At 69.0% G+C, this 51,288-nt stretch carries 41 protein-coding genes, 4 pseudogenes and 3 CRISPR repeat arrays; of the genes and pseudogenes, 26 read left to right on the forward strand and 19 right to left on the reverse strand.

Going from position 1 to position 51,288, the window contains the following annotated elements; genetic code table 11:
* Both ACIF8T_RS37545 and ACIF8T_RS37550 read left to right on the forward strand, forming a co-directional pair.
* On the forward strand, positions 1–1,164 hold a 1,164-nt coding region (locus ACIF8T_RS37545), incomplete at its 5' end, for a hypothetical protein (protein ID WP_400041614.1).
* 242 nt (positions 1,165–1,406) lie between these two features.
* The gene (locus tag ACIF8T_RS37550; protein ID WP_400041616.1) at positions 1,407–1,679 is read left to right on the forward strand and encodes a hypothetical protein; all 273 of its coding nucleotides are present in this window, start codon (positions 1,407–1,409) and stop codon (positions 1,677–1,679) included.
* Positions 1,680–1,779: 100 nt separating this feature from the next.
* On the opposite strand, the gene ACIF8T_RS37555 is transcribed toward ACIF8T_RS37550, so the two are convergent.
* Positions 1,780–2,142 (reverse strand): hypothetical protein, encoded by a 363-nt coding sequence (locus ACIF8T_RS37555; RefSeq protein WP_400041618.1) that lies wholly within the window; start codon positions 2,140–2,142, stop codon positions 1,780–1,782.
* Between the two features lie 158 nt (positions 2,143–2,300).
* Here ACIF8T_RS37555 and ACIF8T_RS37560 point away from each other — a divergent pair, with 158 nt between their 5' ends.
* Both ACIF8T_RS37560 and ACIF8T_RS37565 read left to right on the forward strand, forming a co-directional pair.
* Positions 2,301–3,320, forward strand: coding sequence for a hypothetical protein (locus ACIF8T_RS37560; RefSeq protein ID WP_400041620.1), 1,020 nt, complete (start codon positions 2,301–2,303; stop codon positions 3,318–3,320).
* 90 nt (positions 3,321–3,410) lie between these two features.
* A pseudogene (locus ACIF8T_RS37565) lies at positions 3,411–3,593 on the forward strand (UDP-N-acetylmuramate--L-alanine ligase); the annotation flags it as partial.
* A gap of 104 nt (positions 3,594–3,697) precedes the next feature.
* Here ACIF8T_RS37565 and ACIF8T_RS37570 read toward each other — a convergent pair.
* From ACIF8T_RS37570 to ACIF8T_RS37585, 4 genes are all read right to left on the reverse strand, one after another.
* A complete protein-coding gene (locus tag ACIF8T_RS37570; RefSeq protein WP_400041622.1) occupies positions 3,698–4,705 on the reverse strand; it encodes a recombinase family protein in 1,008 nt (335 codons plus the stop codon).
* A gap of 1,480 nt (positions 4,706–6,185) precedes the next feature.
* Complete coding sequence (locus tag ACIF8T_RS37575) at positions 6,186–6,404, reverse strand: hypothetical protein (protein ID WP_400041623.1); 219 nt, start codon at positions 6,402–6,404, stop codon at positions 6,186–6,188.
* Positions 6,405–6,543: 139 nt separating this feature from the next.
* Positions 6,544–6,978, reverse strand: a complete 435-nt coding sequence (locus ACIF8T_RS37580; RefSeq protein ID WP_400041625.1) for a hypothetical protein — start codon at positions 6,976–6,978, stop codon at positions 6,544–6,546.
* 240 nt (positions 6,979–7,218) lie between these two features.
* Entirely contained in the window at positions 7,219–7,899 is a 681-nt protein-coding gene (locus ACIF8T_RS37585) for a class I SAM-dependent methyltransferase (RefSeq protein ID WP_400041626.1), read from the reverse strand.
* A 331-nt stretch (positions 7,900–8,230) separates the two neighbouring features.
* Between ACIF8T_RS37585 and tap the strand changes: the two genes are divergently transcribed.
* The 4 genes from tap to ACIF8T_RS37605 all read left to right on the forward strand — a co-directional run bounded on the left by tap (position 8,231) and on the right by ACIF8T_RS37605 (position 13,745).
* Entirely contained in the window at positions 8,231–10,489 is a 2,259-nt protein-coding gene (tap, locus tag ACIF8T_RS37590) for a telomere-associated protein Tap (RefSeq protein ID WP_400041628.1), read from the forward strand.
* Positions 10,490–10,501: 12 nt separating this feature from the next.
* Entirely contained in the window at positions 10,502–11,059 is a 558-nt protein-coding gene (gene tpg, locus ACIF8T_RS37595) for a telomere-protecting terminal protein Tpg (RefSeq protein WP_400041630.1), read from the forward strand.
* 458 nt (positions 11,060–11,517) lie between these two features.
* On the forward strand, positions 11,518–12,639 hold the full coding sequence (locus tag ACIF8T_RS37600) for a S1 family peptidase (RefSeq protein WP_400041631.1): 1,122 nt from the start codon (positions 11,518–11,520) through the stop codon (positions 12,637–12,639).
* A gap of 194 nt (positions 12,640–12,833) precedes the next feature.
* A complete protein-coding gene (locus ACIF8T_RS37605; RefSeq protein WP_400041633.1) occupies positions 12,834–13,745 on the forward strand; it encodes a hypothetical protein in 912 nt (303 codons plus the stop codon).
* A 204-nt stretch (positions 13,746–13,949) separates the two neighbouring features.
* Here ACIF8T_RS37605 and ACIF8T_RS37610 read toward each other — a convergent pair.
* From ACIF8T_RS37610 to ACIF8T_RS37620, 3 genes and pseudogenes are all read right to left on the reverse strand, one after another.
* A pseudogene (locus ACIF8T_RS37610) lies at positions 13,950–14,629 on the reverse strand (replication-relaxation family protein); the annotation flags it as partial.
* Between the two features lie 88 nt (positions 14,630–14,717).
* A complete protein-coding gene (locus ACIF8T_RS37615) occupies positions 14,718–15,350 on the reverse strand; it encodes a hypothetical protein (RefSeq protein WP_400041635.1) in 633 nt (210 codons plus the stop codon).
* The gene (locus ACIF8T_RS37620) at positions 15,347–16,246 is read right to left on the reverse strand and encodes a DUF6415 family natural product biosynthesis protein (RefSeq protein WP_400041637.1); all 900 of its coding nucleotides are present in this window, start codon (positions 16,244–16,246) and stop codon (positions 15,347–15,349) included. Before ACIF8T_RS37620 ends, ACIF8T_RS37615 begins: the two co-directional genes overlap by 4 nt.
* Positions 16,247–17,158: 912 nt before the next feature.
* On the opposite strand from ACIF8T_RS37620, the gene ACIF8T_RS37625 reads away from it, so the two are divergent.
* Positions 17,159–18,379 (forward strand): helix-turn-helix domain-containing protein, encoded by a 1,221-nt coding sequence (locus tag ACIF8T_RS37625; RefSeq protein ID WP_400041639.1) that lies wholly within the window; start codon positions 17,159–17,161, stop codon positions 18,377–18,379.
* Here ACIF8T_RS37625 and ACIF8T_RS37630 read toward each other — a convergent pair.
* On the reverse strand, positions 18,360–19,022 hold the full coding sequence (locus tag ACIF8T_RS37630; RefSeq protein ID WP_400041641.1) for an HAD family hydrolase: 663 nt from the start codon (positions 19,020–19,022) through the stop codon (positions 18,360–18,362). The genes ACIF8T_RS37625 and ACIF8T_RS37630 overlap by 20 nt on opposite strands.
* Before the next feature lie 781 nt (positions 19,023–19,803).
* Between ACIF8T_RS37630 and ACIF8T_RS37635 the strand changes: the two genes are divergently transcribed.
* The 10 genes and pseudogenes from ACIF8T_RS37635 (at position 19,804) to cas2e (ending at position 31,554) form a co-directional block, all read left to right on the forward strand.
* Positions 19,804–20,172 carry a hypothetical protein gene (locus ACIF8T_RS37635; RefSeq protein ID WP_400041643.1) on the forward strand — a complete coding sequence of 123 codons (369 nt, stop codon included), beginning with the start codon at positions 19,804–19,806 and terminating at the stop codon, positions 20,170–20,172.
* A 71-nt stretch (positions 20,173–20,243) separates the two neighbouring features.
* Positions 20,244–20,876: a restriction endonuclease gene (locus tag ACIF8T_RS37640; RefSeq protein WP_400041645.1), complete on the forward strand. Its 633-nt coding sequence runs from the start codon at positions 20,244–20,246 to the stop codon at positions 20,874–20,876.
* A gap of 187 nt (positions 20,877–21,063) precedes the next feature.
* Positions 21,064–22,188: a CRISPR direct-repeat array (repeat unit 29 nt; unit sequence CGGAGCACCCCCGCGTCGGCGGGGAGGAC).
* A 186-nt stretch (positions 22,189–22,374) separates the two neighbouring features.
* Positions 22,375–25,215 carry a CRISPR-associated helicase Cas3' gene (gene cas3 / locus ACIF8T_RS37645; protein WP_400041647.1) on the forward strand — a complete coding sequence of 947 codons (2,841 nt, stop codon included), beginning with the start codon at positions 22,375–22,377 and terminating at the stop codon, positions 25,213–25,215.
* 148 nt (positions 25,216–25,363) lie between these two features.
* A complete protein-coding gene (casA, locus tag ACIF8T_RS37650) occupies positions 25,364–26,959 on the forward strand; it encodes a type I-E CRISPR-associated protein Cse1/CasA (protein WP_400041682.1) in 1,596 nt (531 codons plus the stop codon).
* 75 nt (positions 26,960–27,034) lie between these two features.
* Positions 27,035–27,667, forward strand: coding sequence for a type I-E CRISPR-associated protein Cse2/CasB (gene casB / locus ACIF8T_RS37655; RefSeq protein ID WP_400041648.1), 633 nt, complete (start codon positions 27,035–27,037; stop codon positions 27,665–27,667).
* Positions 27,664–28,791 carry a type I-E CRISPR-associated protein Cas7/Cse4/CasC gene (cas7e, locus tag ACIF8T_RS37660; protein ID WP_400041649.1) on the forward strand — a complete coding sequence of 376 codons (1,128 nt, stop codon included), beginning with the start codon at positions 27,664–27,666 and terminating at the stop codon, positions 28,789–28,791. The genes casB and cas7e overlap by 4 nt, the downstream gene beginning before the upstream one ends.
* Complete coding sequence (gene cas5e / locus ACIF8T_RS37665; protein WP_400041651.1) at positions 28,788–29,579, forward strand: type I-E CRISPR-associated protein Cas5/CasD; 792 nt, start codon at positions 28,788–28,790, stop codon at positions 29,577–29,579. The genes cas7e and cas5e overlap by 4 nt, the downstream gene beginning before the upstream one ends.
* Positions 29,576–30,226, forward strand: coding sequence for a type I-E CRISPR-associated protein Cas6/Cse3/CasE (gene cas6e, locus ACIF8T_RS37670; RefSeq protein ID WP_400041653.1), 651 nt, complete (start codon positions 29,576–29,578; stop codon positions 30,224–30,226). The genes cas5e and cas6e overlap by 4 nt, the downstream gene beginning before the upstream one ends.
* A 56-nt stretch (positions 30,227–30,282) precedes the next feature.
* Positions 30,283–31,237, forward strand: a pseudogene (cas1e, locus tag ACIF8T_RS37675) (type I-E CRISPR-associated endonuclease Cas1e).
* Positions 31,237–31,554: a type I-E CRISPR-associated endoribonuclease Cas2e gene (gene cas2e, locus ACIF8T_RS37680; RefSeq protein WP_400041654.1), complete on the forward strand. Its 318-nt coding sequence runs from the start codon at positions 31,237–31,239 to the stop codon at positions 31,552–31,554. The pseudogene cas1e and the gene cas2e overlap by 1 nt, the downstream one beginning before the upstream one ends.
* Before the next feature lie 17 nt (positions 31,555–31,571).
* A CRISPR array of direct repeats spans positions 31,572–32,332; the repeat unit is 29 nt; unit sequence GTCCTCCCCGCCGACGCGGGGGTGTTCCG.
* 284 nt (positions 32,333–32,616) lie between these two features.
* Here cas2e and ACIF8T_RS37685 read toward each other — a convergent pair.
* From ACIF8T_RS37685 to ACIF8T_RS37700, 4 genes are all read right to left on the reverse strand, one after another.
* A complete protein-coding gene (locus tag ACIF8T_RS37685; protein ID WP_400041656.1) occupies positions 32,617–33,450 on the reverse strand; it encodes a transposase family protein in 834 nt (277 codons plus the stop codon).
* A gap of 72 nt (positions 33,451–33,522) precedes the next feature.
* Entirely contained in the window at positions 33,523–33,978 is a 456-nt protein-coding gene (locus tag ACIF8T_RS37690) for a hypothetical protein (protein ID WP_400041657.1), read from the reverse strand.
* A 75-nt stretch (positions 33,979–34,053) separates the two neighbouring features.
* Positions 34,054–34,635, reverse strand: coding sequence for a phosphotransferase (locus tag ACIF8T_RS37695; protein WP_400041659.1), 582 nt, complete (start codon positions 34,633–34,635; stop codon positions 34,054–34,056).
* Between the two features lie 1,226 nt (positions 34,636–35,861).
* Entirely contained in the window at positions 35,862–36,026 is a 165-nt protein-coding gene (locus ACIF8T_RS37700) for a hypothetical protein (RefSeq protein WP_400041661.1), read from the reverse strand.
* A gap of 157 nt (positions 36,027–36,183) precedes the next feature.
* On the opposite strand from ACIF8T_RS37700, the gene ACIF8T_RS37705 reads away from it, so the two are divergent.
* Entirely contained in the window at positions 36,184–37,107 is a 924-nt protein-coding gene (locus ACIF8T_RS37705) for a hypothetical protein (RefSeq protein ID WP_400041662.1), read from the forward strand.
* 310 nt (positions 37,108–37,417) lie between these two features.
* Here the strand turns inward: ACIF8T_RS37705 and ACIF8T_RS37710 are convergent, their stop codons facing one another.
* Positions 37,418–37,678: a hypothetical protein gene (locus ACIF8T_RS37710; protein ID WP_400041663.1), complete on the reverse strand. Its 261-nt coding sequence runs from the start codon at positions 37,676–37,678 to the stop codon at positions 37,418–37,420.
* A gap of 66 nt (positions 37,679–37,744) precedes the next feature.
* Here ACIF8T_RS37710 and ACIF8T_RS37715 point away from each other — a divergent pair, with 66 nt between their 5' ends.
* Together ACIF8T_RS37715 and ACIF8T_RS37720 are read left to right on the forward strand one after the other, a co-directional pair.
* Positions 37,745–38,590: a helix-turn-helix domain-containing protein gene (locus tag ACIF8T_RS37715; RefSeq protein ID WP_400041665.1), complete on the forward strand. Its 846-nt coding sequence runs from the start codon at positions 37,745–37,747 to the stop codon at positions 38,588–38,590.
* 323 nt (positions 38,591–38,913) lie between these two features.
* Positions 38,914–39,522: a replication-relaxation family protein gene (locus tag ACIF8T_RS37720; protein WP_400041667.1), complete on the forward strand. Its 609-nt coding sequence runs from the start codon at positions 38,914–38,916 to the stop codon at positions 39,520–39,522.
* Here the strand turns inward: ACIF8T_RS37720 and ACIF8T_RS37725 are convergent.
* Positions 39,505–40,092 carry a hypothetical protein gene (locus ACIF8T_RS37725; protein WP_400041668.1) on the reverse strand — a complete coding sequence of 196 codons (588 nt, stop codon included), beginning with the start codon at positions 40,090–40,092 and terminating at the stop codon, positions 39,505–39,507. The two genes, ACIF8T_RS37720 and ACIF8T_RS37725, sit on opposite strands and share 18 nt — an antisense overlap.
* A 154-nt stretch (positions 40,093–40,246) precedes the next feature.
* Here ACIF8T_RS37725 and ACIF8T_RS37730 point away from each other — a divergent pair.
* The 4 genes and pseudogenes from ACIF8T_RS37730 to ACIF8T_RS37745 all read left to right on the forward strand — a co-directional run.
* A pseudogene (locus ACIF8T_RS37730) lies at positions 40,247–40,927 on the forward strand (IS6 family transposase); the annotation flags it as partial.
* A gap of 146 nt (positions 40,928–41,073) precedes the next feature.
* Positions 41,074–42,138: a CRISPR direct-repeat array (repeat unit 29 nt; unit sequence GTCCTCCCCGCCGACGCGGGGGTGTTCCG).
* A 245-nt stretch (positions 42,139–42,383) separates the two neighbouring features.
* On the forward strand, positions 42,384–43,031 hold the full coding sequence (locus ACIF8T_RS37735; RefSeq protein ID WP_400041670.1) for a hypothetical protein: 648 nt from the start codon (positions 42,384–42,386) through the stop codon (positions 43,029–43,031).
* Between the two features lie 799 nt (positions 43,032–43,830).
* A complete protein-coding gene (locus ACIF8T_RS37740; protein WP_400041672.1) occupies positions 43,831–44,013 on the forward strand; it encodes a hypothetical protein in 183 nt (60 codons plus the stop codon).
* A gap of 292 nt (positions 44,014–44,305) precedes the next feature.
* On the forward strand, positions 44,306–44,716 hold the full coding sequence (locus tag ACIF8T_RS37745; RefSeq protein ID WP_400041674.1) for a hypothetical protein: 411 nt from the start codon (positions 44,306–44,308) through the stop codon (positions 44,714–44,716).
* Positions 44,717–44,890: 174 nt separating this feature from the next.
* Here ACIF8T_RS37745 and ACIF8T_RS37750 read toward each other — a convergent pair whose 3' ends face one another.
* From ACIF8T_RS37750 to ACIF8T_RS37765, 4 genes are all read right to left on the reverse strand, one after another.
* On the reverse strand, positions 44,891–45,775 hold the full coding sequence (locus ACIF8T_RS37750; RefSeq protein ID WP_400041675.1) for a replication-relaxation family protein: 885 nt from the start codon (positions 45,773–45,775) through the stop codon (positions 44,891–44,893).
* Positions 45,776–46,208: 433 nt separating this feature from the next.
* A complete protein-coding gene (gene fxsT, locus ACIF8T_RS37755) occupies positions 46,209–48,692 on the reverse strand; it encodes an FxSxx-COOH system tetratricopeptide repeat protein (protein WP_400041677.1) in 2,484 nt (827 codons plus the stop codon).
* A gap of 553 nt (positions 48,693–49,245) precedes the next feature.
* Positions 49,246–49,698 (reverse strand): hypothetical protein, encoded by a 453-nt coding sequence (locus ACIF8T_RS37760; RefSeq protein WP_400041679.1) that lies wholly within the window; start codon positions 49,696–49,698, stop codon positions 49,246–49,248.
* A 581-nt stretch (positions 49,699–50,279) separates the two neighbouring features.
* Positions 50,280–50,786 carry a hypothetical protein gene (locus tag ACIF8T_RS37765; protein ID WP_400041681.1) on the reverse strand — a complete coding sequence of 169 codons (507 nt, stop codon included), beginning with the start codon at positions 50,784–50,786 and terminating at the stop codon, positions 50,280–50,282.
* Positions 50,787–51,288 lie beyond the last annotated feature (502 nt).

Genomic DNA, 51,288 nt, shown 5'->3' on the forward strand with positions numbered 1-51,288 from the left:
CCGGCTGCCGACTGTGACACCGATTTCGCGTCGGGGATCCGGCGCGGGGTGATGGCCGCGGATCAGTTCACTCAGATCGCCAACGGCCTGTTCCGCGACGGCCGGCTGTCGTTCAAGGCGAAGGGCCTGTTCGGACTCATCAGCACCCATCGCGACGGCTGGCACCTGACCGTCACCGACCTGGCGCGCCGCGGCCGCGACGGCGAGGCGGCCGTCAAAAGCGGGCTGAAGGAGCTGGAGAAACACGGCTTCCTGCTGCGCGAACGCCAGCGCAACCCCGATGGCACCCTCGGGGCGGCCGCGTACTGCATCACCGACCTGCCCGCCCTGCAAAACCGCAGGTCGCAACCAGAGTCGGGTTTTCCACCAGTGGATAAACCTACGTTGGCTCATCGCCCCACTAAGAACACCATCAGTAAGAAGACCAACAAGCAGAACACCAGACCCCTCCGTCCGTGCGCCCACGACACCGTCGCGCGCACTCCCGCAGGGACGGACCAGCCGCACCCGCCGACCATTCCCGCGCCCGCCCCGCCGGCCGACGAGATGCATCCGGGGATCCGGCTGCTGCTGGAGATCGCAACGAGCCGTCCCGAGCTGCTGCTGACGGGCAAGGCACTGACCGACCAGGGCCGCGTGGTCACCGTCATGCTGGAAGCCGGCTGGAGCGCCGAGCAGCTGCGCCACGTCATCACCGACCGCCCCCTGCCCCACCCGGTACGCACCTCGGTCGGCGCGATCATCGCCGCCCGACTGCGCGCCGCCCAGGCCTACCCACCCCCCACCACCGCGGCCGGCCACCCGGGCACGCACCGCCCGGCCGAGCCGTTCACCGAACCGGCCCCCGACCAGCCGGCGGAGCGCTCCTCGACCAGGGCCGCCGCCCGCACGGTGAACGAGGCCCTGACCTACCGGGCGCTCGTCGAATGCGCCGGCTGCGGAGTCCCCGGAACCGCGCCCGGCGAGGACCTCTGCCCGACCTGCCTGGGCTGGCCACCCTGCCGCACCTGCCCCGGACCCACCCCCCGCCGCGCCCACCCCGACGGCGACGGCCGCTGCACCACCTGCACCACCGCATCGGCCCACCCGGTGCACGGCCTTGGTACTGGTGGGCTCTCGTATTCAACTGTCGCGAGTTCGCCGGGGGCTCCAACCGGCTCGTGACGATGAGTGATCGCGAACGGCGTCCGGTTTCAGGGCCGGTTAGTCTCCTTCACCGACCACTGCCAGGACCGTCGAGCAGCGGACAGGGTGCCCGCAGCGCCTCACCCTACGGCCGCACCATCGGCGGCGGAGACTCCCGCACCCGGTGACGTACGTCCGTGAACGACCCACCCACGACGTGTCGCCCTGCGATCATTGATCCATCTTTGAGTGAGCGACACGAATTGAGATTGAGGAGCACCATGGCGTGGGCCTACGCGGAACTGGCCAAGGAAGCAGCCAAGCGTGGCGGTCCCACCGCGCTGCGCGCCTTCTACACCGGGCGGGGCATCATCGGCGGCGCCATCACCAGCGCCTCCATCGCGGGGACCATCGCCTACGACAAGTGGAGCAAACGCCGCACCGCTGCCGCTGCCGAAACGGCGTCCGACGCTACAACGGAAACTCCAGCCGCTGGCGACACCCGGAGCGGGCAACCTGCCGATAGCTCCCGTACGGACCGACTCCTGCAGTGAGCGAACAGCTACCCAGCGGCGGCATCGGAACGGAAACCGGCGCTAACGCCGAATTCGCCACCCGCGACCTGACCGCGAGGGACCTGGTCCCGCCACGGGTCTACGGCCCGTGGCCGGCAGGACTGCCGTCAGCCACGGGCCCCTGCACGAGCGCCGCCGAACGGCTGTCACGGGACACCAGACGGGCGTCTGGCTCCGGGTACCCGAACCCCCTGAACCCGCCGCCGAGGTAGCCGCCGATCACGATGACCGACGCCGCAGCGCCGATGGCGTACGCGAGCCGTTCGCCCTTGGACGCCTGGACGGGGGACCCCGGAGCCGGGGCCGTCCACCGGTAGACGAGCCAGGCGAGCACCAGCGCGACGGCGACGACGAATGCGGTGAACAGGTCGAACGTCACAGCGGGCATGGGCGCCGTGTCCTGGGAGGCGGCTGCCGAGGTGACGCCGTCGATGCCGAACATGAGGGACCTCCGGTGAGTTGGGATCGTCACGATGGAGGGCGTGGGGGTTAGCCCCGCAAGTCCTCGTCCTCGTGGAAAACCCATCGGACCGCAAGCGCCGGATGGCGGGTAGGCAGAAAAGTGGACCCCCGCCCCGTGAGGACGCCTAGCCTCGGGGCGTGAGCCGTAACAACAAGCCACCCCTCGCGTTCCGGCCCGTACGGCAAGCCCTGGACGCTGCTGGCTACGGTCCGGACGTCTACAAGGACAAGACGTTTCTTCGGGACTACGACGTCGGCTTCATTCCGAAGCTGACCGCGGACGCCGCGGCTGAAGAGATCGATAACGCAGTGCTGGCCGCCGAACTCTGCGCTAGGGCCCGTACTGCCGGCCAGCTGTGCCCGGGGGTGAAAGGGAGGCTGCTGGCGATGAACCCGGATCCCGGCGCCACCCGCAACCTCCGCACCGCACTGCGGAAGGGAGTCGAGAACCTCCTGAAGCGACCTGAGATCGGACCGCCGCCTCCTAGAACCAACGTCTACTCCCAGAAGGCCATCGAGGCGCTGCTTCCGCTTTCACCCAAGCCGGTGCTGGGGATGATCGTCCGCCTCGCCCAGATTCGCGGGATCAGCCAGGATCAGATCAACGCCTTCCTGGAGGACGTGCAGAAAGCCACCGGGGGGAAGCGCGCCTGGAGAACCGGTCTGCGCGAGGCGTTCGGGGTCATGTGTGCCGAGATGGGGCAGCCCCTCAGCACGCTGAGCCAGAAAGCCCTGGAAGAGGCATTCCTCTCCGCCAACCCTCGGGCGAGACGCCTGCGCGAGCTGATGGAGGAGCAAGGCTACAAGCCGGGACCCACGCGCGGCGACGGCATGGTCAGCCTGATCGACATGGTCAGCACGGCCAACCTCACCGACACGGACCGCGCGTTGCGGCTGCTCGATGAAAGCAGCGACGTTGTCTTACGGAGCAGCGTGTTGCGGGTAGGGCAGGCACGACGCACGGGGCACTTCCCGCACGAGGACCACCACATGCAACGGTGTCGGGTGGCGGCCGACTGGGACGCGCTCATCACGTGCCAGATCCTCGACCCGCGCACCTCGGCGTGGTGGAAAGCCGCCTACGGGGACTTCCGCCCCCTCCTCGGCATCGCTACGGAGGTCATGGCCGAAGTGGCCCGTGGCGCACGGGAGGAGTGAGAGGCGGGCGGTCAGTCCGGCCCGCGGTCCGACGAGGCGGCCTTGGTGCGTGACGCGGTGCGCGATCTGCTCGGCGAGGTGTCCGCGCCCTCCGTCCCGGGCGCCCACTACGCCCACTACGCCCACAACGCGGTCGCCGCGCTCGCCGCCGGGGTCGCCCTCGGCATCCTGGCGCACAACCTGGCCTCCGCGCTCGGCTCGTACACTGGGGTCAAGCGCCGCCTCCAGCTCAAGGGCGAGTCGGCGGGCGTGCAGGTCATCGACTCGTACGCCAGCCGGGATATCGGTACAGCTGTTAGCGCTAAGCCGTTGATCATGGTCGGCTCTCGCTCCCCGCGGGTGGCCGAGGCGAGCCCCGAAGCCAGGCGGGGAAGGCGCTACCGCAGCTCGGTGTTCGGGTGGGGCTGGGACTGGAGCCGGTCGCGGAGGTCGATCTCCTCGGCGGTGAGCGGGTCCTCGGGCCTGCGGATGCGGACGGGCTTGGGCCGCAGCGGCAGGCCGTCGTCCACCGCGTCGGCCTCGGCTTCCGCGAGGGTCCGGTACAGCGAGGCGACCGAGGGAGACTTGCCCGCGTTCTTGCCGGTCTTGATGGTGAGCTTCTTGGCGATTTCGGGGACGGGGACGCCCTTGTCCTTGAGCGCGACGGCGAAGGTGAGCATGTCGTCGTCGATGACCTTCGGCCGTCCGCCGTGGTTGCCCTTGGACGCGGCGATGACCTGGCCTTCGAGGGTCTTTTCCCGGATGTAGTTGCGCTCGATTTGCCCGGCCACGGCGAGGACGGCGAAGAACATCGCGCCCATGCCGTTGGGGTCGTAGATCCCGGTGAGCGGGCCGGTGAGGAGTTCGAACTGGATGCCGCCGGCCTGGAGCTCGGCGGACAGCGTCATCAGCTCGGCCGCGTTCCTGGCCAGACGCTTCAGCTCGTGCATGGTGAAGATCACCGGCGTCTCGGGGGTGGCCTCCTTGAACTGGTGGGCCAGCGCGAGCGCCTTCTCCAGCTCCGGCCGGACCTTGACGCGGGTACTGATCTGTTCCTTGAAGACCTTGTGGCACTGCGCGCGGTGGAGGGCTTCGAGCTGGCTCGCCAGTTCCTGGCGGGCGGTCGAGGTGCGGGCGTACCCGATCCTCACCGGCCGCTCGGTGCGGGGCGCGGGCACGACGGCGAGCGCCGGGCCCTGCTTCCACGCGCGGCCCGGGTGCCGGTCGGCGGGGACGCGGATCTCCAGTTCCTCGCGGAGTGCGGGGACGAGGGCGAAGCGGGGGGTGTGGTACTTCGCGGCGGTCTTCCCGCCCCGGGTGCGGCAGGCGCTGCCGGCGGGAACGTCACAGTTCGGGCAGTCATGATGTTCTACCGCAAGTGCTGCCTGATCGAGCGTAAAATCCATCCGGGCAGTCGCTCAGAAGTGCCTGGCACAACATGCGGGTTTCGAGAGGACTTTTGCGAACGGCGACCTGCGGAAATGTGATCGCGGCCGGGCCTCTCGCAGAACTCTCACAGATGGTCGTTTGTGAAATTAAACGCCAGTGCGGCTCTGGCCCCTGCTTGCAGACGGCGAAGATCACCAAGGGTGAGGTGGACGACGCCCTGGTCACCTGTTCGAGCTTCGTAATGAGGAGCCGTATGTCCGTTAGAGCCACCGTTCCTGAATAAGACCAGACACCAGCGTCCCTGAAGGCGCACAGCGTGACCTGTGGTCCCTGCTCGACGTTCTTTCGAGAGATGCCTCTAGGCGGTGAATCCATGCGCGGAACCGCACAATCGGCCTGCGCAGGGGAAACCGTGAGGCGACCTTACACAGCTTCGGGAGGTTCTCTTGGGATTCACCTCATCTGCCAGGCTGCGGTGCGCTGTTGTGGCGTCAACCGTCACAGCAGCGTCGTTGCTGGCGCTGAACCCGGTCCATGCCGCGCCTTTCCCTCAGGTCCAGACGTTCGACTCCGGTGGCATGCATAGGTTCACTGTGCCAGAGGGCGTCAGCGAGATCCAGGTCGTAGCGGTGGGAGCAGGGGGCGGCGGAGGCGGCGGCGGGGGCAACAACGGGGGGCCCCTGAGCGGCGGTGGAGGCAGTGGCGGCGGAGGGGCTGCCCTGGTGTCATGCCGCATTTCCGTCCAAGGCGGATCGACTCTGTACCTCGAAGTCGGCGAGGGCGGCGTCGGCGGCAGGGGCGGAAGCGGAAAGTACAGCAACGGTGGCTCGGGGGAAGAGGGGGAGTCGACCAGCGTCTCGGTTGTCGGAACTGTTCTGGTGTCCGCCAAGGCCGGCTGGCAGGGCTGGGGTGGAGAGGGATCCGGGAACATCCAGAGTGGCTACGGCGGCGCTGATTCAGGGCAAGGCACCGCGGAGAAGAGCTGGTGCGTGGGCGACGACGTCGAACGCCTGTCGGGTCACCGTGGCGAGCGTGGCGGCGATGGGTCCCGCAACACTCCCGGCGCGGGCGGTTCGGGCGGCAAGCCCGCTCGGTACCCCGACACCTGCCGAGGCGCCGGCCGGGGTGGTTACGGAGGGCATGGCGCTGGCAATTCCGGCGGCGTCGATCCTCAGCAGGAGCCTGCCGGCAACGGCACCCGTGGAAACGACGGATGCCTGGTGCTGACCTATACCGCCAACTCAGCTCCCTCCTGACTGGTTCCTCACGGTCGCGTTCCGGGCCTGGCGACCTCCTCGCGGCACTGCTGACCGCCAGTGCCGCGACGATCATTCGCGCAGAGCCTCCCGAGAGGCCGGCTGCCCGCTCCTGCCAGAACTCCTGCGGGTGCTGCGCCGTCGTCGGAGGCACGGACCCGGTCGGTCCACCCCGGCCCGTTCGGAGGCGGCAGGCCGGCCCGGCTCGCAGGCCCGTCGGCACTCCGCGAGGGCATCACCTTCAGTCCTCCGCTCCGTCGTCGTCCTCGTCGTCGTCCAACCCGGAGGCGTCCGGGTCGCGCAGCGGTCGCCCGCTGGCGGCGAGGGCGTCGTTGAGGCAGGTGTAGATGTAGTTGCGCGGGATCGCCCGGTCTTCTGGGCCGCAGCGACGCTGGAAGAGGAACGGCATCGGTGCACTCCAGAGCCGTTCCAGACTGTCGTAGGCGGAGACCAAGGGCATGGCCTGCCGCCCGCGCCGGACGCGATGAATGACCGCCGTCAGCACCTAGCGGGCACCGTCCGGTCAGTGCCCTGGTCGCCCGGGGCAGCTCGGGCGGTCCTTCGCCCGCAATGCCGAGCCGAATCGGAGCTGCCGTTCGTCAGTTCTGGCCGGTGGTCTCGCCGCGGAGCCCGGTAGCCAGGCTGAGCGTCTGGGCGGCGAGGGCCTTGCGGTGGGCGTGCTTGGCGTCCAGTTCCTCGTGCAGCCGGGCGGCCTCCGCTCCAGCGTCGATGTCGGGCCTGCGTACCGGGGGGTGGCCGGCGGGGAGGATGGACTGCTCGTAGGCGTCGGCCATTAACTCGTCGCCTTCCCCGCGCTGGAAGGATGCCCCACTGCTCAAGGGCTCGGCAGCAGCCTTCCACGCGTCGATGGCGCGGTGAGCGTTGTCGATGGCAACGACGTAGGCGTGGTGGCCGTGCAGCCAGCTGCCCTTGCTGTTCGGGTCTTCCAGGGCCTCCTGCCGAACGTCGACCAGGTGCAGGGCGCGTGACCTGTGACAGCGAACCTTGACCGTTTGCCATCGAAGGTTAACCACTGCTCAATTCGTGCCAACCAAGATTGACCGCCCAGGTCAATGTGCTGGATACCATCCCGATTGTCGGTGGCTTCGGAGCGGAGCAGTGCGCTGAAGCGGAATTATCGGCACCCGAGCCGGAACGACTGCGCGGTTTCGAAGTAGCGAGAACACCCTTGATCTATGAGAGGCCGCAGCCCGTTTTCGGTGGCTCGGTCATGCAGTCTGCCCAGATGCCGGGCCCGCTGTGAGCGGAGGGACTCAGCGCAGCCGTCGCGCACGCAGCACCAAGTCGTCGGTGTGGTGCGCGCCGGCGCCGCCGTCGGGTGCCACCCGTGGTCGCTGCTCGTTCACCTCCACCTTCCAGTCGTCGGTGAGCAGGGCGGCGACCATCGAGGGCCAGACGTAGTCAGCCGGGTCGAAGCCGCTGTCGTGCGCCTGCTGGGTGTCCACCCCCGCGTGGTGTACGAGCAGCAGCACGCCGCCGGGCGCGACGGCCGCGAGCAGCGCTCGCTCGGCTGCGGCGTCGGGGGTGCGCAGCAGGGCTGGATACTGCGCGGAGACCAGGTCGAAGGAGGCCGGCGGGAGCGCCGCTTCCGTCAGCGCGGCGTGTACCCAGCGAACGGCGACGCCTGCGTCCCGCGCATGCCCGGCCGCTCGCTCCAGCGCCACGCCCGAGACCTCGAGCGCGGTCACGTCCCAGCCACCGCGCGCGAGCCAGACGGCGTCCGCGCCCTCGCCGCAGCCGACGTCGAGCACCCGCCCGGGCGTGAGCCCGGCGACCTCGGCCACGAGCGCACCGTTGGGCTGGCCGCTCCACAGCTGTTGTCGGTCGGCGTACCGGTTGTCCCACTCCGCCCGCACCGCGGGGTCTCCGACGTATCCGTCGCCAGGCAAAAATGTGTCAGACGCGGGCGATCCCGCGGTGATGTTGTCGGTCACGGGCCCAACGTCACCCATCGTGGCCCGGTCACGCAACTGCTGTTGCCGCTCCGGCAAAACGGTGTCCAAGGGGCGAGGAACAGCCGGGCGTAGTCGCACTGGACGTCATCGAAACAGACCGGCTGCGGCATCCTTGACCTGCGCAGTCAATCTTCGATGGCACAAATCGTCGTCAATCAATCTGCGGTGGCAATCAGGCAAGGTTCGCTGTCACAGGTCAGCGCGGTCGAACACTCAGACCGACACCTAAGCACTTGGTGCGCAATTTGTACGCTAAAAGTGCGCCATCCGTACGGTTCAAAGGGATAGGGTGTGGGCCTGGAGGTGTTTCATGTCGGAGTTGTTCGAGGCGGTCGACGCGCTGGTGGCGTCCCGTGCTCCGCTGCCATCAGCCCAGGAGCGTAAGCGGCTGCGGGTCGCGCACGGGCTGACGCTGGACGAGGTGGCCACCGCGCTGAAGGTGCGCCGGGCGACGGTGTCCGGCTGGGAGTCGGTGAAGAAGACGGTCGAGCCGCGGGGGCCGGAGCGTGAGGCGTATGCGCGGCTGCTGAACAAGCTCGCGGAGCTCTACCCCGCCCCCTCGGTGCCGGAGGGGGCGGCCGGCCCGGCGGCGCCGGCCACCTTCACCACCGCGCCTGCCCCTGCGGAAACGCAGCCTCTGCTCCCCGGCCCGGTGCCCGATGCTGCGGCCACGACGGCAACCGGGAACACCCACACCGCCCCTCCCTCTCCTGCTCCGCCGACTCCTCCCGTTCCGGCGGCCGCGCCGCGTCCGGCGCGCACCGCCAGGAGCACCTCGACGTCGCACCGTCCCGGCGCGCACAAGGCGGCCCCGGCCGGAGCGCCGGCGGGCGGCTCAGATCCGCGCTTCGAGAACGGGCCCCTGGCGGTCGTCGACGTCGACACCGACGGGCAGGTGCTGGCGTACTGCACCGGCGGCCTGGTCCTGGACGTGCCCGCCAAGTCCCTCCCGGCCCTGGTGGACTGGACGCTGCAGGAGGCCAGACTCGGGCAGCCGAGGCTGTCCGGCCCGGGCAAGGACGCCGACCCGCTGCTCGTGCTCACCGAGGCCGCGCTGCAGCGCTACGGCCTGCCCGCCACCCTCACCGAGGAGGAGCGGCTGGCCGGGCGCCTGCCGGAGGGTCACAAGGTCGTCAAGCAGCTGGCCCGCGCGGAGTGGAAGCTGACCAAGCGCGGCCTGGGGCCGTGGGCGCGGATCTACCGCCCCGCCACCGGCTCAGAGCGCAACTGCGTACAGCTGTGCATCCCGTCCTGGCACGCGCTGGACTCCCGGCACTGGGGCGAGGCCGCGCAGCTTCCGCCGGCGGACCTCGCCCGCGTCCTGGGCACCTACGCCTCCCGCGTGATGACGCCGCGTGGCTCCACCGCCGTCACCGGCCTGGAGCTGATGACCGCGCTGCACCCGCCGACCCGCGCCTCCGACCCCGACGCCGACGGCCGCCGGCACTCCGAGCACAACCCCGGCAGCCTGGGCAAGGACCCGGTCGATCCGGCGCCGTGCGAAGCCCCCGACGGGCACCCCCTCCTGGCGGACCTGCCCCGCTTCCACGTCCGCGGCCCCGCAGAGAAGCTGTTCGAGGAGGCGTACGACTGGGCGCGGCCGATGACGGATGCCGAGTGCACCCTGCGGCACCTGGTCGGCATCGACGTGAACATGGCCTTCGCCGCCGGAGCCAACGGCCTCACCGTCGGCCTCGGCGCACCCACGCACGTCACTAACCCGGTCTTCGACCCGAAGCTACCCGGCTCCTGGCTGGTCGACCTCTCCCACGTCGACCTGTCGAGAGTGAAGGTCGGCAAGCAGTGGGCGAACCTGGACGGCGACCTGCTGCCCAGCCCGTTCACCCCGAAGGGCGACCATCCCGAAGGCCCGGCCTGGTACGCCACGCCCACCGTCGCCTACGCCCAAGAACTGGGCTACGAGGTACGCCCGATCGAGGCGTGGGTGCGCTACGACAATGGCCGCTACCTGGATGCCTGGTACGCCCGGCTGCGGGATGCCTACCTGGCCACGATGGCCGACCTCGGCGTGCACGCGGACATGGCGCCGGCGGACTTCCTCGCGGCGATGGACGGCTACAAGGACCGCGACCCAGACCTGGCGATCGTCGCCTCCGCGATCAAGGCGACCGTGAAGGGCGGTCTGGGCAAGCTGCGCGAGCGCCCGCGCGGGGAGGGCTGGCGGCCCGGCCAGCCGTGGCGGGCGCTGTCCCGCTCGACGTGGCGGCCGGACATCCGCGCGGCGGTCATCTCCCGCACCCGCATCAACCTGCACCGCAAGATCGTCAAGCATGCGGCGTTCACCGGCCAGTACCCAGTCGCAATTCTGTCCGACTGCGTCGTCTACGCGGCCGGCGGTCCCAGCCCGCTGGACTTCCTTCCTTACCGGGAGGGCAAGCCGCTGCCCGGCGGGTTCAAGCTCGGCATCAACCCCGGCCTGGTCAAGCACGAGGGCACCCAGAGCGTCCTGTGGGGCGAGGAGGTCCGCGAGCGGTTCGACGCCCCCGACCTCAACCTCGCCCGCTACATCAAGGACGGCACCGTCACCGACGTCGACAACGGAGAGTAGGAAAGAGCGACGATGAGCCTGATCGGCGACGGCCTGGACGCCGCGGTGCAAAAAGCGTTCACCCGCCCGACACCCAAGAGCGCACCCGCGCAGATGCGCTACCTGGTCAAACAGCTCAAGGGCACCAAGGCGGTCGCCCAGCTGCTGCGCATCTCCCAGCGCACCGTCGAACGGTACGTGAAGGACCAGATCAAAAAGCCCCGCCCCGACCTCGCCGCGCGCCTGGAGCGCGAGGTGAAAAAGCGGTGGCAGCCGCAGGTCCGCGCCCGGGCCCGGCAGAAGGCGGCCACCACCGGCGGCATCGTCATCGACACCCGCGCCCGCCTCGGCTACACCGCACCGATCGGATCGACCGACGAGTCCCGCATCCGCCATCTGACCGTCGCCCTGCCCCCGCAGCACGCCGCCCGCCTCTTCGACGCTCAAGAAGCCGGCGCCGGCGACCAGCAGCTCCAGCAGATCGCCGCCGACGCGCTGCGCGAGGTGTACTTCCAGGATGGCGGCCGCCGCGCCGGGAGCCTGGACGAGGTCCGCTTCACCGACATCGAGCACCTGGAGTTCGAGCTATAGCCGGCCCGTATACCACGCGCGCTCCGGACCGATTGTGACTGAGCGCTTCAGCTGGCGAGTGAGTGCGCGAGTTGGCGCGTGAAGAGGGGCGGCGTCGACGGCTTGAGTGAGTTGGGCCGGGGCGGTGGGGTGGGGTGAAGCTCAACCACCAGAGCGGCCAGCTCTGCGTACGAGGGTGACGGCGGGGTGGAAGACACAAGATCTCTACCGGACACAGTGACCACCCCGCGCCCCGTCACCCCAGCTGGCGGGCCGTCGTAAACAGCTACGGCGGCGAGGCCAAGACGCTTTTTCGTGGGGACTTTCCGGCCCGCAGCTTGTGGATTTAAGCCAGATATGATCAGCAAACAGGAATGTCATGTTCAGTTCATTGGTCGGTCATCTGCTGTCGTGAGTCTCGCCCGAGCACGTCGATCACAGGGAGCGCAATCCAACTTCGACAAGCAAGGGGGCCATGCATGCGAAGACGTCATCACGCGTACCGAGAGATCGTAGCGGCGGCGGTCGGCGGGGTTCTCGCACTGACCACACTTACCGCCGCCCATGCAGTGCCGGCACCGCTCACCGATCCGGCAGAGGCGGCGGCGATCGCCGATCAGCTGGGCGACAAGCGCACAGCTGGTATCTACTACCAGGACGAACGACTCGTTGTCGCCGTTACCGATCAGGCCGCAGCAGAAACTGTGCGAAGCACTGGGGCGGCAGCGGAGGTCGTCCCACACAGCGCGGCCGAGCTCAGCTCCGCCAAGGCGGAACTGGATCAACTGGCGGGGATACCCAACACTGCCTGGAGCATCGACCCGAGCAGCAACCGGGTGAACGTAAAGATCTACGACGGGGTCTCCGACGTCGACAGAACTCGAATCGAGAAGGCCGTTTCCGGATTCGGGGACGCGGTCGACATAACCGAACACTCCGGCAAGATCGAATCGACCGCGTACGCCATGCGCGGCGGCTTAGGCATAGTGTCGAATTTCACGTCAGGCGGGACAAGCTGGACCAGAACCTGCTCTGCCGGATTCAACGTGCAGAATTCCAGCGGTAAGAAGTACATGCTTACCGCCGGCCATTGCATGGAGGGAGGCGCCGTCACCTGGCGCCGCAGGAGCGGGGACGTTCCCCTCGGAAGGGCCATCGACTGGGCCTACGGCAACGACGTGAATCAGTCCGACTACGGAGTGGTGGAGTACAGCAATAGCGACGTCGCGCCGTACGGAACGATCCAGTACAGGGACGGATCGGAAGGGCAGATCTCGCGTTCCGCCTCCGCGTTCGACGGGGAGAAGGTGAAGCGTGTGGGGACCATGAGCCAGGACCTCGTGGGCATGGTGCTGGCGACGGATGCGACGGTCACCTACAGCGACGGCACCACGCTCCGCCACATGATCGAGGCGAGCAACTGCACCGTGCATGGTGACAGCGGAGGCCCCCTCTTCAGCGGTGAGACGGCGCTGGGTATCAATTCGGGCGGCAGCTATGCCGACCAGCCATGTGGGGATTCGGACAGCCAAGCGGACCGTTCCAGCTTCTACGAGCCGGTATACAAGGTGCTCTCCTGGGAAGGTCTGAAGGTCTACTAGGCCACAGACGACCTCTCGCTGCCTGCGGCCCTGAGACACCAACGCAGGTGCAGCAGGCGGCGAGAGGCCGAGAGTGAACCCAGATGCGCCCCTCCGCGTCGAAGGTGGGGGAGTGGGTCAGCGCTGGGCGCTGAAGAGTCCCCGCGCCCTTGTGTTCCATAGCTAACCCCTCATCGACTGCCACAGAGGACTTCATGAATACGCAACCGAAGCGCTCCGTCTGCATGCTGTTGGTATCACTCCTGAGTACGAGCCTCCTTGCTGGCTGCAGCAATGATCAGAGCACAGGCGATGATCGTGCGAACGATCAGTCGCTGCGCATGCAAAAGGAGCGCGCCCGTCAAGTAGCCGATGCCTGGCGGGCATCTGCGGCCGCCGCTGCCTGGGCGCAGGGCTACTACCCGATGGCCGACGCGGTGCAGAAGCCGGAATCCGGCTGGCGCAGTAAGGCGGACGAGCGAGCCTACGAAACGAAAAACTTCGTCCTGGGTGGCGATCTGCCCAGCACGGCCCCCACCCTCGGGAAGGTGGACTGGGGAAACGGGAAAAATCTCACCCGCCCGCTGATTGGGGCAAAGAAGGCATACCAGTCGTTCGCTCTTAACCGCAGCGCCGGACCCCACCTGACCGTGACTGGGGCCCGGCTCGGTACGACAACCATCGTGACAAGCCGCGGCAAGGCAACCGTTCCCGCCTGGTTGTTCACGCTGGAGAGCTACGAAACCCCGCTCAAGCGTGTCGCCGTAACCCCGTCAAAGCTTCCCAAGCCGCCGATCGGACAAGCCCGACAAGGGACTACTGGCGGCCTCAGGAGCATCGCCCGGCTGGCCGGAACGGCGGCAGATGGTCGCTCCATAACTGTGAAGGCCACTCACGGATCCTGCGACGACGGCCCCCTCGTCAAAGCGCTGGAGACAAATGAGAGCGTAGTGCTATACGCCTCCATTAAGGGGGTCGAAAGCGGCGCATGTCCCGCCGACATGATCGAACAGAACATGAGGGTCGAACTGTCGCAGCCGCTCGGTGACCGCATCCTCCTGGACGCCCTCACCGGTCGACCAGTGCCGTTCGGGGACCCCAAAGGGACGGCACCGAGTTGGACGTAAGCGCAACATCATCAGCCTTTCCATGTACGCCGTCCACTCGGAAGCAGTCGCCGAGCAACAGCAGGGGCGGGAGTACCGACGTGGAGGACATCAAATCAAACCGGGGTGGTACCGGTACCCTGCTCAACTCGCCAAAACAAATGCTCAGTCACACCGATACGGCCCAGGGCGCGCGTGCCTGTCCACCGGCAAAGGCCGGCAGCGTCACAGGTCGGTCCAGGGGCGGGGCGTGCCGCCGGCCAGGGGCGTCCAGACGTCCTGGGCGGGACCGTGCTGCTCGAGGTCTTCGAGCACGGCGGCGCCCAGCGGCACCTCCCGGGCGAGCGCGGCGACGAGCGGGTGCTGGGCGGCCATCGCCTGCAGGTCGCTGATCCGGCCCTCCAGCCGGCTGCGGGAGGCACCGGTCAGGACGAACAGCACGCGGAGGAAGACCGGATACCAGCGCATCCAGCCGTACTCCGCAGCGCGCCGGCGCTGGCCGACCGGCTGGGCCTCGTACTGGTGCAGCCGCGCGTACTCGATCAGCTTCACCGCCAGGCGCTCACCGCTCATGGTGGCCCGGTCGACCTCCACGAACACGCGCAGCTTGCGCCGCTGCTCATCCCTGACGACGGTGTAGTACATGACGGCGTCGGCCATCACCCGCTCCCCCTCGCCGATGGAGTGCGACACCTCCGGCGTCCAGTCCCACGGGCCGTGCTCGTGCCCGAGCCGGCGGGCGTCGGCGGCGAAGGCCAGATGGGCGCGCACCACGGTCAGGGTGTGCGCCGTCTTCAGCGACGCCGCCGTCGTGGAGGTGATCGGATAGGGCGGCCGCCCCCGCAGGACCGGCAGGTCCCTGGTCGGACGCACGTCGTCCAGGTGAGATAGCGGGTACGGGTGCGGGGGCGCTCCGTTCATTTCCTACGTGTCGCGTCGGCTGGTGGACCGCCCGGTGGGGGACTGGGGGAGTGCTTCGCCGGGCGGCCTCGTTCATGAAGATCGTTTCAGTTCGTGCTGGAGGTCGAGGAGGGTGCAGTGGTTCAGGGCGCGGACGAGTTGTCCGGCGAGCACCCAGCGTGTGGCCATCGTGCTGTAGGGCACGACGTCTTTGACCGCGGTGCGTACCGGTCGTCCGCATGCCGAGGTTGACCAGATGCGCCCGTAGACGGCGCACACGTCGCTGTCGCGGACGCGGACGGCGACGGCGTTGCCGGTCAGGTGCGGGCACTGCGTGACGGCCGTGCTGGCGCACGGCAGGCAGAGCGGCGGGTGTGTTGTCAGCAGGTCGTTCGGACAGCCCGTCCAGTCGCTCCGGTTGTCCTCCAGCAGCCACAGCGCGCCGCGCTCGTCGCGGTCGGCGGGGCCGCCGCACACCTGGCACAAAAGGTGCTGCATGGCATGGCGCTGCCGCAGCGGGTGGACGTCGCCGTAGAGCGGGTGTCCGGTGCCGGGGGCCATGGCGCGGCCGTTCCACAGCACGCCGTACTGGTCGCGGTCCTCGGGGCGCTCGTCGGCGAACGCGATACCACCCCGCCCCGCATACACCACCGTGCGCTGCTGTGGCTGCTCGCCGCTCCATGCCGTGATGAAGGGGGCCGTCTCCGGCCGGGTCGGCGTCTTCATCGGGCGTCTTTCGGTGGGCGGCCGACGTGTGCGAGGGCGCAGTGCAGGCGGCCGGCCGCACGGGCGCTGTCCCGGTACTCCTCGACCTCGGCGGCCGACGCGACCGGCGACAGCTCCTCCAGCCCGACCAGGAGCAGCGCCCGCCCGGCGGTGTCCGCTGCGTGCAGCCAGCGCGGATTGCTGATCTTCAGGGCGTAGGGGCAGCCAGAGAACCACAGCAGTGCTTCGGGTCCGTGCAGGCTGATGCGCCGGCCGACGTCCGGCACCACCGCACCCGGCGGGACGGCGTTGAGGGATGCCGCGACACGCCGCATGACGGCCTCGACGGGCAATGGGCCGGCGTCATTGCGGGGCGCCGTATGGGCGGCCGGGCCGGTCCAGCCCCAATTGGTCGGCGGGTGGGTGAGCATCAGGACCGGCAGCGGGGCGCCCTTGTCGTCCTGTTCGATCCAGGTGCGGGCGTTTAGACGCATGATCACGCCAAGCGAGAGGGACTCCGGAGGGCTGGCCGGCTCGGTCTCAGGCCGAGGGGTCATGAGAGAGGTGTCGTCGCGATGGATGCTGGCTGCCTCGCGCAGCGCGATGATCCTGCGGGCGAGTTCGGCGACGTGCAGCGAGGCGGCGAGCGGCCCGGTGCCCATCTGGAAGGCGAGGGCGTCCTGGGCCGCGTCGATGGCGTTGGTGCAGGCGTACCACTGGCGGGAGCGAGACGGTGTGCGGTCGGCGCGGCGCTGCACGATCGGTACCAGGCGCTCGACCTCTTCCCGCAGCCTCTTGTCCAGGCCGACGTACCGGTCGTGCGGCCAGTAGCGGCGGCCGGCCTCGAACGCCTCGGCAATCAGCGCTGGGACCGGATCGGCCCCGGCCGCCTGCGGTGGGGTCTCGGTGCCCGTCATCGCGTCGCACCCGTGTGGAATGCGAACATTTTGATCATGTTCGCGTCTACTGCGGGATACATCGCTGTGCCTCCTGGCGGTCGGGGTGGTGCGGGATTCGGCCTGGTCGACATAGGCCCCGCGGGGTGGGTCACCCGTCGATACAGGTGCTGATGAAGCAGGCGGGCTGGCAAGTAGAGCCACAGCTGTCGACGGTGCCGTTCAGCTGTGGGCCAGAGACAGCCGAAGCGACGGTTTCGAGGTTCAGGTCGAGGTCCGGCCCGTCCTCGGCCGTGGTGCCGGTCGCGGTTTTGCTGCCACGCACGTGATCGATGTGTGTTCTGGGCGGTATATGAGTGGCGTGGAGGGCCGCCCCGGGCCGGGGAGGGGACACCCGTCCGGGGCGGCCGGTCTACTGGTCGATGGCGAGGGCCATGCCGATCACCAGGCCGCATGACCCGCTGATCATGATGATGAACAGGACTCCCGCGTACCGACCGACGGTGCGTATCACAACCCGTCCCGACTGTTGCTGCTCCTGGTGGCCAGGCGCGTGCTCGGTTCCTTCCGCGCGGTCGGCGGCTTCACGTTGTCCGACATGGCATCCCGCTTCGTCGAGGGCCGTACGGTGATGCCGCCTCTGGTCGCCTGCGTTATGACAAGCACGGCGAAGACCGGGGCGATGTGACACGCGGGCGGCGTCCTGCACAGGTTGTCCATGGTTGGAACGGTGAGCATCGAGGGCTCCTCGGTCGGCACAGGGCGTGATCGGGTGAACACCAGAGTGGTCCTGTTTAAATCGAAGACCGAGGACTTAAAGAGGTCTCTTTGGTGTCGTTAAGAGGACTTTTAATAAGCCGTAGAGGTGACCACTAGTCAGCAAGAGGACTTGAAGCGACACTTGCCGCAGTACACGACGATGGAGGTACAGCTGTGGCACGCCCTGGAAACGTTCGCCTGAAGGCCGCCCGGCTCGCGGCCGGTTACCACTCTCAGCAGGCCCTCGCCGACGCCCTGGGCGTCGGCGTCCGTCAGGTCCGCCGCTGGGAATCCGATGCTCCGCCCTGGCCGCAGCCCGAGGTTGCCCAGGCTCTCACGCGTACGCTCGGGCAAGACCTGGAAGCTCTTGGGTTCACATCGCCCAGCGGGGCGCCCGACAGTGGGCGGCGGACCGTACTTGCTGCTACGGCTGCCGCTGTCGGCCATGCCGCCTTTCCCGTCCAACCCGTCGCAGTGCAGCCGGCGACCGCGGCTGAGGACTACGAAGCCGTCACCCGCTCGCACCGGCGCCTGTACTGGTCTGTTGCGCCAACCACACTGCACCCGGCGGCACTCGCGCACGCCACCCTCGGCTGCGCCCTCCTCCCGGAGACTGCCGGACAGACCCGGCAGCGGATCGCCGCAGCGCTCGCCGAGAGCTACTTGCTGGCCGGCAGGATCGAGTTCTTCGACACCCGTGAGCCCGACCGCGCTGGACACACCCTGCTCCGGGCGCTGCAGGCCGCAGGCGAGGCCAACGACCCGCTGCTCGGCGCCGCGATCCTGGCACACATGGCCTTCATCCCCGCCTGGACCGGTGACCGTGAAGCAGCCGGTGAGCGGATGGTGGCCGCGCGAACCTACGCCCGTCGCGGCCCGGCCTCCGCCGAATTGCTCGCCTGGCTCGACGCGGTGGAGGCCGAATGCGAAACCCGCTGCGAAAACACCAGGACGGCGCTGCACCTGATCGGCCACGCCGAGGACGTCCTCGCCACCGGATCGGAGCATGCCTCACCCCCGTGGCTGGACTGGTTCTCCCCCGCCAGGCTCGCCGCGTTCAAAGGGAACACGCAGTTGCGCGCGGGACACCTGCCGCAAGCGCGCGAGACGCTCCTCAGCGTCCTTGACGCGCTCGACCCAACCGAGGAAAAGCAGACCACGGTCGTGCTCGGCGACCTGGCCGCGGTCGAAGCCGCGGCCGGAAACCCGGAAGCCGCCTGCCGATACGCGCTGCGCGCACTCGACCAACTGGAGTGCACCTGGTACGCGATGGGCATGGACCGCATCCGCGAGGTGCGGCGCGCGCTGGCGCCGCACCAGCAGCAACAGTGCGTGCGGGAGCTGGACGACCGGTTGTACGGGTGGACGACCACCGTCAGTGCACTTGCTCGTTGAACCGGGCGATCTGCGGGGACAGCTCCAAAAGGCTCTCGACGCGGAACGTCGGCAACTTCTGCGCCTCCTCGCTGTTCCACTGGATCGTCGCCCAGGGCCCGCGGCGCACCAGCGCGGTGTGCATGCCGGCGGCGACGGCGGGCCGGATGTCGTTGTCGACGCGGTCACCGACGTACAGCATCTCAGCCGGATCAACCGGAACGACCTCGGCAACGCGATCGAAGAAGGCCCTATCCGGCTTGCTGGCGCCCCAGTCGTCGGAGGTGCCGATCAGGTCGACGTCGTTGGCGAACAGCGTGCGCAGGATCTTGCCCGCGCGTACGGTCTGGTTCCCGGCGATGCCCAGCCACAGGCCGTCCGCGCGCAACGCAGCCAGCGCGTCACGGACATCGGGGTAGAGATCCTCCTCGTTGAAGGTCTCGGGCTGGCCGGCCTGTGCCCGTTTCTCCCGCTCCTCGTACAGGTCGAAACCAGGCCGGAACTCCTGGAACACGTCGCGGTAGTCGCGACCCTGGGCGATGACCGCGCCGAACATGGCGTGGAAGGTGTGACGGGGTACGCCGAGCCAGTCTGCCCAGGCGCTGTACTCGGTGGTCTCGTCCACGAGGCACTCGCCGACGTCGAAGATCACAGCGCGAATCATGACCCGAGCGTACCCGGGCATGATGATCTCCTGGACGCTGGCCGAGCGTACTGGCGTGATGTGGCTCGGCACCGCTTTGAGCGAGTCTCTCTGCCGTCCTATTGAGGATGGTGTGGGGATCATCCCTGCGTCGGCGAGAGGACCGGACTTCGTGCCGGTTCTTCCCCCGAAGGGGCCAGTCGACTTCGACGAGGCCCGCAGCATCGCTCCGTCTCTGCTGCCACCACCAGACCCAGAGCACACAGGGACTGGTAAAGCCGGTCCCCGGGGGCAACAACCTGCCGCTGTGACTCGATCGATCACTTCCGCTCCGCCCCGTCCAGCGCATGCGTCGCTGAGACTGGATGGGATCACCCAGGAAACACCGCAGGCCCCCTGGTCTGGATACCAGGAGGCCTGCGGTTCTGTTCAGCCACGTCCTGGTTGCCCAGATACAGACCGGCGGTCGGACGTTAAGGCGCCCGTCCGAGAGGGACCGACACCGTTTCTTGATCAATGAGGAATGATCCGGCACTTCATTTCAAGGCAGCGGAACGGACTCCTTGGCCTTCTGCTGCTTGGCCTGCTCTGCGGACACGACCAATTGCTCCTGGACGTGCCCGCGGGCGTGCTCGGGGAAGTGCGGGACTGTCGTTCGAGCGAAGTCGGACAGTGACCGGCGTGCGATGTGTGGAGCCGGTGTCCTGAACAGGTACTCTCCGCTGTTCCAACCTAGATCGTTTGTCAGTGGTCGCCTCCAGCATGGTCCCCACGTGGTTGTGATGGCTTGGGGGAGGACCAGATGCCGTTCGTGCGGCCCTATGTGCGTTCCGATGGGACGCCGGTGCGCGGGCACTTTCGATGGGCGCCGGGTGCCCGGCGGGAGCTCACCGTCTTCGCGCTGATTGCCGTGGCCGTCGTGGGCTTTGGCAACGGCAACGGGGGAGCGGGTGGCACCACCGGCCCGCGCTCGAAGCCGGGGGAGGGGCCGGCGGTGACCTCTCCGCTCCGCTTCGACCAGAGTGCCGGCCGGGCGAAACCGCGCATGAGGATGCCGCGGCCCACGGTGTCGTACCCCATCAAGTTCGACGCCCCGAAGAAGAGGCCGGCACCGCCCAGGCCGACGGTGTCGTACCCGATCGACTTCTCCACCCTGGGCAGTGGGCAGTGAGCCGGCGCCCGCCCCGGCGCCGCAGCCCTGCCCGGCACCCCCGACGCAACCGTCGGCAGCAGCAGGACGACATGCAGCTGCTGGCCGTGGGCATCGCCGCGATGGTGGCCATCAGCCTGATGGTCACGGTGGTCAACTGGCTGATCGCCCACTGGTGGGTCCTTGCCGCCGCCGCCCTCGTCCTGCTGCTGGGCGCACTGGGCTGGTGGCAGCACCGCAGCCAGCGCGCGCAGTGGCAGCAGGCCCAGGCGCGTGCACTGCGCTACGGGCTGGCGCAACTGGACGCCCTGTCCCACCGCCAGTTTGAGCACGCGATCCGGGACCTGATGCACCGCGACGGCTGCACGGACGCCGCCCAGGTCGGCGGCCAAGGCGACCTGGGCGCCGATGTGAAGGCCACCGACCCCTACGGCCGGCGCTGGGTCATCCAGTGCAAGCACCGCAGAAACGGCAGCCAGGGCGCCGCCGTCGGCACCCCCGACCTGCAGGTCCTCAACGGCACAGGCCGCCCCGTCCACAAAGCGGACGTCGTCGTCCTGGTCACCAACGGCCGCATCACCCAACCCGGCCGCACCTTCGCCCAACAGCAGCGCCTGCACCTCGTCGACCGCCAGGTCCTCGCCCAGTGGGCGGCCGGCTCACGCCCCCTGTGGGAACTGCTGGGCGCGGTACCCCCGCCGCGACAGCCGACAACCCGGTCGTAGAAGGGCACAGCAGCAGAGTCCACTGAGTCCGGACTCAGTGGACTCTGCTGCTGCCGTGGTTATCCATCTAGCCCGCGTCGCGGTGGGGGCGGTGTGTTCAGCGGCTAGTAAGTGGGGAGTGCCGGATACGGAGCTGAAGACCACAGCGGTGGATTACCTCCAGTTCCGCTTCTCAGGCCTCAAGGGCTTCGGAACACCCGCGTCGGCGGGGAGGACGGCTGGCCGCGGAGCTGGCCGGCGAAGGATGTCGGAACACCCCCACGTCGGCAGGGAGGACGGTGCAACCTACGAAGGCTGGAAGGGCGGCCACAGAGCACCCCGGCGTCGGCGGGGGAGCACGGCGAGGACGACGGCGTTAAGGGCGCCGAACGGAATACCCCCGCGTCGGCGGGGAAGACAGCCCGTCCTTCTTCGTCCGGTTCGTGATTGGCGGAATACCCCCGCGTCGGCAGGGAGGACGCCCCACCACCGAAGTGGCTCGCGTCGATGAACGGAACACCCCCGCGTCGGCGGGGAGGACCCTTGTACTGGGATCGGGTGTAGTCCGCGGCCGGAGTACCCCCGCGTCGGCGGGGAGGACAGCCGACCGGCCGGGGTCAGGATCCGGGCGTCCGGAGCACCCCCACGTCGGCGGGGAGGACTCGCGCTCCAAGCCCTCCTGAATCTCGGCCCACGGAGCACCCCCGCGTCGGCGGGGAGGACGTCCCGAGGTAGCCGTTGATGAGCCGCTGAGTCGGAGCACCCCCGCGTCGGCGGGGAGGACTCCAGGTACTTCGCCTGACGGCCCGGGAGGTGCGGAGCACCCCCGCGTCGGCGGGGAGGACTCGACGGTCTTGGCCGTAATCAGCTCCAGCGTCGGAGCACCCCCGCGTCGGCGGGGAGGACCGACGGGCCTGGCTGTATTCGGCGTCCGTCATCGGAGCACCCCCGCGTCGGCGGGGAGGACTCCTGGGCGACAGCGATGGTCGTCGGTCCCCACGGAGCACCCCCGCGTCGGCGGGGAGGACCTCACAGTGGCCCGAAAGGCTTCCTCGGCCAGCGGAGCACCCCCGCGTCGGCGGGGAGGACAGGTCATGACCGGCTCCTCCTACAAGGAGGACCGGAGCACCCCCGCGTCGGCGGGGAGGACGCCGCTGCACCGACTGCGCCCGGGTTTTCGGACGGAGCACCCCCGCGTCGGCGGGGAGGACGCGGCCGCGTTGGCTTTCGCGCGCTGCTCGTGCGGAGCACCCCCGCGTCGGCGGGGAGGACACCGGCACCTCCACCTCGGGCAGCTCCGGCGCCGGAGCACCCCCGCGTCGGCGGGGAGGACCCTTTCTGACCTGGGGCTCAGGAAGGGCTTTGCTCTTCCTTTGCATTGGGGAGTGGTCCATGTCGTGGGGGGTGGGGCTGCATGTGGTCACTGTATCGAGGGTTGGGTGGCGGGGGTGTTGTCGGTGGTTGGTGATTGAATGCGGGCTTCTGTAGTGGGGTTTGGTCGGCTGTCCGAGGAGGCGGGATGGTGGGGGAGTGGGGAGTGCCGGATGAGTCGGTGTGGGGGAAGTCGAGGGGGTTGGATCCAGGGCTGGCGCCGTATCCGTTGATCCGGCATCTGCTGGATGCTGCCGCGATGGCGCTGCACCTGTGGGATGTCTACCTGTCGGAAAACCAGCGTGTGCGGATCGCGGAGGGGATGGGGCTGGCGGGCGAGCTGGACCGTGCGCGGGCGGTGGTCGGGTTATGTGCCGGTCTGCACGACATCGGCAAGCTGTCGGGGTTCCAGTTCTGTTCCTGGCACGCTAGCCGCTACCTCAGCGCGGAGCTGGGCGGTGACCGGGTGAAGATGTGTGCGCAGCGGTTCGGGCATGACGTGGCCGGCGCACAGGGCGTGAGAGATGTGCTGGCAGGTCTGGGTTTTGCCGGTGACGGGGAGCTGAGGGTCGCGGAGCGGCTGGCCGAGGTCATCGGCGGTCATCACGGACGCTTTCACCGTCTCGAGGACAGTATCGCTGCGGCGTTTCTCGGTGGTGCTGCCTGGGCGCAGCAGCGGAGGGCGCACGCGGCCGCGGTGCACGGGTTGCTGGGCGCGCCGAAGGGGCCGGGGGTGTTCAAGGCGCCGGCCGCGGTGCTGGTGACGGGCGTGGTCATTCTCGCGGACTGGCTGGTCAGTCAAGAGGACTACCTCCGGGAGCGGCAGCGTGGGCTGGAGCCGGTGCTGGCGGATCATTTCCAGCGGTCCCAGCACGATGCTCCTCGTCTGCTGGCCGGGGCCGGGCTGGCCCGGGTGCAGTTGCAGCGCAAGGAGTTCGCGCAGGCCTACGGCATTCAAGGTGAGCCCAATCCGTTGCAGCGCTCGGTGATGGACGAGCTGCGCCAGGCGGTGGGTGAGGGGCGTCGTGGCGGCATTTTTCTCGTCACTGCGGCACCGGGGGATGGCAAGAGCGAGACGGCTCTGGAGGCCGAGCGGATCTTGTCCGAGGCGTTCGGCACACGGGGGTATACGTTTTTGCTGCCGACGATGGCCACCAGCGATCAGATGTACGGGCGGGTCGCGCAGGCGTTGCTGCGTCAGTCCGGTGAGGAGGCCGGGCTGACGCTGGTGCACAGTATGGCCTGGCTGAACAGTGCTTACGCCGATGAGGACCTGGTGGCGCAGAGCGTGCTGACCTGTGACGGGGACGAGGTGGGGGAAGGCAGGAGGCGGGCGGAGGCGGACATGCGGCCGCAGCAGTGGCTGCGCGGGTCCAAGCGGCCGCTGCTTGCGCAGTTCGCGGTGGGCACGATCGACCAGGCCCTGATGGCGATGCTGCCGGTGCGGCACAGCGCGCTGCGGTTGCTGGCTTTGTCGGGGAAGACGTTCATCGTCGATGAGGCCCACGCCTATGACCCCTACATGCAGGTGCTGCTGGGCCGGTTGCTGAACTGGCTCGGGACGTACGGCGTGCCGGTGGTGTTGTTGTCGGCGACGTTGCCGGCGTCGGTCAGCGACCGGCTGATCAAGGAGTACTTGCAGGGCGCCGGTCATAAGACGCGCGCCCTGAGCAAGCGGACGTTCCCGGCGCCCTATCCGGGGTGGCTGTATGTGGACGGGGAGAGCGGCCGGGCGACTCAGATTTCGCCTGCCCGTCAAAGTGAGCAGGCGCGTGCGCGGAGCATGGAGCTGAATGTCGTGGTGGAGCCGGTCGTCCACGGCTCCGGTGGGGGTGCCCGGGCCCGGCTGGCGGTGATCGAACGCCTGTTGAAACCGGTGAGCGGGAAGGAGGGCGGCACTGCTCTGGTGGTGTGCAACACCGTTGGGGACGCGCAGGACACCTACCTGAAGCTGCGTGAGCGGTTCGACAAGCGCTCCCACGCGCAGGGCGGAAGCGTGCAACTGCTGCACGCCCGTTTCCCCGGTGACGTGCGTGAGGCCCGCACGCAGGAGGTCACGCAAGGGCTGGGCCGTAAAGGGCCGCGTCCGCTGCGCCGGATCGTGGTGGCCACTCAGGTCGTCGAGCAGTCGCTTGATCTTGATGCCGACATCGTCATCAGCGATCTCGCTCCGCTCTCTTTGCTGCTGCAGCGGGCCGGGCGGTGCTGGCGGCACGAGAACCACTGGGCCCGGCACGGCTATCCCGACGGCCGCGGCCGCCCGGCCTGGGCGGGCGGGCCGCGTCTGGTAGTGCTCGACCCGATCGCGGGCGACGGGAAGACGCCAGGGCAGTGGGGCGAGGTGTACTCCGAGCACCTCCTTTCCTCCACCTCCCGCACTCTTGCCGACATCGAGGGAGGGACCGTCTCCATCCCGGGCGACGTGCAGGACCTGGTCGAAGCCGTCCACGGGGACAGCGAGGAGTTCGACTGGAACACCCCGGGCAGCAGCGAGGCGAAAGCCTGGACAGCTCACAAGGGCAAGGAGATGGCGGAACGCAGCATGGCCGGCCTCCTCGCCGTCCCGCGCGCGCGGAGCGTTTCGGCGCTGCATGACCTGCACAATCTGCCCGGTGAAGAGGACGAGTGGGAGGTGTCCACCCGGCTCGGCGCCGACTCGGTGCGACTGCTGTGCGCCCACGTGCACCAGGACGGCCGGGTGACCCTGGACCTGGAGGGAGTACATCTGCTTCCCCAAGCTGCGGCGGACGGCACGATGCCGGTTGCGTCCGTGCGGGAGGTGATGCGCCGCACCATCCCAATCCGCGCCGACTGGCTCAAGGAAGCCGACCCCGACAGCGTTGCCCCGCCGAAGTCGTGGACGCAGCATCCGATGCTCGCAGAGCTGCGCGTCCTGTACCAGCCCGTACAGGACGGGAGCGCGCAGGCGGTGAAGATCGGCGGCAAGACTCTTTGCCTGGATGAGGACCTCGGTCTGGTGCGCCGCTGATACCAGTCACTGCCCGCCTTTGATCTGAAAACCTCCGGGTCCGGGCCCATTGTCAGTGGCGGCTGCTTGAATGCCCAGACGACGCCAGAGCAGGGCTGCTGGGGGCTTTGCCGTGCCTGTGTGTCATGGTCCAGGGTTGTTGGAGGGGATGGTCGTGAGTGGGGGATTCGACCTGCGGGTCGAGCCGTGGATTCCGGTACGTCTGCTGACCGGGGAACCGGCGTGCATAGGTTTGCGTGAACTGTTCACGCGGGCGCACGAGATCGAGGATGTAGAGATTCCGGTGCCGCCGGCAGCAGCGGGCTTGATGCGGATTCTGGCGCCGATGACGGCGAGGATCGCCGCCGATGGCGATGAGCGGCTCGATGACCCGGACGTCGCGGAAGAGATCGACGACTGGTTCGATTTGCGGGAGCGTCTCCTGAAGGCCGGCCGGTTCGATCCGCGGGCGGTGGACGCCTACTTTGGCCGGGAGGATCTGGCGGGCCGGTTCGACCTGTTTCATCCAGAGCGGCCGTTCCTGCAGGATCCTCGCCTGGTTGCGCAGTGCGTGGACGCGAAGGGGGCGCCGAACCCGTCCGGGGTGAACAAGCTGGTGATGGGCCGTCCCACGGGAGTCAACGGGGCGGTGCTGTTCGGGCATTTCACCGACACCGCGCCCGTGCCGGTACCGGCCGCGGAGGCCGCCTGGCATCTGATCGCGCAGTTGTACTACGGGCCGTCCGGGCAGTGCACGCCCCGCCGCATCACCGAGGAACGGGCGGGCAGCGGTGACGCGGCCCCGCTGCGCAAGTCGATCTCCTACTTCCCGTGGGGGCACGACCTGTTCACCACGCTGATGCTGGCCGTACCGAGCCCACAGATCGAGGTCGACTGGGAGACCGAGGACGCGTGCCCGTGGGAGGAGGAACTCCCCGCACCCCTGGGAACGTTGCCGCCGGTCACGTGGCCGGGCCGGATGCTGACCGGCCGGTTCCGTCATGCCGCGCTGCTCGTGCCGTCCAAAGACGGCCGCACGGTGACCGATGCCTACCTCACCTGGTCGACGCACGAGCCGCCGCAGAAGGTGCGTGACCCGTACCAGATCCTCGACCGGCGAGGGGACGGCAACTTCCAGCCGCGGGAGGCCGACGGAGCGCGGGCCTTGTGGCGGGATTTGGACTCGCTGTTGCTGAAGGACAGCCGCCAGGACGCCCGCCGCCCTCCGGCTCTCGAGCACCTGCCCAGGTGGCTGCTGCCACGGCTGAGGGTGCGCGCCTACGGCTTCGACCAGGACGGTCAGCAAAAAGACAGCGTCTGGTTCCGGACGACCAGTCCGCAGGTCCTGCAGTGGCAGGAGGAGAACGACCCGGAGATGGCCTACCACGTCAAGCGCTGCCACACCGCTGCGGAGCAGGCCGGGGAGCGGCTGGACTTCGCCGCAAGGATCGCCTGGAAGATCGCCACTGACAGCAGTGTCGACCCATCGCCGAAGGCCAAGATCAAGCTGGATGCCCGCAGGCCCGGCCCGTGGGCTTCTGCCGCGCTGACACGGTACTGGCCGGCCGCGGAAACAGCCTTCTGGCAACTCACCGAGCCCGGCCGCACCACAGACCGGGTCGAGAAGCCGTTCGTCGACGCAGCCCTTGCCGCTCTCGACGAGGCCATCGGCCAAGCCAACCGTGCGGACATCCGGGTGGCGCGCGCCCGTCACCGCGCCCGCGGCCTCCTTCTCGCACTGCTGCAGCCGTCCGCCACCGACTGAACCCGCCCGGCTACACCCACGCCGACACGATCGGCGCTTTGCCACCTCACCCTTTCCCCGCATCAGGGATGTCTCATGACCGATTCCGTGCCGACGGCATCTGCTCCGCCGACCTCCACGCCCGTCCGCGTCTCGGACCGCTTCGTCGCCTACGTGCACCGCGTGTGCGCCTCCACTCAGGGCCGTGCCGCCCTGCGACGCGGTCTCGGGCTGCCGGTGGAGCGGTGCAACTACATGCACCGCTATCTGGTGCCGTGGCTGCGCGACCACGACGACCAGCACCATGCCGATGTCCGGCGGGCGTACTACGCGGTGGCCTCGCTGATCGCCGCACGTCCCCGCTCGGCCCGCGACACCACGCCCGACGACAGCGCGTCCGTCTCCTGGTACGAGCGCTCCAACCTCGGGGCCTCGCTCGGCCAGGCCGTCGCCCAGGGCGTGATGAAGGCGAACTCCGCCGAAAGCGCTCTTCACCTGATGGCCCGGCAGAGCAGCGACGCCGTCCACCCGGGCCTGCCCGCCCTTATCCGCCAGCTCCTGTCCGGCGGCATCGCGGTCGACTGGGCGGTCCTGCTGGAGGACCTCGCCTGGTGGAACCGCAGCCGCGACCGCATCGCCACCCGCTGGCTCGAGAGTTACTTCCGCACCGCCGGCGGCACGACCGACCCCGACTCCGCCTTTGATTCTGCTGAGGAGAACGACCGATGACTCTATACCTGGACCTGAGCGCCCTGCAGTCGGTGCCCGCCGCCAACCTCAACCGTGACGACCTCGGCTCTCCCAAGCAGGTCCGCTACGGCAACGCTTCTCGCATCCGGGTCTCCAGCCAGTCCTGGAAGCGGGCCATCCGGCTCGGCGTCGAACAGGACCTCGGGGAGAAGGCTGCCCGCACCCGCCTGGTGCCAGCGAAGGTGCAGCACGCTCTGGAGAAGGCCGGCTGGCCCGCCGAACTGGCCGCGTTCGCCGGAGCGCAGGTCGCCGCCAGCGCAGGAAAGAAGGGCATCGGCACGGAAGCGGCCGGCCACACCTCGGTGCTGCTGTTCCTGCCGGAAGCGGCCATCGACGAACTGGCCGCCGTGTGCGCCGAGCACCGTCAAGCCCTAGAGACGGCCCAGGGCAAGAAGAAGCCCGGCCAGGTCCTGCCGCCTCAGCAGATCGAGCAGATCCTCAAGCGGCGCACCGCCTCCATCAGCCTGCTGGGCCGCATGCTCGCCGAGCTCCCGGACGCCAACGTGGACGGGGCAGCCCAGGTCGCCCACGCCTTCACCACGCACGCCGCCGAACCGCAGCGTGACTACTTCACCGCCGTCGACGACTGGCTGGGCGAGGCCGAAACCGGCAGCGGCCACCTCGACACCGCCGAGTTCAGCGCTGGCGTCTTCTACCGGTACGCCACCGTCAACGTCGCCGACCTGCTGAAGAACCTCGAAGGCGACGCCAAGGCCGCCCGGACCGTCCTCAGCTCCTTCGCCGAGCACTTCCTGCTCTCCCTTCCCCAGGCCAAGAAGAACAGCACCGCCCCGCACACCGTCCCGGACCTGGCCTACCTCGCCGTGCGCGAACACCGACCGCTCTCCCTGGCCGCGGCCTTCGAGACCCCCGTCACCGGCGACCAGCAAGGCGGCTTCTCCCAGCCCTCCCGCCAGGCCCTTGACATCTACGCCAGCAACATCAACCGCCTCACCGGCAACCGCAACCGCCGCTTCCACGGCCACACCGTCATCAACCCCGCCGAAAAGTACACCGGGCTCGGCACCGCCCACGACTCCTTCGACCAACTGATCGACGCCGCCGTCGAGGCCGCCGTGCCCGCTAGGCAGGACCAGCAGTGAGCGGGCTGCTGCTGCGCCTGGCAGGCCCCCTGCAGTCCTGGGGTGAACGCTCCGCGTTCACCCCCGTGCGGGACACCGCACCCTTCCCGACCCGCTCCGCACTGATCGGCATGTTCGCCGCGGCCGAGGGAATCGGCCGCGACCAGGCGGGCCTGGAGCGCTACCAAGACCTGCGACTCACCGTGCGCGTGGACCGGCCAGGCATCCGCCTCGTCGACTATCACACCGCCGGCGGCGGATTCCCCAAGGACCGCACCGCCGCCACCAGCGGAGGCAGCAACAAAGGCGCCGCCGTCATCACCCGACGCCACTACCTGTCCGACGCGGTGTTCGTCGTCGCCGTCACCGCAGCCGACGAAACCATCGAGCGCCTCGCCGACGCCCTGAGCCACCCGCACTGGGCGCCCTACCTGGGCCGCCGCTCCTGCGTCCCCGACGAGCCGTTCCTCCTGCGCCGCCACGTCGACGACCCCGAGGAAGAACTCCGCACCCGGGTGCCGCTCAGCCGCACCGCACCACCAGCCAAGGACGGCGACGGGCAGGAAGCCAGGACGATCACCGTGGAATTCCTCCTGGAACAGCCACCGCCCCCCAGCCCTGGAGAGCCTGCACCGGTCGACATCATCGACGTCAACGACGTACCGGTGAGCTTCGCCCAGCACGGCCGTAGCCACACCGGCCGCCGCCTGTACCGCACCCGGCTACCGGTGCCCCGCTCCCTCGCAGGCCCACCACAGACCCTGATGCAGCGCCTGATCGACTACGCCCACCTCGAGGAAAGCGCATGAACGACCACCCGGTGATCGCACGCATCCGCCTCAACCCGCACAGCCGCGACGTGCAGCGGGACCTGCGCGACGCCACCCAAATGCACCGCACCGTCATGCGAATGGCCCCCGACAACCTCGGCGACGCCCCCCGACAGCAGGCCGGGCTGCTGTACCGCCTGGAGGAGACCGACACCTCCAGCACCCTCCTCGTCCAGGCAACCAAGCTCGACCCGGCACGCCTGCCCACCGGATACGGCCAAGCCGACATCAAAAGCCTCGCCCCGATGTTCACCGCACTGCGCAAAGGGCTCGGCGTTCGCTACCGCATCGTCCTCAACCCCGCCAAACGAGAGCGGCTCTCCCTGGAAGAGAAAGGCAAGCGGGGACGGATCATGCCGCTCTCCGGCGCCGACGCCGACCAGTGGTGGCTCCGCCGGGCCGCCGAAGCCGGCCTCGACCTCCACATCCTGACCCCCACCAACATGGAGCCGGCCCGCCCCCGCACCCCAGACGCCCCCCGCGTGCGGCACAGCCTGATCCGCTACGACGGCACCGCCACCGTCACCGACCCCGACGCCCTCAAAGACGCCGTCATCCACGGCATCGGACGGGGCAAACCGTACGGAGCAGGACTGCTCAGCCTCGCCCCCGCGAGCACCACGTGAGCGCACCCCGACGGGGCGGCGAGGCGCGCAGACGCCTCGCCGCCCCCACCCTGGCCATGCTCCCCCGCGTCGCGGACTCCCTGTCCTTCCTCTACCTGGACATGGTCCGAGTGATACAGGACGACACCGGAGTATGCGCACAGATCCAAATCGACGAACACCGCACCGACCTCGTCTACATCCCCACCGCAGCCCTGTCCTGCCTGCTCCTGGGCCCCGGCGTCTCCATCACCACCCCGGTCCTGACTACCCTCGCCCGCCACGGCACCAGCGTCGTCTGCGTCGGAGCGGGCGGCGTCCGCGCCTACGCGGGCATCCTCCCCGACTCCCTCACCACCCACTGGCTCGAACAGCAGGTCGCGACGTGGGCCGACCCGGCACGACGCCTTGAGGTCGCCGTCCGCATGTACCGGATGCGCTTCAAGGATGCCGACGTACCCGAATCCGTCACCCTGGACCAGCTCCGCGGGATGGAAGGCCAGCGCATGAAAGCCTTCTACAAGATCCTCGCACAGCAGCACGGCATCGGACGCTTCCGCCGCAACTACCGGCCCGACCAATGGGACACCTAGGACCCCGTCAACCTCGCCCTGTCTGCCGCCAACACCTGCCTGTACGGCGTCGTCCACGCCGCCCTGCTCGCCCTCGGACTCTCCCCAGCCCTCGGCTACGTCCACACCGGCACCCAGCACGCCTTCGTCTACGACATCGCCGACCTCTACAAAGCCGACATCACACTCCCCCTCGCATTCGCCCTCCACAACTCCGACAACCCCGAACAAGAAGCCCGCCGCCGCTTCCGCGAAGACCTCCGACTCCTGCGCCTCCTGCCCCGCATCGTCCAGGACGTCCAATCCCTACTGACCCACACCTCACACCCACACGACCACAGTCGACAACGACACCGACGAGGAACGCTCCGAACGGCATGACGTGCGCATGGTCCACCTCTGGGACCCCAAAACCGGAGCCCTCCCAGCAGGCGTCAACTACGCCAATGGAGGCACCTGATGCCCTCCATGGTCGTCATCGCCACCACCGCAGTTCCTGACCACCTACGCGGCGCCCTCAGCCGATGGACCAGCGAAGTAGTGCCCGGCATCTTCGTCGGCAGCGTTTCGGCCCGCGTCCGCGACGAACTCTGGCAGGCCGTCACCGAAGTCGTGGGCAACGGCGCCGCCATCCTCGTCCACCCCGCCGCCACAGAACAGGGCTACGCCATCCGCACCGCGGGAACCCGCCGCCGGGTCCCCGTCGACTTCGACGGCCTCACCCTGATACGCATGACCGCTGCACCAAAAGTAAAGGAAATGCAAACCCCCTCTTGAAGCGCAGGTCAGAAAGGGTCCTCCCCGCCGACGCGGGGGTGTTCCGGCTGGGCCACGATCAGTAGGGTCCCGTTCCTCGTCCTCCCCGCCGACGCGGGGGTGTTCCGTTCTGGTTCGGAGACCATCCGCACGCCGGTGAGTCCTCCCCGCCGACGCGGGGGTGTTCCGAAGGCCAGCGCGACGGTCAAGGCCAACGGGCAGTCCTCCCCGCCGACGCGGGGGTGTTCCGTCTCGCCACAGGCGGGTGAGGTCGGGAATGCGGTCCTCCCCGCCGACGCGGGGGTGTTCCGCCGCCCAGGCGCTCGGCCGCATGGACTACGACGTCCTCCCCGCCGACACGGGGGTGTTCCGGTCAACGGGGGGCACGAAGACGACCTGATGAGGTCCTCCCCGCCGACACGGGGGTGTTCCACCGGCATGGGACGCGATAGCGGATGCGACGAAGTCCTCCCCGCCGACGCGGGGGTGTTCCGACCCGGCTGGTCATCTTCAACGAGGAGACAGGGTCCTCCCCGCCGACGCGGGGGTGTTCCGGCGTCCCAGCCCCGCAAAGCGCCGTTGAGCAAGTCCTCCCCGCCGACGCGGGGGTGTTCCGGCGAGAGCCTGCGCATCGTGGTCCGCGACGGGGTCCTCCCCGCCGACGCGGGGGTGTTCCGACTCCGGCATCGGCCGAGCGACGGTCAGCCGCGTCCTCCCCGCCGACGCGGGGGTGTTCCGCGCAGCTCGATCCAGGTCACGGAGGCGACCGTGTCCTCCCCGCCGACGCGGGGGTGTTCCGCGCCGGCCGATCGCCCGGGCCGCCGATGCCGGGCGGGCGGGGCAGTAGGGACTGGAGATCCTGATGGCTGTCGCCCAGGGTTTTGAGGTGCAGCGGGAGCCGGTCGGCAAACGCATCATTGCCCGCATTGCCTTGTTGGACGACCCGGGTGGTCACATCACCGGACGGGATACCGTGTAGTGAGCCTCCGCCAACTTGAAGTCCCAGGTCAAAGGGCTGGTGTGATCGGTTCTTGGGGGTGCTCACGCTGGTCGCGGGCGTAAGTCCACGGAGGAGATCATCTGTCAGCGGTTGATTTCGAGGTTCGTCAGGACGAGCAGAGCGCGTAGGAGTCGAGTGGCGCGTGCAGGGTCGGTGCGGAGTTTGGTGAGGATCCGCCAGTTCTTGAGGTGGGCAAAGCCGTGCTCGACCGGTGCGCGTCCGACGGCGAGGACGCGGTTGGCTTCCTTTTGGCCCGAGGTCAGATTGTGGGTGCGGGTTGCGGTATAGCCGGTGACGATCACGGGGTTGAGGATGTCGTTGTCGAGGCCGCGGAAGCCGAGGTCGGCCAACGCTCCGAGGCCGACGGCGCGCAGGTGGGCCAGGATGTGGTCGTGGCGGGCGGCGGTGTTGTCGTGGGTGCGGCCGGGCCGGGCGGCGGATATCCAGATCAGGCGGCCGTTCTCGTCGGTCAGGGCGAGGAAATGCAGGCCGTGGCTGCGGTGCTTGCCGGAGTAGTTCCGTCGGTCGGCCTTGCCGGTGCGGCGCTGGGTGCGGATGAGGGTGCCGTCTACCAGGACCGCCTCCCCGCCCTTCTTGGCGATCTTCTTGAGGGCACGGTCCAGGCGCGGGGCCTGGGCGGCGAGCAGGCCGATCAGCTCGTCGCGCCAGCGGCGGACGGTGGACTCGGACACGTTGCTGCCGCCGGCCATATCGGCCAGGCGCTGGTCGTGGCGCAGTACGGCCAGGACGATCACCGCGATCTTCCCCGGCGCCAGGATCCGCCATCGGGACCGGATCGCCTTCAGATGGCGCCTGAGCAGATCTGCGAGGTGGTTGACGGTGCGCGTGGACAGCGACAGACGGCATTGGTAAGCAATCGGGCAGGTGTCCTCGGCGCGCTCTTTGGTATTCGTCACATAATTCCAACAGCCGCCGGGGGCACCCCGGTTACGCTCGTACCGAGCCACTCCGAACGGCAGTGCTCGTGGTCACAGACGGGTGGTGAACCGGCCGTCGGGCAGCTTGCGCAGCCAGCCGCGATCGGCGAGTCTGACCAGCTTGCTACGTAGCGGTTCCAGCTTGGAGCGCACGCTGACATCCACCCCCACCACCTCGCCGACCTGGCGCGCCATGACCGGTCCGGCGGCCTGGCGCACGGCGGCGAGGATGCGCTGATACTCCGGCGGGAGCACGGTCTCCTCCGCATCCGGCGTGCGGTACGGGATCAGCATCACCGCTTGACCGCCCACCTGCCCCGGCGCGGGGGCGGCCGAGGCGCGCTCCTCGGCGAGCTGCTCACTCACCCGGTCAAGGACACGTTCGGCGATGGCGAGCTCGTCCCGCTCGGCCCGCACCTCCGCCAACTGCTTGGCTAGCTGCTCTTCGAGTTCGTCCAGTTCCGCACGACGCGCGGTGATCCGTTCCAGCAGTTCGGGATCCAGCATGCGTCGGATCGTAGAAGGTCGTCCGACCGCCACGGGAAGGAACCAGCGAACCCACCGCGAACGTTACTCATGTGCTCACCGCACTGAGCGTTCCAGTGCACCCCGATGATCGGAAACCCACTGGTAGGCCGCCCGGACGTGCCGAACCGCCCCTGCCTCACGGAGCCGGGCCATGGCGACATCACCGGCATCAGCCTGGGACTCGATGCCCCGCCAACACCGGTCCTGCCACCACAAGATCGTAGACACGAGACGTTGCCGGTCCCCCAACTCGTAGCTGTCAACAATCAGCTTCAACCGCCGGGCAGCCTCCTCGACATCGGTGACCGAAGGACCCAGACCGAGGTACTGCCAGCAGACATGAGCGATGTCATGGATCCGCGCGCCCGGCGCCGCGAGGTCCCAGTCGATGAATGCCGCTGGTCGAAGCTCCCCACCGGACAGCTGATAGACCGTGTTCTTGGGCGACAGGTCGTTGTGACACACGACCTCTTGGTCACCGGCCAGCGGGGTGCCGGCCGTCAGGTCGTGGAACTCACGCACGAGCCGGGCGACCGTCGCCAGACTCTCGTCGGATGAAACCGCAGCAGGTTGACGCGGCTCCCACGCCACATGCCCCTCGAGGTAACTGAGAACTTCACGGCCCTCGTCGTCCACACCGAGATACCGCGGAGCACCACTCCAGCCACGTGCTTCAAGCAACCTCAGCAGATCACCTACGAACCTCGTACGAGCCGAGGCAGGACGGCGCACCGTGTCCCCGACACGAACGACCGCATTGACGAAACCTCCGGGCAAGGGCGACTCAGGCATCCGTCCACCCTGCCTGATCGTTACCTCGAACTGCCATTGACTTGTCCTGATGCTTGATCCGCCCCGGCACAACTCCGTCAGATGATCTACTCCGCAGACAGTCGCCCACGACCAGCGTGTGTACCCCAAGAACCGATCACACCAGCCCTTTGACCTGCGGCTTTAAATTGGCGGAGGCTCAGTGGTGCGCACCGCCACCGCGCGGCGCGCGAACTACACGGCAGTGAGGCGCACCGGGTGCGCACCGGCCGGTGCGGGGTGTGCATCAAGGACCTGGCCCACGCCGACGTCCTCCATCTGGCGCAGGTATCGGCGACGTCCTCGTGGTCCTTGGTGAGGAACTGCTGCGCGAAGTCGATGACGGCGCGGGCGATGCCCTCCGCTGCGTCCGGCCAGGACTGCGCCCAGATCGCAGCGAAGTCACGAAGACGCGCCCAAGGGCCTCCAGGGCGAAGGTGTCCGCGTAAGGCTCGCCGACCTCCGGGCCGGGCAGCGCGGTGACCGGGACGACGATGCGCTCGGCAACGTCGACGAGTAGCTCGGGTATCCACGGCTCGGCGCCGGCGAATTGACGGGCAGCGTCGATGTCATCGGCCTGGACGGCCCGGAGGTAGCTGAAGGCACTGATGGCCGTGTGCGGGGTCATCGGGGCGAGCGGCGTGGTGCCGGGCATGTCGGCTCCTCACGTACGGGCCGCCCCGCCGATCGCAGCGGCCTCAAAAGCGATTCTCGGAGCGGGTGCCTGTGGACAGATTCCGCGCACCGACGGTGAGCGGACTCGCCCGGTCGGCGCTCGCGTTGCCTCTTGTCCAGTTCCGCTACCTGCGACATTCCGCCCATTTAGGCGGGGAGGAATCTCCGTCCCTCCACGCTGCGCGATGCCCCCGCGGCCGGGGCTCCGGACTTCGCTCGCCGTCTCGCTCGGGTCGACGGCCGCCTTGTCCGCGCGCCGCTCCCGACACTCCCGCTGAACCGCGGCCTTCTCAACTCGAAGCTGCAGACCTCTACCCGTAGCCGGCGCCGGGGAGATGCCGCGCGCGGCAGGACGCGGCATCTCCCCGGCGCCTAGGTCAGCACGAAGAGACGGACGTGTGGATCAGGTGGAGCAGCTCGCGGACCAGTCCGCCGGCCAACGTGGCGGAAGCGGCGTAGAACGCCGCCTGCCCGAGGCCCTGGACAAGACGATGGCGGGCACGTCGCCGCTTCGGGACGGGGCGGTGCGTACGGTGGGACATGACGGTCTCCGTTCAGGGGATGAGTCGGCTGCCCCCGCACCGCGTGTTCCTGGCAGGGATACGGTGCGGGGCGCAGTTTCTGCTGGCCCCAAGCCTTATGGCTGACGTGCGCTGAATGCAGCTCCCGAGGCTCGAATCTCGATGTAAGTTCGGCGCCATGAACGGGAATCGGGCCACGACGTGGGTCGAAGGGACTTCGGCCGACCTGGTGGCCGACGCACACGCTCTGGGCGTGATGAAAGCCAGTCCCAGGATGGTGACCTCCTGGGTCGAGGACGGGATGCTCGCCAACCCTGAGCCGCGCAAGACCAGCGCGCACGGCAGCGATCCGCGAGTCTTCCCCCCGGAGCAACGTGAGTTGTTCACCAGACTTCTCGAAGCTCGAGAGCGTTCCCCGCTGGGGCGCATCCCGCAACGGTCGCTGATCCGCGTCGTGCTGTACCTGTGGCTGATCGACGACACGATCGTGCTCACCCCGCAGGCGCGCCGAGCCTGGCGCACCCACGCGCGCGCTACTGGCCAGACGACCGCTGTCCGGCGCCGCGAGAACGTCCGTGCCATCGTTGAGCAACTCGCCCACCCCTCAGCCACCTTCAAGCAACGGCGCGCCGCCCAGCGCGTCCTCGAGGAAGGCGAGCGGACGGGCCGAATCGACATCGACAGACTGACCGCGGTCCTCACGGAGTTGTACTCGCCCTGGCCAGTCCAGCCCGGAATGCCGAGGATCGAACGAGCCCTGGCCGGCCCGTTCGGGCCCGTTTCCGTCCAGCACCACATCGCGATGTGGAAGGCCAGGGAGCAGACGATCCGCCGCCTTCGGCACGAGGAGATCGACGAGCAAGAGCTCGACCGGGTACGCGCCGCCTTTCGGCCAGAGTGGGCGGATTACCATGCTCGTCGGCCCGCCATGGCGACCATCGGTGCCGGAGAGTTCGCGGCGTACTTTGCTGAGCCCGAGACCATGGAGGGCCGCGCGATCGAGGCGGTCGATGCTTTCGTGGGAACGCTCGCCGGCGAACTCGGGCTGATTGAAGCGGCCTCCCATGCCGCAGAGACGGCACGCCTCAGCCTGGCGCGCTGACGGCCCGAGGCCAGTCACCGGCCAGTGGTCCAACTTCAGTGGCAACATGTCCAGGTTCGGTGTCACTGGACAGCCGCTGATCGGTGACAACGAACCTGGACCGATTGCCTCCCAAGTTGGATCGGCGGTCGTTCGTGACAGTGAAGCTGGATCGCCTCTGGTCAGGCCCCAGGACGGTGCCCACCCCGCAGTGGTCCCCCTACGGTCCTTCCGATCCTTGCCAGGGTCGGAAGGCCGCGCACGATGGCTCGGTCCGGGGCCGATGAGGACGCCGGTCCCGGACCGAGCCATGAGCTGGACTCCCGCAACGTCAGATCAGGATCTGGGCGACCACGCCAGCGGTGGCAGCGGCAAGGGCGAGGACGGCAGCGAAGGCTGCGCTGGCGCGGGCTACGGCGGCGGGGTAGGTGGCACCGTCGAGGCGGGCCAGCACGCCCGCAGCAGCTCCGACCAAGAGGGCGAGGACGATGACCAGGGCGCTGGTGAACAGGACGACGACGATGTGGTTCACGGCGATCTCCATAGAGGTCGGGGCGTTGACGTGGCCGACCTTCCTGGAATCGGTGTCCAACGAGGTTCACATTGGACAAAGCTGTACACCTGGACACTGCTGCTGGACACCCGACGCTGGGGAGCAATGAGCACAGAGAACCTTGGGCCCGAGGAAGCGCTCGTCGAACTGCGCAGGCGGGTGCACGAGAGACAGATCAACAGGCGGCTGACAGCAGCCCAGCTAACTGGCCTGGCGGGGTTGAGCCGAACCACCCTCTACAACTTCTTCAACGGGGCTATACCGAGGGAAGGCACAGTCGAAGCCCTGGGGCGGGCGTTGGAAATGAGCCAGAACGCCCTGAACGCCCTACATGCACTGCGGCGGATCGCGGCTGATGGAGCCGAGGCCGCCGCCAGAGCGGAGCGTGCCAGGAACGAGACCGTCGAGCCGGCCCCGTCGCCCGCCGAGGACCGGCTGCTGGCCCTCTTCCAGGCCGGCTCCGCCGTCGGCAGTGCCCTCACGCTCCAGCTGGACGCGTCCGGACGGTTCCGGGAGTTTCTGGACGCGCTTCATCTGATCGGCCTGAGCGACGCCGAAACCGCGCAGCTGTGTGAGATCAGGACCCGGTTGGAGGAGACGGACCCTCCTGGCAGGGGCGTCATGATCGCGTGCGGGCGTGTAGTGGAAGAGGTGGTTAGTCTGGTGGAGGCGCGGACCTCACGCGCCGAGTTTCGCTGGTTCACGTTGGGCAAGCTCCTGCATGGCATCGCCCTCTTCGCGGCGATGGCATGGCCAGCAGCCCCGGACCTCGACGAAGCGCGGAACGAACTGTCCTATCTCAGCGATGCCGTTGACATGCCCGAGGAGCTGCGGGCCGAGGTGAAGAACTACAGCCGGGTGGAACTGCCCACCGCCGAACAGAAGAGGATGCTCGGGGAGGCGGAGCGCCTCAGCCGGGCTTTCCATGCAATCCGGCTTACCGCCTCCTGACCGCCACCACTCCTGTCCAAGCCCCCAAGGGCGCGCGGGGTGAGTCCGCCGTCAGCAGGCGCAGCTGGGCACTGCGACTGGTGGACCACCGTCCCGCAGCCTGACCAGCGGCGGCCCAACTTCGCTGTCACCAACGACTACCAGTCCAACTTCGCTGGCAAACAATTCAACTTCGATGTCAGAGGACAGCCGCGCCTGCCTGACGATCACGACTCGGTAACGGCGCTCGGGCGAGTGTCACACCGTCGACTTTCACGACACCTCTAGCAGGTGACGGGGGATTCCATCCGGACCCCCGTGCCACCTGTGTGAGGAGCTTCGTCATGACGTACGCCAGCAGCGCCCGGCAGCCCGAGCCGGAGCCGCGCCCGACCTGGACAAGGGGTGCCGAGCGGCCTTTGGGCGACCCGGAATCCAGTGCCGTGAACGGTGCCGCGAACGATTCCAACGTCGTGCCCATCACCGCAGCTCACACGGCCCGACAAGGGGTCTCCTGGCGCGCTGACACCTCTCTCCCTTCCCCTGAGACGTTGACGAAGGGAAAGAAGTCCACTTCCACGGCCGGGAAGGTGCGGGCCGATGCGCTGCGGATGCTGGGGTGCGTTCGGATGGCCACTATGCGGCAGATGGCTCAGGTGATCACGGCTGAGGATGCCGACGGCCGGTCGTACGTGCGCAGGGCGATGAAGAAGCCAGCGGAGCTGGGGCTGGCGGAGACGAACGGCAAGGACGGAAGGCACCCGATCTGGAACCTGACCCCGGCGGGACGGAAGGCTCTGGCCGACGGCAACGAGCTGCCTCCCCGACCGAAGGGCGGCACCGGAGCGAAGGCGGGAGGCATCGCGGATCGGGCTCCAAGATCGGCAGAAACGTGGCCGCCCTCGGTCGCAGCTTGTACAGCGGAAAGTGGTGAGTCACCGACGCTTCGATGAAGCGGGAGGTTCGCCCCGATCTGGGTCACCGGGTGTGCCAAAGAAATGGGCGTCCCATGCGATCAGTTTGTCTCGCAGGCGTGCGAACTCGTTGGCCAGGTCCCAGACGTCCTCGCTGGACACCAGGCCGATCTCTGGACGACTCAGTCCCTTGGTCCCTTTTACAGTCCGCCACCCATGGACTTCCTCGTCGTACACCCAGCAGCTATGGATGTACCGGTTGCGCTGCTCGAAGCCAGAGGTGCACAGGTCCAGGTCATGCAGCAGCGCGGAACGGTCGTGAGCTGGGATCCGCTCCTCGGGGAGTGCGGCCAGCCGGGTTTTGGCCTTGGTGATGAAGTGCTTCACCGTCTCATGAGGCTTGTCCGTGTAGGGGCGCTCGACGCCGCCAAGGTGGGCGTACAGGCCGTGCAGGATGTACTCGACTTCCGCAGCACGCTGCACGAGCACTCCCAAGCCGACAGTCAGTGCAACCTGCTCCTCACTCATCCCCTCAAACAGTTCCGTTGTGCCGGGAGGGACCTGTGGCGCCTCGGGCTGAGGGATGTCGGCGGGAGACGGGAAGGTCATGTCGGATCTTTCGCGCTGGCGATCGAGGGCGGATAGTCCGACTGACGTCATCACCAAACGGTTGTAGCGAAATGCCAGAGACCACTGGGAGGCGCTGTCACGTTGGCTGAGTTAGTGGGATGATCTTCTGGTTGATCATGCGGAGGGGTTGTCCGTGGACAGCGCGTCGCCGTCGTACAAGGGGCACCGGTACCCGGTCGAGGTCATCTCCCATTGCGTGTGGCTGTACTTCCGCTTCCCGCTGTCGTTCCGGGAGGTCGAGGAACTGATGCTTGGACGCGGTGTGGTCGTCTCGTACGAGACGGTCCGGCGGTGGTGCGCCAAGTTCGGGCAGGCCTATGCGAAAGGACTGCGCCGCCGCCGGCCGAGGCCCGGGGATAAATGGCATCTGGACGAGGTGTTCGTGAAGATCAACGGAGAGCGGAAGTACCTGTGGCGGGCCGTCGACCAGGACGGCACCGTGCTGGACATCCTCGTGCAGAACCGGCGGGACACGGCCGCCGCCAGGCGCTTCTTCCGCAGGCTGCTGAAGAGGACCGGTGCGGTGCCGCGGGTGGTCGTCACCGACAAGCTGCATTCCTACGGCGCCGCCCACCGCGAGGTCATGCCCTCGGTCGAGCACCGTTCCCACAAAGGCCTGAACAACCGGGCCGAGAACAGCCACCAGCCCACCCGACAACGCGAACGCGCCATGAAAGGCTTCCGCAGCACCGGCGGGGCGCAGCGGTTCCTGGCCGCGTTCAGCGGCATCTCACCCCACTTCAGACCCCGCCGCCACCTGATGACCGCACACGACTACCGTGCCGAGATGACCGTCCGCTTCGCCATCTGGGACCAGGTCACCGGCGTCGTCGGCCGGCCCGCCGGGCCTGAGCCCGGAACCCGGCTCCACCACACACGACACGCCGACAGGCACTCGCACACCCAACAACGTGACAGCGCCGTTCCGACCGCGATCACCTCCGCCGTGCAGGCAAACCCGTCCTCCCCGCCGACGCGGGGGTGTTCCGATGACGATTCGATCATGGGCCGGGGGCGGGCCGTCCTCCCCGCCGACGCGGGGGTGTTCCGCCGTGGTGACCCTGGTGCAGGCCGCCGCGGAGGTCCTCCCCGCCGACGCGGGGGTGTTCCGAGACCGGCCGGCAGGCCCGTCCTGGGCCTGGTGTCCTCCCCGCCGACGCGGGGGTGTTCCGCTCGGCCAGGATGACGACGACGCTCCGTACGGGTCCTCCCCGCCGACGCGGGGGTGTTCCGCAGGGCAACGTGATCTTCGCGGGCGGCAAGGTATCCTCCCCGCCGACGCGGGGGCGTTCCGCCATCACGGTTCCCTTCGTTTGGGCTGTCAGCGTCCTCCCCGCCGACGCGGGGGTGTTCCGTTCGAGGTGGCGCACTCCCGCCTGCAGAAGCAGTCCTCCCCGCCGACGCGGGGGTGTTCCGAAGCCCACCCCCGAGCAGATCCAGGAAGCCGGGTCCTCCCCGCCGACGCGGGGGTGTTCCGGACGGCGTGCTGGCGGCCGTCGACTGGCTCGGGTCCTCCCCGCCGACGCGGGGGTGTTCCGATCGCGGGGCAGGTGGGCGTCAGGTGCAGCAGTCCTCCCCGCCGACGCGGGGGTGTTCCGCCGAGCATGACGAGCCGGGGCCGCACGGTGGCGTCCTCCCCGCCGACGCGGGGGTGTTCCGCCCGGCGCGCACCCGGCGTGGGTCTGGCGTCCGTCCTCCCCGCCGACGCGGGGTTGTTCCGGTCACGCGGACGAACGCCTGCGGGGTGTGCACGTCCTCCCCGCCGACGCGGGGGTGCTCCGCCGATCCGTGGGCCGGCGCGCAGGAGATCGCCGTCCTCCCCGCCGACGCGGGGGTGTTCCGCAGCACAAGGACAGTAGGAGGGAGGCGGCATGGTCCTCCCCGCCGACGCGAGGGTGTTCCGGAGTGCACGGAGCTGCGGCAAGAGCAGACCAAGTCCTCCCTGCCGACGCGGGGGTGTTCCGGCAGCACGAGACGGTACGAGCTGCCTGCCAACGTCCTCCCTGCCGACGTGGGGGTGTTCCGCGCCGGCCGATCGCCCGGGCCGCCGATGCCGGGCGGGCGGGGCAGTAGGGACTGGAGATCCTGATGGCTGTCGCCCAGGGTTTTGAGGTGCAGCGGGAGCCGGTCGGCAAACGCATCATTGCCCGCATTGCCTTGTTGGACGACCCGGGTGGTCACATCACCGGACGGGATACCGTGTAGTGCGGCGCAGAGGCGTGGACGTGAGCTGGTGTCCCCGGGGCACTTTTGTGGTGCGGAGGTAGTTCATGAAACGCATCAGCCCCGAAGGCTTCATCGCAGCTTTGGAGGACGTGGCGGCGTCCTATGCGCCAGGTGAACTCGCCTACTTGGCGTTGACCAGCAAGCCGGAGCTGACGGTACGGGACCGGCTTGCTTGGGCGCTTCAGACACGGCTTGCCGGTGCTGTGGTGGCGCGCGAATGGAGGAACACGGTCGGCTGGATCGACCTGGCGGTACTTGATACAGCGGGGGACTCACCGCGGGCTTTGCTGGAGTTGAAGGCGGCCTACACGTTCGACTTCGCAGGGCCCGACAGACCGTCCGCCATCAACTACCGCAACAAAATCATTGCTGATGCGGAGAAGCTGCGCAGTACTGACACGGTAAGCCACGACACGCAGCTCTATGTGCTGCTGCTGTTGACCCACCCTATGGGCATCCCTTCCGGCGGCACTGCCATCAAGTACCGTCCAGGGCTTTCGGCAGCACTGCGCGCCTATGGCCCAGAGCCCCTGCGTCACATGGCCGAGCACAGCGTCCGCGCCCTTTTGTCCTGTCTCAGTCGGATGCACCAAGGGACCTTGGAGGGCGGCGCGGCGTTCGGCGTCCGAGTGGCGATCGACTACTGGCTCATCGGGCCCCTGGCGACTGGCTGTCCAGGGACGGGCGCTTGAGGAGGGCGACTCAATCCGGCGCAGGAGGATCACAGCTCGCCCGGCGCGACTCGACCGCAACCCTGGCGATCATTCTCCCTGAAGCTCAATTTCTGGGTTTTTCTGGACACTGGCTGGCCGAAGTCGTCGGCTGGGTACAGGAGGGACTGGCCCAGCGGCACTCCCAGACGCTCGGCCCGAATCGACCCAGGGCACGGGCCGGTGGACGGGAACCCGCAGCGGGACCGGGCGTCACTGTCGACGGTCCGGTCCTGCGCAAGGGCTGCGCAATGCAGGGCTGCGCACTGCGCAGCCCGCGTCACCACACTGCACAGCGCGCGGCCGCGCCGAGTGGTGACGGTTCTTGGTCCTGGCGCCGAGGGCCGGTGTCCTGTGGCTGCGCAATCGTCTGCGCAGCGCGCTGACCTGCATGGCTGGGGTGGGGCGCACACTGGGTGCACCAGGATGCCCCGTGCGCAGTGAGCGGACGGCTGCGTAATCCGCTGCTCTGGTCTGCGCAGTGCACTGACCTGCTTGGTCGGGGCTGTGGCGGCCGTGGTCGGGCTCGGCGCAACGCTTGGTCGGCATCCCACCACAGCCCGACCATGGTGGTGCGCAGCCCGTCCCCGGCTCTCCGGTGGTGTCAGCGGCTCCAAGGGATGCGTTGGCCGGAATCCTGGGCGGGCCGCCAGACGGGCGCGGAGGGCTCGTCGCGGAGGATGCCGGTCAGTGCCGCGGCCAGGACGGGGACGCCTCGTAGGGTGTCCGGTGCCAGGGGCCCGCGGGGGAGGGCTGGTGGGGTGTGCGGGAGAATCCGGGCGTGACGACCGAGCGCCGCCCGCTGGGCACAGGCCCCCTGCGTACCGACGATCCCGCCGTCGAAGCCGAGCGCGTCCCGCGTGCCCGTCTTGCCGCCGAGCGCCTGCCCACCGCCCTGCCCGCCCCCCAAGCGGCGCCGCGTCCGGCTGGCCGCCGCGTCCTGGGCGCTGGCCCCGACGTGTGAGTCGGGCTACTGGCAATGACGGCGGGCAGGGAGAGGGAGGGTACGGAGTCATGAGCACCAATCGCCCCTTGCTGGTCCAGCGTGAAGCCGTCGCTGCGTGCGGCGTGAGCCGTACGACGATCCGGCGCCGCCGGGAGGCCGGCGAGCTGCCCGGGGCCGTGCTCGACGACGACCGGGGCTGGCTCATCCCCGTGGAAGGCCTGCTCGCCGCCGGGTTCCGGCTCCACGCCCCCGCCCACCTGACACTGACACGACCGACGGCAAGGCGGTCAACACCCAGGCACCGGCCGGGATGCGGCAGGACACCGTTTCCGACGAGACGGCGGCCGCCCTGCGGGCCGAACTGGAACGGCTCCGGCACGAGCACGCCCGCGCACTCGCCGAGGCCGAGGCCCGCCACCTGAAGGACCGCCTTCAGGAACGGGCCGCCCACATCGAGGACCTGCAGCGCGCCCTGGCCGCCCTGACTCCGGTCCCGGACGGCGCGGCCATTCCCCAACCCGCACAGCCGTTCCCGACAGCCGCCGTGCCCGCACCGGCTCCTGCCCTTACGGCGGCCGAGGGGACCGGGCAGGGCTCCGCCTCGGGCAAGCGGCGCCACTGCTGGCAGTCCGGTCCTGCGCAAGGGCTGCGCAACGCAGGACTGCGCACTGCGCAGCCCGCGTCACGACACTGCGCAGCGCGCGACCGCGCCGAGTGGTGACGGTTCTTGGTCCCGGTGCCGAAGGCCAATGTCCTGTGGCTGCGCAATCGTTTGCGCAGCGCGATGACCTGCATGGTCGGGGCTGTGGCGGCCGTGGTCGGAGTCATGGTCGGGCTTCCGCGCAACACCTGGTCGGGATCCCACCACAGCCCGACCACGGCTCTCCGGGTGGTATCAGTGGCTCCAGCCGACGCGCTGGTCGGGATTCTGAACGGGCCGCCAGATGGGTGCGCAGGGCCCGCCGCGGAGGATGTCGGTCAGTGCCGCGGCCAGGACGGGGACGCCTGGCAGGGCGTCCGGTGTGAGCTGGCTGGCGGCTGTGTGGAGGGCGCGGATGCGGTTGTCGACGCCGGTGGGTCCGGTGCCGTCCAGGACGAACAGCAGCCGCGGGAAGAGCGGGTAGTGGCGTCGCCATTCCTCCTGTAGCGGCTCCATCCCGATCTGACGGCGCCGCGTGCCGGGCGCCGGCGTGGGCACGTACTGATGGAGGCGGGCGTAGGCGGTGAGTTTGGCGCCGAGGCGTTCGGGTCCCATGGTGGCGCGGTCGACTTCGACGAACGCCCGCAGCATCACCCCGCGTCCGTTGGACCCCTTGCGGTAGTAGAGCAGTGCATCCGGGATGACCGCCTCGCCGCCCCCGAGCGCATGATGGACCTCAGGGATCCAGTCCAAAGGCTGGCACACATCGCTGCGGCGGCGGGCGTCTTGCACGAAGGCGAGCGCGACCTCAGTGACCGTCAGTGCGTGCCCGGCCCGCAGCCGTACCGCGGTGCGGTCCGAGACCGTCCTCGAGGGCCGCCGGCCGCGCAGCTCGGGCCACTCGCCGGCGATCTGCGCCCCGTAGGCGGTGGGGAACCATATCCGCAGCCTCCCAGCCCGTGGCAGCGTGATCCGGTCCGCCAGCCCTTCCTCGCGCAGCCTGGCCAGACGCCGCCTGGTCTGCTCGATCCGCACGCCGGGCGCCAGGAGCAGGTGTAGCTGCTCGGTGGTCGCCATCCGGTACTGCACCAGCACCGCCAGCGCCAGCCGGTCGATGCCGCCCGCGTCCACACCCCTCACCGCTCTGCTCCCGCATCCGCTCGGTGCGGCACCGCCTGACCCGGCGCCGCGCTTACGGACCACGGCAGCAGCCGACCCCGACCAGACCACCGACCAGGAGGGCCCGACCACGGTCACGATCCGACAACACCGTCCTCGACCTGGCCGACAACCTCTTCGGCATCCCCGCCGACACCGGCCCGTACCTGTCCGGGTCCGGTTCGCGTATTCGCAGGTCACCACGCTGGCTTGGTCGTGGTCGGGAGCCCGGCCTCCCCTGTACGCCCCCGTGATCACCTCACTGCCAGAAGAGGGGAGGGGCGGGATGGACGGAGCAGGCGGTGTGCGACCGGGGGAGCGGGGCGCCTGCGCTTGGCCGCGCGTCGGCCAGGGCCTGCGTGTTTTCCACTGGGCGGCCCAGCCGCGTGGGGCAGGGCCAGGGCGCATGCGGTACCTACGGTCGACCGCGTCGACGCAGTCTGGACCACCGGCCACGCGACGTTCGTGCGGCTGCTGCTTCCGAGCGGGCGAGGTTTTCTTGACTTCTGAGAGTGTCCGGGTGGTGGGGGCCGAGGATGCGTTCTCGGTCGGCGAGGGTTTGGCGGTGGAGGTCGGCGGCTTCTTGGTGGTGGCCGAGGCGGTCCAAGGTGGCGGCGAGATTGTTGCGAGTGACGAGGGTGTCTGGGTGGTTGGGGCCGAAGGTGCGCTCTCGGTAAGCCAGGGTGCGCCGGTCTAGATCGGCGGCTTCCCGGTACTGGCCGAGGCCGACCAAGGCAACGGCGAGGTTACTGCGAGTGTAGAGGGTGTCTGGGTGGTTGGGGCCGAGCATGTGTTCCTGGTCGGCGAGGGTGTGGCGGTGGAGGTCGGCGGCTTCCCGGTACTGGCCGAGATCGTTCAGTGAGGTAGCGAAGTTATGGCGGCTGGTGAGGGTGTCTGGGTGGTCGGGGCCGAGGATGCGTTCTCGGTCGGCGAGGGTGTGGCGGTGGAGGTCAGAGGCTTCTTGGTACTGGCCGAGGCCGGCCAATGCGTTGGCGAGGTTGTTGCGACCGGTGAGGGTGTCTGGGTGGTCGGGGCCGAGGATGTGTTCGCAGTCGGTGAGGGTTTGGCGGAGCAGGTCGGCGGCTTCCCGATACTGGCCGAGATCGTTCAGTGAGGTCGCGAAGTAGAGGCGGCTGGTGAGGGTGTCTGGGTGGTCAGGGCCGAGAGTGCGTTCTCGGTCGGCGAGGGCGCGTTGTTGTAAATCGGCGGCCTCTTGGTAATGGCCCTGTAGGGCCAAAGTGTTGGCGAAGCTGGTGCGGCTGGCGAGAGTGTCTGGGTGGTCGGGACCACGGCGACGCTTGTCGGCGTCCAGGATGTGCTTGCCCACTAGGTGTTCTTCCGTGAAGGCACCGGCTCCGCGCAATGTTTGCGCGAGTTCATTGAGCGTGTTGCGGGTGGTGATGAAGGTCTGGTCGGCGGCGCGGTTCAGGAGCGCTGGGAGGTGGGGTGCGAGGAGGCGGGCGGTAGGCCAGCCGGCGCGTCCAACGTGGATCGTGTCGTTCACGGCCTGAATGAGGTGGGCGTCGAGGGCGGTGTGCCAGGGAGTGGGGTCGCTGCCGGGCAGGCTGATGGCCATGACCTCGCGAACCAGCGGGTGCAAGACCACCTGGCTCACGCTGACCGCCGCGCTGTCCTCAACTGATGCGTCCAGCGTGGTGCGGGGGGTGCCGAGGAGGCCGTACTGGTGGAGTCCGGCCAGGGCAGCGTCGAGTGCGGTGGCGGTGACGTTGTGGCCGGTGGCGTCGGCGAGAAGGGCGGGGGTGATCAGGGAGCGGGGGATGGGGGCGGCTTCCAGCAGCGCCAGCAGGTGCAGCAGGGGGCGGGCCAGGATGTAGCCGTCGTCGTGAAGCTGCTCCAGGGACAGGTCCCAGGTGTGCCGGACGACGGTGCGGGCGATCTCAGGATCGGCGGCGGCTTGCGGATGCTCCGCCCCCAGCAGCTCCCCGAACTCCTGGTCCAGCGCCTCCCGGTAGGCGGTGAAGGTCCGGTAGCGGCTCGTCGCGGTGGCCAGGAAGCGGCCCGCGGCCTCCAGCGCCAACGGCAGGCCCCCCAGCCGCAGCGCCAGGGCCCGGGCGTCCGTCTCGCTGCCGGCCGACGGTGCGGCATCGGTGAGGACGGCGGCCGCGGCCGCCTCCTCCAGCGGCTCCAAATTCAGCACTTGCGCCCGTTGGCCCCAGGTGGTGACTGCGGTGTCGCGGCTGGTGATGATCAGCAGTCCGGCGCCGTCGGGGCGCAGCCAGCCTCGGTAGGTGGCCATCGGCTCCCGGCCCGGCCCGATCCGCGTGGGGGTGTCGACGTTGTCCACGACGATCACCCACCCCGGCATTACCGCCAGCTGCTCCCACACCACATCGACCAGCACTGCTTGGCCCCGCCGCGCCTCCTCCAGCCGCTGCTCGGCAAGACCGAGGGCCTGTGCGATGCGGGTGAGGTCTTCGGCCAGGCGGCTGGGATCGTCCTGCCAGCGGACCCAGAACACCGCTGCCCCGGCTTGTCGGGCGCGGTGGGCCGCTTCGGCGGCGAGGGTGGTCTTGCCCAGGCCCCCGGCCCCGCACACCACCGCCATCCCCCCACCACGCCGCAGACGCTCCAGCATGGCCAGCTCGCTGTCCCGGCCCCGCACCGGCGCCGCTGGGACCGGTGGCCGCAGGGAAGCACTGACCGCGGCGTTAGCCACCCACTCCCGTGCCGCCGGCGCACCGCTTGCCGCCGGACCGGCCCCCGCGCTGCTGGGAGCGCGCAGGGCGTACAGGGAGATCGGCAGGCTGAGCAGGGCGATGCTGCCGCCGACAACGCTGGCGGTCTGGTCCGCCTTTTCCAGCCCGAAACGGGCAACTGCCCAGGCCACTGCCCCCAGAAAGGCGGCCAGTGCCGCCACCAGCACCCAGCGGCGCAGCACGCTCGCCCATCCGCCCGTCCTTGCCCCGCGCACCCGCATCCCCCCACCGTCACCGTCAGCGTGAGGCGAGCATGCCCCGAACGTGCCGCGCCCGGGGGCCGGATGGATCAGCCGGTACGCAGCTGTGACGACCACAGGCACCCGACCACGATCACAAAGCGACAACCCCGCCGTAAACCGGGCCGACAACCCCTCCGATAACCCCGCCGACAACTGTCCGCACCCCTCCCCGCTTCGGCCTGCATCATTGCAGGTCACCACGCCGTTCCTGGCGTGGTCGGGAGCCCGACATCCCCCTTGGCACACCCCCTCGCTCGCCGGGCCAGGAATAAAGGTGGAGGGGCGGGCGGGCGTGGGGCGGTGGTGTGCGGCCGGGGGATCGGGCGGCCCTTTGTGGTGTTGCGCGTCGGCGGGGCCTGCGCGCTGTGCGCCGGGCAGGCCGGCGCATCAGGAGGCCGGGCGCCGGCGGAACACCGGCCGGGCGTGGCTGCGCAGGAAGGCGTCAGGATGAGGGAGCCGGCGACTGCAGGGCTGTCCCGGCGCCGGCCTGCCCCTATCCCTGGCCCTGGCCCTGCCCGTATTCCTGCCCCTGGCCCTGGTTCTGGTCTTGCTGGTAGAGGGTGCGGGCTTCGGTGACGGCGCGTTGCCAGCTGCGTTCATGGCCGCCGTGTTCGCGGGCCAGTTGTGCGGCGAGGCCGCGCTGGTATCCGCCGGCCTGCCGGAGCCTGTCGAGGACGATGGCGACAGCGCGGTCCCGCTGGGCGCGCCCGGAGCCGCCGCCCTGGTTGCCCCGGCCATCTCCTGGGCGCCGTCCGGCGGCCTGGAGACGGCCGGTGCCGACGTCCTGCTGCCAGGCGTTCCAGAATGCTTCCACGGCTTCCTGGTCGTAGAAGTGGGTGCGCTCCAGCACGCATGCCACCTCCGGGAACCGGAGCTCTTGCGGGTACTGGCCGCGCTGGGCGTACCAGCGGGCCACGGTGGCCGCCGACGCCCCGGTGCGCTGCATGACCCAGGCCCGGCTCACCACCCACCGGCCGTCATGAACCCGACGCGACGCGCCGCCCTCGCTCATCACCAACACTGACACCCCTCATGCTGTGCTCAGCGCAGCATCGTGACCACCAACTCCCGTACCATAGACCAGTCTCCTTGAGAGAGACGCTGGCGGGGAATCCCGGAGAGGGTTTGCCGACCCGTTCGCATCCAGAATTCCCCGCCAGCATTACTAATACTGCCCCGCCCTGCAAATAAACCGGGCTGCTTCCAAGGAAGCAGCCCGGTGAAATCCTGGCGCAGCGCAGCATTTTTTCCATTTCTCTTTCCCCCGCGGAGCGGGTGTCCCAGGGCGCTGCGCGCCCAAGGGAAGCGAAAGGCGGGCGGCTGCGCCGCCCGCACGGCGTGGGCGGTGCGCTGCGCTCCCCGCCCAGCGGGCACGGTCCGCTGCGCTTCCCTCCTCAGGGCCGGGGGCGGGCGTGGTCGTTTGGGCGCAGGGGTGCCGGGTCGCCATCCGCAGCACCCCTGCGCGCCCCGGGCGGGCCAGCCGGGGCAGGAAGCGGGCCCGGGGAGCCACCCCCGGGCCCACCAGGCTTACAGGACGGTGTAGGCCACCGGCGGATAGACCGCCTCACCCTCATCGCCCTCGTCGCCATCCTCGGCGGCGTGGACGCCGAAGGCGTCCACGAAGTCACCAGGCACGTACTCACCGAGCAGCTCGGCCGCCTCAACGGCCGAGCACTCATTCAGCGCCCCCCAGCACAGGTGCCACGCCCGCACCGTGGCAGGCCCACCATCAGCGCCGGGGGAATGCAGGTACATCACCCCAGAGCACAGGGTCTGCGCCAGACCGCAGGTCAGCAGGAAGGCGAAGTTGTCCAGGTACTTGGGCTCCGCGCCCACCAGGTCCTCAGCGCCGCCGTCACCCTCCACCGTGATCGGCAGGACCGCGCTCAAGGGACGCTCCTGCCCCTCCATGTCCACCCCGAGCCGCACCACATGCTCACCCGGCGCTAACCGCGCCATGAGGGTGGCCAGGACCGCGTGTGCCTCCTCGCGGGCCTCTGCTATGACGTCCAGAGAAACCGGCTTGAGCTGCATTCTGTTCCCCTTCGTTTCCTTGAGAGAGGTTGTCATCGGAAGGAGTTGCCGCCCCTTCCGACACTCTTATTCTGCCCATCGCGGCAGCAGGGAAACCAAAGCCAGACCTCAACTACAGAAAGATTCACAACACCCCACAGGACACCCGGAGCGACTCATCCGGGTAAGGGGCACCGTTCCAGAATCTATCCAGACCTATATTTGAAGCACAGGCCAGCAGGCTGATTCATCAGAGCTACACGGCGCATCACCTGACACAGGATCACCCACCCCAGCACCTCACCCCTCGCTGCCCGGGCCGCAGGCCCGTTGGCCGCCCCGCGCAGCGGGGCCGGCCTCAGTGGCGCGAAGCGCCACCAAGTGGCTGAAGCGCAGCGGAAGCCACTCCAAGGGATCGAAGCCCTCGCAGCGCCGGGAGCGCAGCGAACGGAGCGTCACCCGCCTTGCACAGCAAGGCGGGTGAGCTGCTCGCGCAGCGAGCAGCAGCGCTCCCGCGGAGCGG

This window comes from Streptomyces sp. NPDC085946 (assembly GCF_044540485.1).
GTDB lineage: Bacteria > Actinomycetota > Actinomycetes > Streptomycetales > Streptomycetaceae > Streptomyces.

Excerpts from the sequence above, each read along its gene's own strand:
- ACIF8T_RS37600 (WP_400041631.1), top strand. The coding sequence starts at position 11,518 with ATGCGAAGACGTCATCACGCGTACCGAGAGATCGTAGCGGCGGCGGTC.
- ACIF8T_RS37705 (WP_400041662.1), top strand. The coding sequence starts at position 36,184 with ATGAACGGGAATCGGGCCACGACGTGGGTCGAAGGGACTTCGGCCGAC.
- ACIF8T_RS37555 (WP_400041618.1), bottom strand. The coding sequence starts at position 2,142 with ATGTTCGGCATCGACGGCGTCACCTCGGCAGCCGCCTCCCAGGACACG.
- cas6e (WP_400041653.1), top strand. The coding sequence starts at position 29,576 with ATGAACGACCACCCGGTGATCGCACGCATCCGCCTCAACCCGCACAGC.
- casA (WP_400041682.1), top strand. The coding sequence starts at position 25,364 with ATGGTCGTGAGTGGGGGATTCGACCTGCGGGTCGAGCCGTGGATTCCG.
- ACIF8T_RS37605 (WP_400041633.1), top strand. The coding sequence starts at position 12,834 with ATGAATACGCAACCGAAGCGCTCCGTCTGCATGCTGTTGGTATCACTC.
- ACIF8T_RS37760 (WP_400041679.1), bottom strand. The coding sequence starts at position 49,698 with ATGCAGCGCACCGGGGCGTCGGCGGCCACCGTGGCCCGCTGGTACGCC.
- ACIF8T_RS37725 (WP_400041668.1), bottom strand. The coding sequence starts at position 40,092 with ATGACCTTCCCGTCTCCCGCCGACATCCCTCAGCCCGAGGCGCCACAG.
- ACIF8T_RS37640 (WP_400041645.1), top strand. The coding sequence starts at position 20,244 with ATGCAGCTGCTGGCCGTGGGCATCGCCGCGATGGTGGCCATCAGCCTG.
- ACIF8T_RS37550 (WP_400041616.1), top strand. The coding sequence starts at position 1,407 with ATGGCGTGGGCCTACGCGGAACTGGCCAAGGAAGCAGCCAAGCGTGGC.
- ACIF8T_RS37735 (WP_400041670.1), top strand. The coding sequence starts at position 42,384 with ATGAAACGCATCAGCCCCGAAGGCTTCATCGCAGCTTTGGAGGACGTG.
- casB (WP_400041648.1), top strand. The coding sequence starts at position 27,035 with ATGACCGATTCCGTGCCGACGGCATCTGCTCCGCCGACCTCCACGCCC.
- cas2e (WP_400041654.1), top strand. The coding sequence starts at position 31,237 with ATGCCCTCCATGGTCGTCATCGCCACCACCGCAGTTCCTGACCACCTA.
- ACIF8T_RS37615 (WP_400041635.1), bottom strand. The coding sequence starts at position 15,350 with ATGAAGACGCCGACCCGGCCGGAGACGGCCCCCTTCATCACGGCATGG.
- ACIF8T_RS37765 (WP_400041681.1), bottom strand. The coding sequence starts at position 50,786 with ATGCAGCTCAAGCCGGTTTCTCTGGACGTCATAGCAGAGGCCCGCGAG.
- cas7e (WP_400041649.1), top strand. The coding sequence starts at position 27,664 with ATGACTCTATACCTGGACCTGAGCGCCCTGCAGTCGGTGCCCGCCGCC.
- ACIF8T_RS37635 (WP_400041643.1), top strand. The coding sequence starts at position 19,804 with ATGCCGTTCGTGCGGCCCTATGTGCGTTCCGATGGGACGCCGGTGCGC.
- cas3 (WP_400041647.1), top strand. The coding sequence starts at position 22,375 with ATGGTGGGGGAGTGGGGAGTGCCGGATGAGTCGGTGTGGGGGAAGTCG.
- tap (WP_400041628.1), top strand. The coding sequence starts at position 8,231 with ATGTCGGAGTTGTTCGAGGCGGTCGACGCGCTGGTGGCGTCCCGTGCT.
- ACIF8T_RS37715 (WP_400041665.1), top strand. The coding sequence starts at position 37,745 with ATGAGCACAGAGAACCTTGGGCCCGAGGAAGCGCTCGTCGAACTGCGC.
- ACIF8T_RS37745 (WP_400041674.1), top strand. The coding sequence starts at position 44,306 with ATGCGGCAGGACACCGTTTCCGACGAGACGGCGGCCGCCCTGCGGGCC.
- ACIF8T_RS37700 (WP_400041661.1), bottom strand. The coding sequence starts at position 36,026 with ATGTCCCACCGTACGCACCGCCCCGTCCCGAAGCGGCGACGTGCCCGC.
- tpg (WP_400041630.1), top strand. The coding sequence starts at position 10,502 with ATGAGCCTGATCGGCGACGGCCTGGACGCCGCGGTGCAAAAAGCGTTC.
- ACIF8T_RS37630 (WP_400041641.1), bottom strand. The coding sequence starts at position 19,022 with ATGATTCGCGCTGTGATCTTCGACGTCGGCGAGTGCCTCGTGGACGAG.
- ACIF8T_RS37570 (WP_400041622.1), bottom strand. The coding sequence starts at position 4,705 with ATGGATTTTACGCTCGATCAGGCAGCACTTGCGGTAGAACATCATGAC.
- ACIF8T_RS37720 (WP_400041667.1), top strand. The coding sequence starts at position 38,914 with ATGACGTACGCCAGCAGCGCCCGGCAGCCCGAGCCGGAGCCGCGCCCG.
- ACIF8T_RS37690 (WP_400041657.1), bottom strand. The coding sequence starts at position 33,978 with ATGCTGGATCCCGAACTGCTGGAACGGATCACCGCGCGTCGTGCGGAA.
- ACIF8T_RS37575 (WP_400041623.1), bottom strand. The coding sequence starts at position 6,404 with ATGCCCTTGGTCTCCGCCTACGACAGTCTGGAACGGCTCTGGAGTGCA.
- ACIF8T_RS37620 (WP_400041637.1), bottom strand. The coding sequence starts at position 16,246 with ATGACGGGCACCGAGACCCCACCGCAGGCGGCCGGGGCCGATCCGGTC.